General features: G+C 70.3%; 52 protein-coding genes, 1 pseudogene and 1 riboswitch (2 of these 54 cut by a window edge). Of the genes and pseudogenes, 45 read left to right on the top strand and 8 right to left on the bottom strand.

Annotation, left to right across the window (positions count from 1 at the left end; genetic code table 11):
• From ABCR94_RS20015 to nusB, 3 genes are all read left to right on the top strand, one after another.
• On the top strand, positions 1 to 144 hold the 3' end of the coding sequence (locus tag ABCR94_RS20015) for a M24 family metallopeptidase (RefSeq protein WP_347120897.1). 969 nt of this gene lie to the left of the window's left edge; only the last 144 of its 1,113 coding nucleotides appear in the window; its start codon lies beyond the left edge, outside the window; its stop codon occupies positions 142 to 144.
• A 61-nt stretch (positions 145 to 205) separates the two neighbouring features.
• On the top strand, positions 206 to 772 hold the full coding sequence (efp, locus tag ABCR94_RS20010; RefSeq protein ID WP_347120895.1) for an elongation factor P: 567 nt from the start codon (positions 206 to 208) through the stop codon (positions 770 to 772).
• 2 nt (positions 773 to 774) lie between these two features.
• A complete protein-coding gene (nusB, locus tag ABCR94_RS20005) occupies positions 775 to 1,212 on the top strand; it encodes a transcription antitermination factor NusB (RefSeq protein ID WP_347120894.1) in 438 nt (145 codons plus the stop codon).
• 202 nt (positions 1,213 to 1,414) lie between these two features.
• On the opposite strand, the gene bldD is transcribed toward nusB, so the two are convergent.
• Entirely contained in the window at positions 1,415 to 1,915 is a 501-nt protein-coding gene (bldD, locus tag ABCR94_RS20000; RefSeq protein WP_283520629.1) for a transcriptional regulator BldD, read from the bottom strand.
• Between the two features lie 196 nt (positions 1,916 to 2,111).
• Here bldD and pyrR point away from each other — a divergent pair, with 196 nt between their 5' ends.
• The 14 genes from pyrR to ABCR94_RS19930 all read left to right on the top strand — a co-directional run bounded on the left by pyrR (position 2,112) and on the right by ABCR94_RS19930 (position 18,854).
• The gene (gene pyrR / locus ABCR94_RS19995) at positions 2,112 to 2,687 is read left to right on the top strand and encodes a bifunctional pyr operon transcriptional regulator/uracil phosphoribosyltransferase PyrR (RefSeq protein ID WP_347120893.1); all 576 of its coding nucleotides are present in this window, start codon (positions 2,112 to 2,114) and stop codon (positions 2,685 to 2,687) included.
• A gap of 94 nt (positions 2,688 to 2,781) precedes the next feature.
• On the top strand, positions 2,782 to 3,765 hold the full coding sequence (locus ABCR94_RS19990; protein WP_347120891.1) for an aspartate carbamoyltransferase catalytic subunit: 984 nt from the start codon (positions 2,782 to 2,784) through the stop codon (positions 3,763 to 3,765).
• 2 nt (positions 3,766 to 3,767) lie between these two features.
• Positions 3,768 to 5,054, top strand: coding sequence for a dihydroorotase (locus tag ABCR94_RS19985; protein ID WP_347120890.1), 1,287 nt, complete (start codon positions 3,768 to 3,770; stop codon positions 5,052 to 5,054).
• Entirely contained in the window at positions 5,051 to 5,650 is a 600-nt protein-coding gene (locus ABCR94_RS19980; protein WP_347120889.1) for a PH-like domain-containing protein, read from the top strand. The genes ABCR94_RS19985 and ABCR94_RS19980 overlap by 4 nt, the downstream gene beginning before the upstream one ends.
• Positions 5,647 to 6,798: a glutamine-hydrolyzing carbamoyl-phosphate synthase small subunit gene (gene carA / locus ABCR94_RS19975; RefSeq protein WP_347120887.1), complete on the top strand. Its 1,152-nt coding sequence runs from the start codon at positions 5,647 to 5,649 to the stop codon at positions 6,796 to 6,798. The genes ABCR94_RS19980 and carA overlap by 4 nt, the downstream gene beginning before the upstream one ends.
• Complete coding sequence (gene carB / locus ABCR94_RS19970; RefSeq protein ID WP_347120885.1) at positions 6,791 to 10,102, top strand: carbamoyl-phosphate synthase large subunit; 3,312 nt, start codon at positions 6,791 to 6,793, stop codon at positions 10,100 to 10,102. The genes carA and carB overlap by 8 nt, the downstream gene beginning before the upstream one ends.
• 121 nt (positions 10,103 to 10,223) lie before the next feature.
• Positions 10,224 to 11,333: a quinone-dependent dihydroorotate dehydrogenase gene (locus tag ABCR94_RS19965; RefSeq protein ID WP_347120884.1), complete on the top strand. Its 1,110-nt coding sequence runs from the start codon at positions 10,224 to 10,226 to the stop codon at positions 11,331 to 11,333.
• Positions 11,330 to 12,205, top strand: coding sequence for an orotidine-5'-phosphate decarboxylase (gene pyrF / locus ABCR94_RS19960; protein ID WP_347120882.1), 876 nt, complete (start codon positions 11,330 to 11,332; stop codon positions 12,203 to 12,205). The genes ABCR94_RS19965 and pyrF overlap by 4 nt, the downstream gene beginning before the upstream one ends.
• 280 nt (positions 12,206 to 12,485) lie before the next feature.
• On the top strand, positions 12,486 to 12,809 hold the full coding sequence (locus ABCR94_RS19955) for an integration host factor (RefSeq protein WP_015607350.1): 324 nt from the start codon (positions 12,486 to 12,488) through the stop codon (positions 12,807 to 12,809).
• Positions 12,810 to 12,848: 39 nt separating this feature from the next.
• Positions 12,849 to 13,442: a guanylate kinase gene (gene gmk / locus ABCR94_RS19950; RefSeq protein WP_347120880.1), complete on the top strand. Its 594-nt coding sequence runs from the start codon at positions 12,849 to 12,851 to the stop codon at positions 13,440 to 13,442.
• 29 nt (positions 13,443 to 13,471) lie between these two features.
• Positions 13,472 to 13,744 (top strand): DNA-directed RNA polymerase subunit omega, encoded by a 273-nt coding sequence (gene rpoZ / locus ABCR94_RS19945; RefSeq protein WP_347120878.1) that lies wholly within the window; start codon positions 13,472 to 13,474, stop codon positions 13,742 to 13,744.
• A gap of 150 nt (positions 13,745 to 13,894) precedes the next feature.
• The gene (gene coaBC, locus ABCR94_RS19940) at positions 13,895 to 15,097 is read left to right on the top strand and encodes a bifunctional phosphopantothenoylcysteine decarboxylase/phosphopantothenate--cysteine ligase CoaBC (RefSeq protein ID WP_347120876.1); all 1,203 of its coding nucleotides are present in this window, start codon (positions 13,895 to 13,897) and stop codon (positions 15,095 to 15,097) included.
• 259 nt (positions 15,098 to 15,356) lie between these two features.
• A complete protein-coding gene (gene metK / locus ABCR94_RS19935; RefSeq protein WP_347120874.1) occupies positions 15,357 to 16,580 on the top strand; it encodes a methionine adenosyltransferase in 1,224 nt (407 codons plus the stop codon).
• A gap of 123 nt (positions 16,581 to 16,703) precedes the next feature.
• The gene (locus ABCR94_RS19930) at positions 16,704 to 18,854 is read left to right on the top strand and encodes a primosomal protein N' (protein WP_347120873.1); all 2,151 of its coding nucleotides are present in this window, start codon (positions 16,704 to 16,706) and stop codon (positions 18,852 to 18,854) included.
• A gap of 78 nt (positions 18,855 to 18,932) precedes the next feature.
• Here ABCR94_RS19930 and ABCR94_RS19925 read toward each other — a convergent pair whose 3' ends face one another.
• Positions 18,933 to 19,478 carry a hypothetical protein gene (locus ABCR94_RS19925; RefSeq protein ID WP_347120872.1) on the bottom strand — a complete coding sequence of 182 codons (546 nt, stop codon included), beginning with the start codon at positions 19,476 to 19,478 and terminating at the stop codon, positions 18,933 to 18,935.
• Between the two features lie 283 nt (positions 19,479 to 19,761).
• Between ABCR94_RS19925 and fmt the strand changes: the two genes are divergently transcribed.
• Both fmt and ABCR94_RS19915 read left to right on the top strand, forming a co-directional pair.
• Entirely contained in the window at positions 19,762 to 20,706 is a 945-nt protein-coding gene (fmt, locus tag ABCR94_RS19920) for a methionyl-tRNA formyltransferase (RefSeq protein WP_347120871.1), read from the top strand.
• Between the two features lie 37 nt (positions 20,707 to 20,743).
• Complete coding sequence (locus ABCR94_RS19915) at positions 20,744 to 22,228, top strand: RsmB/NOP family class I SAM-dependent RNA methyltransferase (RefSeq protein ID WP_347120869.1); 1,485 nt, start codon at positions 20,744 to 20,746, stop codon at positions 22,226 to 22,228.
• 10 nt (positions 22,229 to 22,238) lie between these two features.
• Here ABCR94_RS19915 and ABCR94_RS19910 read toward each other — a convergent pair.
• A pseudogene (locus ABCR94_RS19910) lies at positions 22,239 to 22,580 on the bottom strand (MMPL family transporter); the annotation flags it as partial.
• Between the two features lie 73 nt (positions 22,581 to 22,653).
• Here ABCR94_RS19910 and rpe point away from each other — a divergent pair.
• From rpe to ABCR94_RS19890, 4 genes are all read left to right on the top strand, one after another.
• Complete coding sequence (rpe, locus tag ABCR94_RS19905; protein ID WP_347120868.1) at positions 22,654 to 23,340, top strand: ribulose-phosphate 3-epimerase; 687 nt, start codon at positions 22,654 to 22,656, stop codon at positions 23,338 to 23,340.
• Positions 23,341 to 23,435: 95 nt separating this feature from the next.
• Complete coding sequence (locus tag ABCR94_RS19900; RefSeq protein WP_347120866.1) at positions 23,436 to 24,509, top strand: sugar-binding transcriptional regulator; 1,074 nt, start codon at positions 23,436 to 23,438, stop codon at positions 24,507 to 24,509.
• A 216-nt stretch (positions 24,510 to 24,725) separates the two neighbouring features.
• Positions 24,726 to 26,168, top strand: coding sequence for a GuaB1 family IMP dehydrogenase-related protein (locus ABCR94_RS19895; protein ID WP_347120865.1), 1,443 nt, complete (start codon positions 24,726 to 24,728; stop codon positions 26,166 to 26,168).
• Positions 26,169 to 26,356: 188 nt separating this feature from the next.
• Positions 26,357 to 27,229 (top strand): SigB/SigF/SigG family RNA polymerase sigma factor, encoded by an 873-nt coding sequence (locus ABCR94_RS19890; RefSeq protein WP_521977366.1) that lies wholly within the window; start codon positions 26,357 to 26,359, stop codon positions 27,227 to 27,229.
• 121 nt (positions 27,230 to 27,350) lie between these two features.
• Here the strand turns inward: ABCR94_RS19890 and ABCR94_RS19885 are convergent, their stop codons facing one another.
• Entirely contained in the window at positions 27,351 to 27,749 is a 399-nt protein-coding gene (locus ABCR94_RS19885) for an ATP-binding protein (protein ID WP_347120862.1), read from the bottom strand.
• A 105-nt stretch (positions 27,750 to 27,854) separates the two neighbouring features.
• Positions 27,855 to 28,847 (bottom strand): GDSL-type esterase/lipase family protein, encoded by a 993-nt coding sequence (locus ABCR94_RS19880; protein WP_347120860.1) that lies wholly within the window; start codon positions 28,845 to 28,847, stop codon positions 27,855 to 27,857.
• Between the two features lie 476 nt (positions 28,848 to 29,323).
• On the opposite strand from ABCR94_RS19880, the gene ABCR94_RS19875 reads away from it, so the two are divergent.
• The 4 genes from ABCR94_RS19875 (at position 29,324) to ABCR94_RS19860 (ending at position 34,053) form a co-directional block, all read left to right on the top strand.
• Positions 29,324 to 30,790 carry an amino acid transporter gene (locus tag ABCR94_RS19875; protein ID WP_347120859.1) on the top strand — a complete coding sequence of 489 codons (1,467 nt, stop codon included), beginning with the start codon at positions 29,324 to 29,326 and terminating at the stop codon, positions 30,788 to 30,790.
• 10 nt (positions 30,791 to 30,800) lie between these two features.
• Positions 30,801 to 31,256, top strand: coding sequence for an Lrp/AsnC family transcriptional regulator (locus ABCR94_RS19870; RefSeq protein WP_283520605.1), 456 nt, complete (start codon positions 30,801 to 30,803; stop codon positions 31,254 to 31,256).
• Positions 31,257 to 31,504: 248 nt separating this feature from the next.
• Positions 31,505 to 32,302 carry a carbon-nitrogen hydrolase family protein gene (locus ABCR94_RS19865; protein WP_347120858.1) on the top strand — a complete coding sequence of 266 codons (798 nt, stop codon included), beginning with the start codon at positions 31,505 to 31,507 and terminating at the stop codon, positions 32,300 to 32,302.
• Positions 32,303 to 32,361: 59 nt separating this feature from the next.
• Positions 32,362 to 34,053 (top strand): flavin monoamine oxidase family protein, encoded by a 1,692-nt coding sequence (locus ABCR94_RS19860; RefSeq protein WP_347120857.1) that lies wholly within the window; start codon positions 32,362 to 32,364, stop codon positions 34,051 to 34,053.
• A 32-nt stretch (positions 34,054 to 34,085) separates the two neighbouring features.
• Here the strand turns inward: ABCR94_RS19860 and ABCR94_RS19855 are convergent, their stop codons facing one another.
• On the bottom strand, positions 34,086 to 34,790 hold the full coding sequence (locus tag ABCR94_RS19855) for a DUF5995 family protein (RefSeq protein ID WP_347120855.1): 705 nt from the start codon (positions 34,788 to 34,790) through the stop codon (positions 34,086 to 34,088).
• A 494-nt stretch (positions 34,791 to 35,284) separates the two neighbouring features.
• On the opposite strand from ABCR94_RS19855, the gene ABCR94_RS19845 reads away from it, so the two are divergent.
• The 8 genes from ABCR94_RS19845 (at position 35,285) to ABCR94_RS19810 (ending at position 46,195) form a co-directional block, all read left to right on the top strand.
• Positions 35,285 to 36,916 carry an amidohydrolase family protein gene (locus ABCR94_RS19845; RefSeq protein ID WP_347120853.1) on the top strand — a complete coding sequence of 544 codons (1,632 nt, stop codon included), beginning with the start codon at positions 35,285 to 35,287 and terminating at the stop codon, positions 36,914 to 36,916.
• Between the two features lie 42 nt (positions 36,917 to 36,958).
• Entirely contained in the window at positions 36,959 to 37,810 is an 852-nt protein-coding gene (locus ABCR94_RS19840) for a caspase family protein (RefSeq protein ID WP_347120851.1), read from the top strand.
• 27 nt (positions 37,811 to 37,837) lie between these two features.
• A complete protein-coding gene (locus tag ABCR94_RS19835; RefSeq protein WP_347120849.1) occupies positions 37,838 to 38,866 on the top strand; it encodes a hypothetical protein in 1,029 nt (342 codons plus the stop codon).
• Between the two features lie 243 nt (positions 38,867 to 39,109).
• A complete protein-coding gene (locus ABCR94_RS19830; RefSeq protein WP_347120848.1) occupies positions 39,110 to 39,895 on the top strand; it encodes an alpha/beta fold hydrolase in 786 nt (261 codons plus the stop codon).
• Positions 39,896 to 39,902: 7 nt separating this feature from the next.
• Entirely contained in the window at positions 39,903 to 41,030 is a 1,128-nt protein-coding gene (locus ABCR94_RS19825; protein ID WP_347120847.1) for a hypothetical protein, read from the top strand.
• Complete coding sequence (locus tag ABCR94_RS19820; RefSeq protein WP_347120845.1) at positions 41,011 to 43,974, top strand: P-loop domain-containing protein; 2,964 nt, start codon at positions 41,011 to 41,013, stop codon at positions 43,972 to 43,974. The genes ABCR94_RS19825 and ABCR94_RS19820 overlap by 20 nt, the downstream gene beginning before the upstream one ends.
• Positions 43,971 to 45,095 carry a trypsin-like peptidase domain-containing protein gene (locus tag ABCR94_RS19815; RefSeq protein WP_347120844.1) on the top strand — a complete coding sequence of 375 codons (1,125 nt, stop codon included), beginning with the start codon at positions 43,971 to 43,973 and terminating at the stop codon, positions 45,093 to 45,095. The genes ABCR94_RS19820 and ABCR94_RS19815 overlap by 4 nt, the downstream gene beginning before the upstream one ends.
• A gap of 41 nt (positions 45,096 to 45,136) precedes the next feature.
• Positions 45,137 to 46,195 carry a trypsin-like serine peptidase gene (locus ABCR94_RS19810; protein WP_347120842.1) on the top strand — a complete coding sequence of 353 codons (1,059 nt, stop codon included), beginning with the start codon at positions 45,137 to 45,139 and terminating at the stop codon, positions 46,193 to 46,195.
• A gap of 18 nt (positions 46,196 to 46,213) precedes the next feature.
• On the opposite strand, the gene ABCR94_RS19805 is transcribed toward ABCR94_RS19810, so the two are convergent.
• A complete protein-coding gene (locus ABCR94_RS19805; RefSeq protein WP_347120840.1) occupies positions 46,214 to 47,614 on the bottom strand; it encodes a uracil-xanthine permease family protein in 1,401 nt (466 codons plus the stop codon).
• 125 nt (positions 47,615 to 47,739) lie between these two features.
• Positions 47,740 to 48,954, bottom strand: coding sequence for an MFS transporter (locus tag ABCR94_RS19800; protein ID WP_347120839.1), 1,215 nt, complete (start codon positions 48,952 to 48,954; stop codon positions 47,740 to 47,742).
• Between the two features lie 113 nt (positions 48,955 to 49,067).
• On the opposite strand from ABCR94_RS19800, the gene ABCR94_RS19795 reads away from it, so the two are divergent.
• From ABCR94_RS19795 to ABCR94_RS19750, 10 genes are all read left to right on the top strand, one after another.
• Positions 49,068 to 50,243 (top strand): ROK family transcriptional regulator, encoded by a 1,176-nt coding sequence (locus ABCR94_RS19795; protein ID WP_347120837.1) that lies wholly within the window; start codon positions 49,068 to 49,070, stop codon positions 50,241 to 50,243.
• Positions 50,244 to 50,466: 223 nt separating this feature from the next.
• A riboswitch (FMN riboswitch) is annotated at positions 50,467 to 50,597 on the top strand.
• Between the two features lie 195 nt (positions 50,598 to 50,792).
• Complete coding sequence (gene ribD / locus ABCR94_RS19790) at positions 50,793 to 51,863, top strand: bifunctional diaminohydroxyphosphoribosylaminopyrimidine deaminase/5-amino-6-(5-phosphoribosylamino)uracil reductase RibD (RefSeq protein WP_347121360.1); 1,071 nt, start codon at positions 50,793 to 50,795, stop codon at positions 51,861 to 51,863.
• A 2-nt stretch (positions 51,864 to 51,865) separates the two neighbouring features.
• The gene (locus ABCR94_RS19785) at positions 51,866 to 52,474 is read left to right on the top strand and encodes a riboflavin synthase (RefSeq protein WP_347120836.1); all 609 of its coding nucleotides are present in this window, start codon (positions 51,866 to 51,868) and stop codon (positions 52,472 to 52,474) included.
• The gene (locus ABCR94_RS19780) at positions 52,471 to 53,124 is read left to right on the top strand and encodes a nicotinamide mononucleotide transporter family protein (RefSeq protein WP_347120834.1); all 654 of its coding nucleotides are present in this window, start codon (positions 52,471 to 52,473) and stop codon (positions 53,122 to 53,124) included. Before ABCR94_RS19785 ends, ABCR94_RS19780 begins: the two co-directional genes overlap by 4 nt.
• Positions 53,121 to 54,410 (top strand): bifunctional 3,4-dihydroxy-2-butanone-4-phosphate synthase/GTP cyclohydrolase II, encoded by a 1,290-nt coding sequence (locus tag ABCR94_RS19775; RefSeq protein WP_347120833.1) that lies wholly within the window; start codon positions 53,121 to 53,123, stop codon positions 54,408 to 54,410. The genes ABCR94_RS19780 and ABCR94_RS19775 overlap by 4 nt, the downstream gene beginning before the upstream one ends.
• A gap of 49 nt (positions 54,411 to 54,459) precedes the next feature.
• Positions 54,460 to 54,945 carry a 6,7-dimethyl-8-ribityllumazine synthase gene (gene ribH, locus ABCR94_RS19770; protein ID WP_347120831.1) on the top strand — a complete coding sequence of 162 codons (486 nt, stop codon included), beginning with the start codon at positions 54,460 to 54,462 and terminating at the stop codon, positions 54,943 to 54,945.
• Between the two features lie 34 nt (positions 54,946 to 54,979).
• Positions 54,980 to 55,252 carry a phosphoribosyl-ATP diphosphatase gene (locus ABCR94_RS19765; RefSeq protein WP_347120829.1) on the top strand — a complete coding sequence of 91 codons (273 nt, stop codon included), beginning with the start codon at positions 54,980 to 54,982 and terminating at the stop codon, positions 55,250 to 55,252.
• 64 nt (positions 55,253 to 55,316) lie between these two features.
• Positions 55,317 to 56,165 carry an ATP phosphoribosyltransferase gene (hisG, locus tag ABCR94_RS19760; RefSeq protein ID WP_347120827.1) on the top strand — a complete coding sequence of 283 codons (849 nt, stop codon included), beginning with the start codon at positions 55,317 to 55,319 and terminating at the stop codon, positions 56,163 to 56,165.
• 53 nt (positions 56,166 to 56,218) lie between these two features.
• Positions 56,219 to 56,671, top strand: a complete 453-nt coding sequence (locus ABCR94_RS19755; RefSeq protein WP_347120826.1) for a PH domain-containing protein — start codon at positions 56,219 to 56,221, stop codon at positions 56,669 to 56,671.
• A 181-nt stretch (positions 56,672 to 56,852) separates the two neighbouring features.
• Positions 56,853 to 57,671, top strand: partial view of a hemolysin family protein gene (locus ABCR94_RS19750; protein ID WP_347120824.1) — the 5' portion only. It continues 513 nt past the right edge of the window; 819 of the gene's 1,332 nt are visible here — the first part of the coding sequence; the start codon lies at positions 56,853 to 56,855; its stop codon lies off the right edge, out of view.

The raw sequence follows: 57,671 nt of genomic DNA, 5'->3' as shown, positions 1-57,671 counted from the left end.
TGTGTGCCGGTCACCGTCGAACCGGGGGTCCACCTCCCGGGCCGGGGCGGTGTCCGGATCGATGACACGCTCGTCGTCCGCCCAGAGGCGGACGGCGGACCCGAGCTACTCACCATCACGACCAAGGAGCTGCTAGCGCTGTAGCCGTGTGCCGCAGCGTGCACCCTAGGTCCCACCAGCCTTCAGTCCAGGAGATTCCGCAACCGTGGCTTCCACGAACGACCTCAAGAACGGCCTGGTGCTCAAGCTCGACGGAGGCCAGCTCTGGTCCGTCGTCGAGTTCCAGCACGTCAAGCCCGGCAAGGGCCCTGCCTTTGTGCGCACCAAGCTCAAGAACGTGCTCTCCGGCAAGGTCGTCGACAAGACCTTCAACGCCGGCGTGAAGGTCGAGACGGCCAGCATCGACAAGCGCGACATGCAGTTTTCGTTCAAGGACGGCGACAACTTCGTCTTCATGGACATGGACACGTACGACCAGATCTACGTCGATCCCAAGGTTGTCGGCGACGCCAAGAACTTCCTGCTTGAGGGCTTCGAGGCCAGCGTCGCGATGTACGAGGGCAGCCCCCTCTACATCGAGCTCCCCGCCGCCGTTGAGCTGGTCATCAAGTACACCGAGCCCGGCGTCCAGGGCGACCGCTCCACCGGCGGCTCCAAGCCGGCCGAGCTGGAGACGGGCCACGAGATCGGTGTTCCGCTCTTCATCACCACCGGTGAGAAGATCAAGGTCGACACCCGTACGGGCGACTACCTCGGCCGGGTGAACAGCTAACCGTGGCTGCCCGGAACAAGGCGCGCAAGCGCGCCTTCCAGATCCTTTTCGAGGCCGACCAGCGCGGTGAGTCCGTGCAGACGGTCCTCGCGGACTGGATTCGGCATGCCAGGACCGACGACCGGCAGCCGCCGGTGACCGAATACACGATGTCGCTCGTCGAGGGGTACGCGGAACACGCGGACCGTATCGAGGAGCTCATCGGGACCTATGCCGTCGACTGGGCGATCGACCGGATGCCGGTCGTCGACCGGAACCTCCTGCGGCTCGGCGCCTTCGAGCTGGTGTGGGTGGACGAGACGCCCGACGCGGTGGTGATCGACGAGGTGGTACAGCTCGCCAAGGAGTTCTCCACCGACGACTCCCCGTCCTTCGTGAACGGCATGATGAGCCGTTTCAAGGACCTCAAGCCGAACCTGCGCCGCGAGAACCGCGAATAGTTCCCGCCAGGGGTACGGCCGAAAAGGGCCTGCGGCGCGCTGAGAGCGTGCCGCAGGCCCTTTTCATGGCTTCTGCGTGCCCCGGGGGTTCCATCGCGCTCACGTCTCGCCTACGGGCCTTGTGGGGCGATGCACGAACGCCGGGGTCGGCAGAGGCGAAAAGCCTCTGCCGACCCCGGCGTTACGTTTCTGCTGGGTCCGCTCAGACGTCGTCGTGAGCGACCGCACGGCGTGCGTCGGAGTCCAGCACGCCCCAGCTGATGAGCTGCTCGGTCAGGACCGAGGGCGATTGGTCGTAGATCACGGCGAGGGTGCGCAGATCGTCCTGGCGGATCGACAGCACCTTGCCGTTGTAGTCGCCGCGCTGCGACTGGATCGTGGCGGCGTACCGCTGGAGCGGGCCGGCCTTCTCCGCCGGGACGTGCGCGAGACGCTCCAGGTCGAGCCGGAGCTTGGGCGGCGGCTCGGCTGCGCCGCCGGGCGTCGTACCGGGCAGGAGCTCCTGCACGGGGACCCCGTAGAAGTCCGCCAGCTCGGCGAGGCGCTGCACGGTTACGGCGCGGTCGCCGCGCTCGTACGACCCGACTACGACGGCCTTCCAACGGCCCTGGGACTTCTCCTCGACACCGTGGAGGGAAAGGCCCTGCTGGGTGCGGATGGCGCGGAGCTTGGCCCCGAGCTGTTTGGCGTATTCGCTGGACATATGGCTCCCCGGACGAAGACTGGTAACTCACTGTGAGGTTACGCAGCGTTACTTGGATGCGTCAAGCCGAATGGTCCGGACCGGTTGTTTCCGGGGGCCCCGAGGGGGGCGCGGAAACGCCCTGGTACTGTGGATGACGCAATTTCGACGTCCTTTAAGATCCGTCCTGTGAGGCGGAGAAGGGGGTCCGTTTCTAATGGACGCAAAGAATTCCGATGAGGCACGCCCTGTCCTTGAGGGCCCCGACATCGCGCGGGTACTGACCCGCATCGCCCACGAGATCGTCGAGCGCGCCAAGGGCGCCGACGACGTGGTGCTCCTCGGCATTCCCACCCGCGGTGTCTTCCTGGCCCGCAGGCTCGCCGCCAAGCTCGAAGAGATCACCGGCCGGAAAGTGCCGGTGGGCTCCCTCGACATCACCATGTACCGCGACGATCTGCGCAGGGGCCCCGCACGCGCCCTCGCGCGTACGGAAATCCCCGATGAGGGCATCGAGGACCGGCTCGTCGTCCTCGTCGACGACGTGCTCTTCTCCGGCCGTACGATCCGGGCCGCGCTCGACGCGCTGGGCGACATGGGCCGCCCCCGCGCCGTACAGCTCGCGGTCCTCGTCGACCGCGGTCACCGCGAACTGCCCATTCGGGCCGACTACGTCGGCAAGAACCTCCCCACGTCGTTGCGGGAGACGGTCAAGGTCCAGCTCGCCGAGGAGGACGGCCGCGACGCCGTGCTGCTCGGTCTGAAGCAGACCGCTCCGGCCGGCGAGCAGTAGCGCTTTCCCGTACGGGCCCGAGCACCGGGTCCGTACCCTGCTGCGCCCTGCCCGCCTTCACTTCAGCGCCCCTCCACGACTCACGGAGCACCAGATGAAGCGCCACCTCATCTCGGCCGCCGACCTCACCCGCGACGACGCCGTCCTGATCCTCGACACCGCCGAGGAGATGGCCCGGGTAGCGGACCGGCCGATCAAGAAGCTGCCGACGCTGCGCGGACGTACCGTCGTCAATCTCTTCTTCGAGGACTCGACCCGCACCCGCATCTCCTTCGAGGCCGCCGCCAAGCGCCTCTCCGCCGATGTCATCAACTTCTCCGCCAAGGGCTCGTCCGTCTCCAAGGGCGAGTCGCTGAAGGACACCGCGCTGACGCTGGAGGCGATGGGCGCGGACGCTGTCGTCATCCGGCACGGCGCCTCCGGCGCCCCCTACCGCCTCGCCACCTCCGGCTGGATCGACGGCGCGGTCGTCAACGCGGGCGACGGCACCCACGAGCACCCCACGCAGGCGTTGCTCGACGCCTTCACGATGCGCCGCCGGCTCGTCGGCGCCGACGCGGGGATAGGGCGTGACCTGGGCGGCCGCCGCATCACGATCGTCGGCGACATCCTGCACAGCCGCGTCGCCCGCTCCAACGTCCTGCTGCTGCACACCCTCGGCGCCGAGGTGACGCTCGTCGCGCCGCCCACCCTGGTGCCCATCGGCGTCGAGAACTGGCCCTGCGAGGTCGGCTACGACCTCGACAAGGTGCTGCCGAAGTCCGACGCGGTCATGATGCTGCGTGTGCAGCGCGAGCGGATGAACGCCGCCTTCTTCCCCACCGAGCGCGAGTACTCGCGCCGCTACGGCCTGGACGGCGACCGGATGGCGCGGATGCCCGAGCACGCCATCGTGATGCACCCCGGCCCGATGAACCGCGGCATGGAGATCACCGCACAGGTCGCGGACTCCGACCGCTGCACGGCCGTCGAGCAGGTCGCCAACGGAGTCAGCACCCGGATGGCCGTCCTCTATCTGCTTCTGGGCGGCAATGAGCCCGCCATCTCGACCAACGCCCGCACCGAGGAGAACAAGTAACCATGAGCAAGATCCTGATCCGCGGTGCGAAGGTCCTGGGCGGCGAGCCGCAGGACGTCCTGATCGACGGTGAGACCATCGCCCAGGTCGGCGCCCACATCGAAGCGGGCGACGCGACCGTCGTCGAGGCGGCCGGCAAGGTCCTGCTGCCGGGCCTCGTCGACCTGCACACCCACCTGCGCGAGCCGGGCCGCGAGGACGCCGAGACCGTACTGACCGGCACCAGGGCTGCGGCCGTCGGCGGTTTCACGGCCGTCCACGCCATGGCCAACACCTTCCCCGTCGCCGACACGGCGGGCGTCGTCGAGCAGGTCTGGCGCCTCGGCAGGGAGTCCGGCTACTGCGACGTCCAGCCCATCGGCGCCGTCACCGTCGGACTGGAGGGCAAGAAGCTCGCCGAGCTCGGCGCCATGCACGACTCCGCCGCGAACGTGAAGGTCTTCTCCGACGACGGCAAGTGCGTCGACGACGCCGTGATCATGCGCCGCGCGCTGGAGTACGTGAAGGCCTTCGACGGCGTCGTCGCCCAGCACGCCCAGGAGCCCCGCCTCACCGAGGGCGCCCAGATGAACGAGGGCATCGTCTCCTCGGAGCTGGGCCTCGGCGGCTGGCCGTCCGTCGCCGAGGAGTCGATCATCGCCCGCGATGTCCTCCTCGCCGCCCACGTGGACTCACGCGTGCACATCTGCCACCTCTCGACCGCCGGCTCGGTGGAGATCGTCCGCTGGGCCAAGTCCAAGGGCTGGAACGTCACCGCCGAGGTCACCCCGCACCACCTGCTGCTGACGGACGAGCTGGTCCGTACGTACAACCCGGTCTACAAGGTGAACCCGCCACTGCGCACCGAGGCCGACGTCATGGCCCTGCGTGAGGCCCTCGCCGACGGCACCATCGACTGCGTCGCCACCGATCACGCCCCGCACCCGCACGAGGACAAGGACTGCGAGTGGGCCGCGGCCGCCATGGGCATGGTCGGTCTGGAGACCGCCCTGTCCGTCGTCCAGCAGACGATGGTGGACAGCGGCCTGATCGACTGGGCGGGCGTCGCGGACCGGATGTCCTTCCGGCCCGCGGCCATCGGCCGCCTGGAGGGCCACGGCCGCCCCGTCTCGGCAGGCGAGCCCGCGAACCTCACGCTCGTCGATCCGGCTTACCGTGGAACCGTGGACCCCTCGGGCTTCGCCTCCCGCAGCCGCAACACCCCCTACGAGGGCCGTGAGCTGCCGGGACGCGTCACCCACACCTGGCTGAGGGGCCGCGCGACGGTCGTTGACGGGATTCTGGCGTGACACCTTTCATTCATCTGGCCGCCGAGGCAGCCGAGGCCGCCGAGCAGAAGTCGGCCGAAGTGACCGACTGGGCCGCCCGCATCGGCTGGGTCGTCGCTCTGCTGCTCTTCATCACGCTCGTCTACTGGCTGATGCGCCAGGGCTGGAAGTGGCGCGGCACCCTCCAGTCGGACCTCCCCGAGCTGCCCACCGCGCCCGAATCACCCGGTGCGGCGAAGCTGAACATGAGCGGCCGCTACCACGGGTCGACGACCGCCGGGCACTGGCTCGACCGGATCGTGGCGCACGGTCTGGGCACCCGCAGCAAGGTCGAGCTGACGCTCACCGACGAGGGGCTCGATGTCGTACGCCCCGGGGCGAGCGACTTCTTCGTACCCGCGGCGGCGCTGCGCGAGGCCCGTCTCGACAAGGGCATCGCGGGCAAGGTCCTCGCCGAGGGCGGCCTGCTGGTCGTCACCTGGCAGCACGGGGACCAGCAGATCGACTCCGGCTTCCGCTCCGACCGGGCCGCCGAGCACGCGGCCTGGGTCGAGGCGATCAACACCATGAGCGACACCATCGGCAAGACCATCACGACGGAAGGCACCGCACGATGACGATCTCCACCCGGGGAGCCGGCAGGGCTCCCGCCGTACTCGTCCTGGAGGACGGTCGCAGCTTCCGCGGCCGTGCCTACGGGGCCGTGGGGGAGACCTTCGGCGAGGCGGTGTTCAACACCGGCATGACCGGCTACCAGGAAACCCTCACGGACCCGTCATACCACCGCCAGGTCGTCGTGATGACCGCCCCGCACATCGGCAACACCGGCATCAACGACGAGGACAACGAGTCCGGCAGGATCTGGGTCGCCGGTTACGTCGTGCGCGACCCCGCCCGCATCCCGTCCAGCTGGCGCTCGCGCCGCTCCCTCGACGACGAGCTGGTCGGACAGGGCGTCGTGGGTATCAGCGGCATCGACACCCGCGCCCTCACCCGCCACCTGCGCGAGCGCGGCGCCATGCGCGTCGGCATCTTCTCCGGCAAGGCGCTCGCCGACGAGGCCACGCTGCTCGCCCGCGTCCAGCAGGTCCCCGAGATGACGGGCGCCGACCTGGCCGCCGAGGTCACCACCAAGGAGGCGTACGTCGTGCCCGCGATCGGTGAGAAGAAGTTCACCGTCGCCGCCATCGACCTCGGCATCAAGGGCATGACCCCGCACCGGATGGCCCAGCGCGGCATCGAGGTGCACGTGCTGCCCGCCACGGCCACGGCCGACGACGTCTACGCGATCGAACCCGACGGCGTGTTCCTCTCCAACGGCCCCGGCGACCCCGCCACCGTCGACCTCACGGTCGTCAAGGCCGTCCTGGAGCGCAGGACCCCGCTCTTCGGCATCTGCTTCGGCAACCAGATCCTGGGCCGCGCGCTCGGCTTCGGCACGTACAAGCTCAAGTACGGCCACCGAGGCATCAACCAGCCGGTGAAGGACCGCTCCACCGGCAAGGTCGAGATCACCGCGCACAACCACGGATTCGCCGTCGACGCCCCGCTCGACAGGGTCTCCGACACCCCCTTCGGCCGCGCAGAGGTCTCCCACGTCTGTCTCAACGACAACGTGGTGGAGGGCCTCCGGCTGCTCGACCGGCCGGCCTTCAGCGTCCAGTACCACCCCGAGGCAGCAGCGGGTCCGCACGACGCCGCGTACCTGTTCGACCGCTTCACGTCTTTGATGGAAACCGCCCTGATGGAGGACCAGCGTGCCTAAGCGCACCGATATCCAGTCCGTCCTGGTCATCGGTTCAGGACCGATCGTCATCGGCCAGGCCGCGGAGTTCGACTACTCCGGCACCCAGGCCTGCCGCGTCCTGAAGGCCGAGGGCCTGCGGGTCATCCTGGTCAACTCCAACCCGGCGACGATCATGACCGACCCGGAGATCGCCGACGCGACGTACGTCGAGCCGATCACCCCGGAGTTCGTCGAGAAGATCATCGCCAAGGAGCGCCCCGACGCGCTGCTGCCGACCCTCGGCGGCCAGACCGCGCTCAACACCGCGATCTCCATGCACGAGCAGGGTGTGCTGGAGAAGTACGGCGTCGAGCTCATCGGCGCCAACGTCGAGGCCATCAACAAGGGCGAGGACCGCCAGCTCTTCAAGGGCGTCGTCGAGGCCGTGCACGCCAAGATCGGCCACGGCGAGTCCGCCCGCTCGGTCATCTGCCACACGATGGACGACATCATCGGCGGCGTCGAGACGCTCGGCGGCTACCCCGTCGTCGTCCGGCCCTCCTTCACCATGGGCGGCGCCGGCTCCGGCTTCGCACACGACGAGGAGGAACTGCGCCGCATCGCCGGACAGGGCCTGATGCTCTCGCCGACCACCGAAGTGCTCCTTGAGGAGTCCATCCTCGGCTGGAAGGAGTACGAGCTGGAGCTGATGCGCGACAAGAACGACAACGTCGTGGTCGTTTGCTCCATCGAGAACTTCGACCCGATGGGCGTGCACACCGGCGACTCGATCACCGTCGCCCCGGCGATGACGCTGACCGACCGCGAGTACCAGCGGCTGCGCGACGTGGGCATCGCGATCATCCGCGAGGTCGGCGTCGACACCGGCGGCTGCAACATCCAGTTCGCGATCGACCCCGAAGACGGCCGGATCATCGTCATCGAGATGAACCCGCGCGTCTCGCGCTCATCGGCGCTGGCCTCGAAGGCCACGGGCTTCCCGATCGCGAAGATCGCCGCGCGTCTGGCCGTCGGCTACACGCTGGACGAGATCCCCAACGACATCACCGAGAAGACCCCGGCGTCCTTCGAGCCCACCCTCGACTACGTCGTCGTCAAGGTGCCGCGCTTCGCCTTCGAGAAGTTCCCGGCCGCCGACGCCACCCTCACCACCACCATGAAGTCGGTGGGCGAGGCCATGGCGATCGGCCGCAACTTCACCGAGGCGCTCAACAAGGCGCTGCGCTCGCTGGAGAAGAAGGGCAGCCAGTTCACCTTCATCGGTGAGCCCGGCGACAAGGCCGCCCTTCTGGAGACCGCGAAGATCCCCACCGACGGGCGTATCAACACCGTCATGCAGGCGATGCGGGCCGGCGCCACCGCCGAGGAGATCTTCGACGCCACGAAGATCGACCCGTGGTTCGTCGACCAGATGTTCCTGATCAAGGAGCACGCCGACGAGCTCGCCGCCGCCGAGAAGCTCGACCCCGAGCTGCTCGCGGACGCGAAGCGGCACGGCTTCTCCGACGCCCAGATCGGCGAGATCCGCGGTCTGCGCGAGGACGTGGTCCGCGAGGTCAGGCACGCGCTCGGGGTCCGCCCGGTCTACAAGACGGTCGACACCTGCGCCGCCGAGTTCGCCGCCAACACCCCGTACTTCTACTCCTCGTACGACGAGGAGTCCGAGGTCGCACCGCGCACCAAGCCCGCGGTGATCATCCTGGGTTCGGGCCCGAACCGTATCGGCCAGGGCATCGAGTTCGACTACTCCTGCGTCCACGCCTCCTTCGCGCTCAGCGAGGCGGGCTACGAGACCGTGATGGTCAACTGCAACCCGGAGACCGTCTCCACCGACTACGACACCTCCGACCGCCTGTACTTCGAGCCGCTGACGCTTGAGGACGTGCTGGAGATCGTGCACGCCGAGTCCCTCGCGGGACCGATCGCCGGCGTCATCGTCCAGCTCGGCGGCCAGACCCCGCTGGGCCTCGCCCAGGCGCTCAAGGACAACGGCGTACCGGTCGTCGGCACCCCGCCGGAGGCCATCCACGCCGCCGAGGACCGCGGTGCCTTCGGCCGGGTCCTCGCCGAGGCCGGCCTGCCCGCACCCAAGCACGGCACCGCGACGACCTTCGCCGAGGCCAAGGCCATCGCCGACGAGATCGGCTACCCGGTGCTCGTACGCCCGTCGTACGTGCTGGGCGGGCGCGGCATGGAGATCGTGTACGACGAGACCCGCCTCTCCTCGTACATCGCCGAGTCCACCGAGATCAGCCCCACCCGGCCGGTCCTGGTCGACCGGTTCCTCGACGACGCGATCGAGATCGACGTCGACGCGCTCTACGACGGCACCGAGCTCTACCTCGGCGGCGTCATGGAGCACATCGAGGAAGCCGGCATCCACTCCGGCGACTCCGCCTGCGCGCTGCCCCCGATCACCCTCGGCGGCTTCGACATCAAGCGGCTGCGGATCTCCACGGAGGCCATCGCCAAGGGCGTCGGCGTCCGCGGACTGATCAACATCCAGTTCGCGCTGGCCGGCGACATCCTCTACGTCCTGGAGGCCAACCCGCGCGCCTCGCGTACCGTCCCCTTCACCTCGAAGGCGACCGCGGTGCCGCTCGCGAAGGCCGCCGCCCGCATCTCGCTGGGCGCCACCGTCGCCGAACTGCGCGCCGAGGGCCTCCTGCCGAAGACCGGCGACGGCGGCACCCTGCCGCAGGACGCGCCGATCTCCGTCAAGGAGGCCGTGATGCCGTGGAGCCGCTTCCGCGACATGCACGGACGTGGCGTCGACACCGTGCTCGGCCCGGAGATGCGCTCCACGGGCGAGGTCATGGGCATCGACTCGGTCTTCGGCACGGCGTACGCCAAGTCGCAGGCCGGCGCGTACGGCCCGCTGCCCACCAAGGGCCGCACCTTCATCTCGGTCGCCAACCGCGACAAGCGCTCGCTGATCTTCCCGGCCCGCGAGCTCGTCGCACAGGGCTTCGAGCTGCTCGCCACCTCCGGCACCGCCGAGGTGCTGCGCCGCAACGGCATCAACGCCACGGTGGTGCGCAAGCTGAGTGAGGGCGAGGGCCCGAACGGCGAGAAGACCATCGTCCAGCTCATCCACGACGGTGAGGTCGACCTCATCATCAACACGCCGTACGGCACGGGCGGCCGCCTCGACGGCTACGAGATCCGCACGGCGGCCGTGGCGCGCGGCGTCCCGTGCCTGACGACGGTCCAGGCGCTCGCCGCCGCAGTCCAGGGCATCGACGCACTCAGGCGCGGCGACGTCGGCGTCCGTTCCCTCCAGGAACACGCCGAGCACCTGACCGCGGCCCGCGCGGAATAGGGCGAACGAGGGGGACACCGGCCGGTGTCCCCCTCTTCATGAGCCCTCTTGATGAGCCCCCTTCATGAGCGTCTGCCTCATGAGCCCCTCCCGCCCCTCGTTCAGAAGGCACACGCAGCCCATGTACAAGCTCTTCTTCAACCTCGTCTTCCAGCGCATGGACCCCGAGCAGGCCCACTACCTGGCCTTCCGCTGGATCCGCCTGGCGGCCCGCGTCCCGGTCCTGCGCACCCTCGTCGCGGCCGCCCTCGCGCCCCGCTACGAGGAACTGCGCACCGAGGCACTCGGCCTGCGCATGCAAGGGCCCTTCGGCCTCGCCGCCGGCTTCGACAAGAACGCCGTGGCGGTCGACGGGATGTCGATGCTGGGCTTCGACCACATCGAGATCGGTACGGTCACCGCCCAGCCGCAGCCGGGCAACCCCAAGAAGCGCCTCTTCCGCCTCGTGAAGGACCGTGCGCTCATCAACCGCATGGGGTTCAACAACGAGGGTTCCGAAGCGGTGGCGGCCCGCCTGGCAGCCCGTAACCCGGTCTTCAGGACGACCGTCGGCGTCAACATCGGCAAGACCAAGGCCGTCACGGAGGAGGAGGCCATCGGCGACTACGTCACCTCCACCGAGCGCCTCGCCGCCCACGCCGACTACCTCGTGGTCAACGTCTCCTCCCCGAACACCCCCGGCCTGCGCGACCTCCAGGCCACCGAGGCCCTGCGCCCGCTGCTCAGTGCCGTGCGCGAGGCGGCCGACCGCACGGTCACCGGCCGCCGCGTCCCGCTCCTGGTGAAGATCGCGCCCGACCTGGCCGACGAGGACGTCGACGCCGTCGCCGACCTGGCCCTGGAGCTCGGCCTGGACGGCATCATCGCCACCAACACCACCATCGCCCGAGAGAGCCTCGGCCTGAAGTCGGACCCGGCCCTGGTCAAGGAGACCGGCGGACTGTCCGGAGCGCCCGTCAAGGAGCGCTCCCTGGAGGTCCTGAGCCGCCTGTACGCGCGCGTGGGCGACCGGATCACCCTGGTGGGCGTCGGAGGCATTGAGAACGCCGAGGACGCCTGGCAGCGCATCCTCGCGGGCGCCACGCTCGTCCAGGGCTATAGCGCCTTCGTCTACGAGGGCCCGTTCTGGGCCCGCGCCGTCCACAAGGGCCTGGCCTCGCGTCTTGCCAACAGCCCGTACGCCACCCTCGCCGACGCCGTCGGCGCCGGGACCAGGAAGGCCGCCCGATGACCGCGGAAAACCCCGCAGGCGCCGGATCCCCGGGCGCCGTCGAAACCTTCGGTGCGCGCCTGCGCCACGCCATGGACACCCGTGGCCCGCTCTGCGTCGGCATCGACCCGCACGCCTCGCTGCTCCACGCGTGGGGCCTGGGCGACGACATCGGCGGCCTGACGGCCTTCACCCGTACGGTCGTCGACGCGCTGGCCGACCGGGTCGCCGTGCTCAAGCCGCAGTCGGCCTTCTATGAGCGCTTCGGCTCGCGGGGCATCGCGGTCCTGGAGAAGGCCGTCGAGGAGGCGCGCGCGGCCGGGGCGCTCGTGCTGATGGACGCCAAGCGCGGCGACATCGGCTCGACCATGGGCGCGTACGCCGCCACCTACCTGGACAAGGACTCGCCGCTCTTCTGCGACGCGGTCACGGTCTCGCCGTACCTGGGCTTCGGATCGCTGCGCCCGGCACTGGACGCGGCGCGGGTCAGCGGGGCGGGCGTCTTCGTGCTCGCCCTGACCTCCAACCCGGAGGGCGCGGAGGTCCAGCGTGCGACGGTGGCCGACGGGCGCTCGCTCGCGCAGGTGATGCTCGACCACATGGCGGCCGAGAACGCGGGCGCCACGCCGCTGGGCTCGGTCGGCGCGGTGGTCGGCGCGACACTCGGCGACGCGGGTGTCGACCTGGCGATCAACGGCCCGCTGCTGGCGCCCGGCATCGGCGCGCAGGGCGCGACCCCGGCCGATCTGCCGGTTGTCTTCGGGTCCGCCGTCGGCAATGTCGTCCCGAGCGTGAGTCGTGGCGTACTCCGCCACGGCCCGGATGCCGCCGGACTGCGGGAATCCGCTTCCCGCTTCGCCGACGAGGTGCGGGCGGCGGTCTCGGGGGCGTGACAGGGCGCCAGCCAGGCACCTGTCGCCCGGTTGCCGTCGGGTGCGCGGGCCGTGTTGACGGAATCCTTACCCAAAACCGGGGTGATATGACCGAAATATCCCAGCCGGTGGAGGCTGACCAGGACTTTTCGTCTGTTCTCGCTGACTGGAGCGGTCCTGGCCGCTAGTCTCCGTCGAGAGCAAACGCGCAACTCCGTTGTTCGTTGCTCGCCGTGGTGTGGGGCGACCAGCTTCCTCACCGGTCCGTATCCGACAGTTCGACATCCGAGGTGACGTAGGCGTGGCTCTTCCGCCCCTTACCCCTGAACAGCGCGCAGCCGCGCTCGAAAAGGCCGCCGCGGCTCGCCGGGAGCGGGCCGAGGTCAAGAATCGGCTCAAGCACTCCGGTGCCTCGCTCCATGAGGTCATCAAGCAGGGCCGGGAGAACGATGTCATCGGCAAGATGAAGGTCTCGGCCCTTCTTGAGTCACTGCCCGGCGTGGGCAAGGTCCGCGCCAAGCAGATCATGGAGCGACTGGGGATCTCCGAAAGCCGCCGTGTGCGCGGTCTCGGGTCCAATCAGATCGCCTCTTTGGAGCGTGAGTTCGGCGGCGGCGCCGCCTGACGTTCTCGGGCACTCCCGAGAAGCTGGATAATCAGCTCCATGGCTGCAACATCCCGGGGGATGCCCCCCGTACCCCCGGACGTACGTCCGCGGCTGACCGTGCTCTCCGGCCCTTCCGGGGTCGGCAAGAGCACGGTCGTCGCCCATATGCGGAAGGTCCACCCTGAGGTCTGGCTCTCGGTGTCGGCCACCACACGCAAGCCGCGCCCCGGCGAGCGTCACGGCATCCAGTACTTCTTCGTCAGTGACGACGAGTTCGACAAGCTGATCGCCAATGGCGAGCTGCTGGAGTGGGCCGAGTTCGCCGGCAACCGGTACGGCACGCCCCGGCGTGCCGTGAGCGACCGGATCGACGCGGGCGAGGCCGTGCTCCTGGAGATCGATCTCCAGGGCGCCCGGCTGGTCCGCGAGTCGATGCCCGAGGCCCGGCTGGTCTTCCTGGCCCCGCCCAGCTGGGACGAGCTGGTGCGCAGGCTGACCGGTCGCGGCACCGAGGCCCCCGACGTCATCGAGCGCAGGCTGGCGGCCGCCAAGATCGAACTCGCCGCCGAGGCGGAGTTCGATACGACCCTTGTCAACACCTCGGTCGAGGACGTGGCGCGCGAGCTGCTAACGTTGATGGAAGTTGCTTGATCTCTGTCCACTTTTTCGGAAGGTAGAGCGTGTCCTCTTCCATTTCCACGCCCGAGGGCATCATCAACCCGCCGATCGACGAGCTGCTCGAGGCTACGGACTCGAAGTACAGCCTCGTGATCTACGCGGCAAAGCGTGCGCGTCAGATCAATGCGTACTACTCGCAGCTCGGTGAGGGTCTGCTCGAGTACGTCGGTCCTCTGGTGGACACCCACGTCCACGAGAAGCCGCTCTCGATCGCCCTGCGCGAGATCAACGCGGGTCTGCTGACCTCCGAGCCCATTGAGGGCCCCGCTCAGTAGCACCACGCGCAGGAATAATTTTCACCACAGGCCCGGCAGCGCGACTGCCGGGCCTGTGGTGTGTCATATGACGTGTCGCAGGACGTCGTTTTTGGTTGCGTCAGTGTTTTGGTTACGTCAGTTCTGGTTGCCGGCCGTTTGGGAGACGCAGTGGACAAGCCGAGTGTCGTGCTGGGGGTCAGCGGGGGAATCGCCGCCTACAAGGCGTGCGAGCTGCTGCGACGGCTGACCGAGTCCGGCCACGACGTACGGGTCGTACCGACCGAGGCGTCCCTGAACTTCGTGGGTGGGGCCACCTGGTCGGCGCTTTCGGGCAACCCGGTCTCGACCGAGGTCTGGGACGCGGTCCACCAGGTCCCGCACGTACGCATCGGACAGACCGCTGATCTGGTTGTGGTGGCCCCCGCCACCGCCGACCTGCTGGCCAGGGCGGCCCACGGCCTCGCCGACGACCTGCTGACCAATACCCTGCTGACCGCCCGCTGTCCGGTGATCTTTGCGCCCGCGATGCACACCGAGATGTGGGAGCACCCGGCCACCCGGGAGAACGTCGCGACGCTGCGCCGCCGCGGTGCGGTCGTCATTGAGCCCGCGGTCGGCCGGCTCACCGGCGTGGACACGGGCAAGGGCCGGCTGCCGGACCCGGGTGAGATCTTCGAGGTCTGCCGCCTGGTGCTGGCGCGCGGTGTCCGCGAGCCCGACCTGGCCGGTCGGCACGTCGTGATCAGCGCGGGCGGTACGCGCGAGCCGCTCGACCCCGTGCGCTACCTGGGGAACCGTTCCTCCGGGAAGCAGGGATACGCCCTGGCCCGTACCGCCGTCGCGCGCGGCGCCCGGGTCACGCTCATCGAGGCCAACACCGGCCTGCCCGACCCGGCGGGCGCCGACATCGTCCGGATCGGGACGGCGGTGCAACTGCGCGAGGCCGTGCTCAAGGCAGCGGCGGACGCCGATGTGGTGGTGATGGCTGCCGCGGTGGCCGATTTCCGCCCTTCGGCGTACGCCGAAGGCAAAATCAAGAAAAAGGACGGCCAGGAGCCCGCCGCCGTCGAGCTGGTCCGTAATCCGGACATCCTCGCCGAGATCTCGGCGGAGCGGGCCAGGCCGGGACAGGTGGTCGTCGGCTTCGCCGCGGAGACCGACAACGTCCTGGCCAACGCCCGGGAAAAGCTCCAGCGCAAGGGCTGTGACCTGCTAGTCGTCAATGAGGTGGGGGAGCGCAAGACCTTCGGCTCGGAGGAGAACGAAGCCGTCGTGCTTGCTGCGGACGGGGGCGAGACTCCGGTGCCGTACGGACCCAAGGAGGCCTTGGCCGACACGGTCTGGGATCTGGTGACAAGTCGGCTCGGTTAAATCTCCGTGCGGCTCGGCGGGCCGGAAGGAGTCCCTCCGTGGCCGAAAACCGGTGGAAACACGACTTTTCGGCCTCTGGTGGGAGGCGATGGTCGTACTGCACAATGCAGTGCCGCGGACCACGGCGCTCCCACGGAGCGAGACGCGTGGTCCGGTCGCCGGAAGGGACCGATAAACTGGTCCAGGACCGACGCCGGGCGCAGCTCCCGGCCGGTCCGCCAATGATGAGCCAGCAGCCGCTGCAACCCCAGGGAGCGTTGTGTCCCGTCGTCTGTTCACTTCGGAGTCTGTGACCGAAGGTCACCCCGACAAGATCGCTGACCAGATCAGCGACACGATTCTTGACGCGCTCCTGCGGGAGGACCCGGCTTCCCGGGTCGCCGTGGAGACCTTGATCACTACCGGCCTGGTGCATGTGGCCGGCGAGGTCACCACCAAAGCCTGGGCCGACATCCCGACGCTCGTCCGCAACAAGATCCTCGAAATCGGCTACGACTCCTCGAAGAAGGGCTTCGACGGCGCCTCCTGCGGCGTTTCGGTGTCCATCGGCTCACAGTCCGCCGACATCGCGCAGGGCGTCGACACGGCGTACGAGAAGCGGGTCGAGGGTGCCGCCGCAGGTGACGAGGGCGACGAGCTCGACAAACAGGGCGCCGGCGACCAGGGCCTGATGTTCGGGTACGCCTGCGACGAGACGCCCGAGCTGATGCCGCTGCCGATCCACCTGGCGCACCGGCTCTCGCGCCGGCTCTCCGAGGTCCGTAAGAACGGGACCATCCCGTACCTGCGCCCCGACGGCAAGACCCAGGTGACCATCGAGTACGACGGCGACAAGGCCGTCCGCCTCGACACGGTCGTCGTCTCCTCGCAGCATGCCTCGGACATCGACCTGGACTCGCTGCTCTCGCCCGACATCCGCGAGTTCGTCGTCGAGCACGTGCTGGGTCAGCTCATCGAGGACGGCATCAAGCTGGACACCGAGGGCTATCGCCTGCTGGTCAACCCGACCGGCCGCTTCGAGATCGGCGGCCCGATGGGCGACGCCGGCCTCACCGGCCGCAAGATCATCATCGACACGTACGGCGGCATGGCCCGCCACGGCGGCGGCGCGTTCTCGGGCAAGGACCCGTCGAAGGTGGACCGCTCGGCCGCGTACGCGATGCGCTGGGTCGCCAAGAACGTGGTGGCCGCGGGTCTCGCCGCGCGCTGCGAGGTCCAGGTCGCGTACGCGATCGGCAAGGCCGAGCCGGTCGGCCTCTTCGTGGAGACCTTCGGCACGGCCACGGTCGACAGCGAGAAGATCGAGCACGCGATCGCCACGGTCTTCGACCTCCGCCCGGCCGCGATCATCCGCGACCTCGACCTGCTGCGCCCGATCTACGCGCAGACCGCGGCGTACGGCCACTTCGGCCGGGAGCTCCCGGACTTCACCTGGGAGCGCACGGACCGCGTGGACGCGCTGCGCGAGGCCGCGGGTCTGTAACCAGCCTCTGCTCGTCGCCGATGTACGCGTACGGCCCCGGACCGCACTGGTCCGGGGCCGTACGCGTGGCGTCGGGTCCCTGGTCTGTCAGCGCTGTCAGTGCGGTCTGGTAGGAATTTGGCTGTGAGCAGCGAAAACGAGCAGCCCGAAGAGGCTCCGGCCACGGCCGGGGTGCCGGAGCAGCTTGCGCTCATTCGGGAGAGTGTGGGCCGGGCGAAGGTGCCGCGGGCCAAGCCGCGGACGTGGCGGGGGGCCGCGCTGGCCAAGGTGTTGCCGGTGGCGCGGGTCGTGGTGAACAAGGGCGTGCTGCATCTTGATCAGTACTTCGACTACGCCGTGCCCGAGGAGCTGGGCGCCGACGCTCAGCCGGGGGTGCGGGTGCGGGTGCGGTTCGGGGCCGGGGCGCATCAGGTGCGGGACGGGCGACGGGAGGGCGGGGGGCTGATCGACGGGTTTCTCGTCGAGCGGCGCGCCGACTCCGACTACCAGGGGGCCCTCGCCGCGCTCGCCGGAGTGGTGTCGCCGGAGCCCGTGCTGAGTGCGGAGCTGCTGGGGCTGGCCCGTGCGGTGGCCGACCGTTACGCGGGGAGCCTGGCCGACGTACTGCAGCTGGCCGTGCCGCCGCGCAACGCCAGGGCCGAGGGGAAGGCCTCGCCGGAGCCGTTGCCGGCGCCCGCGATGCCCGAGCCCGGCACGTGGGGGCGGTATGCGAAGGGCGCCGCGTTCCTGGAGGCGCTGGGGCAGGGCGGCGCGCCGCGGGCGGTGTGGACGGCGCTTCCCGGGGCGCACTGGGCCGAGGAGATCGCCCGGGCCGCCGCCGCGACGCTGGCCTCCGGGCGGGGGGCGCTGATCGTGGTGGGGGACGGGCGCAGCGCGGCGCGGGTGGACGCGGCGCTGACCGGGCTGCTCGGCGACGGGCGGCACGCGCTGCTCACCGCCGACGCCGGGCCCGAGAAGCGCTACCGGCAGTGGCTCGCGGTGCGGCGCGGTGCGGTGCGGGCCGTGGTCGGGACGCGGGCCGCGATGTTCGCGCCGGTGCGGGACCTGGGGCTCGTCATCATCTGGGACGACGGAGACTCCAGCCACAGCGAGCCGCACGCACCGCTGCCGCACGCGCGCGAGGTGCTTCAGCTGCGGGCCACGCACGACAAGTGCGGCTTTCTGCTGGGCGGCACGAGCTGCACCGTGGAGGCGGCCCAGCTCGTTGAGAGCGGCTGGGCGCTGCCGCTCGTCGCCGACCGCGAGCGGGTGCGTGCCACGGCGCCGCTGGTGCGGACGGTGGGCGACGCCGAGCTGGCGCGCGACGAGGCTGCGCGGGCCGCGCGGCTGCCCAGCCTGGCCTGGCAGACCGTACGGGAAGGGCTCAAGAGCGGCCCGGTCCTGGTGCAGGTGCCGCGGCGCGGGTACGTACCGCGGCTGGCCTGCGAGCGGTGCCGTACGCCCGCGCGGTGCGCGCACTGCTCCGGGCCGCTGGAGGCGCCGGACGAGCGGGAGTTGATGTGCGGGTGGTGCGGGCGCGGCTCGACCGGCTGGCACTGCACCGAGTGCGGGGGCAAGCGGCTGCGTGCGCAGGTCGTCGGCGCGCGCAGGACCGCCGAGGAACTGGGGCGGGCGTTTCCCGCGGTGCCGGTGCGCACGTCCGGGCGCGACCATGTGCTGGACACCGTGCCGGGGCAGCCCGCGCTCGTGGTGAGCACGCCGGGGGCCGAGCCGGTCGCCGACGGAGGGTACGCGGCGGCGCTGCTGCTCGACGGGTGGGCGATGCTCGGGCGCCCGGACCTGCGGGCGGGTGAGGAGGCGCTGCGGCGCTGGATCGCCGCCGCGTCGCTGGTCCGGAGTCAGAGCGACGGCGGCACTGTGGTGATCGTCGCCGAGCCGACGCTGCGTCCTGTGCAGGCGCTGGTGCGGTGGGACCCGGTCGGGCACGCGCTGCGGGAGCTGGCGGAGCGGGCCGAGCTGGGCTTTCCGCCGGTGTCGCGGATGGCCGCGGTGAGCGGGCGGGCGGAGGCGCTCGCGGCGTTCGTGGCCGCGGCGGAGCTGCCGGCGGATGTGGAGCTGCTGGGGCCCGTCCCCGTCGCGGCCCCCGATCCCGGCAGGCCACGCAGACCCGGGGACCCGCCGACGGGGGAGCACTGGGAGCGCGTGCTGTTGCGGGTGCCACCGGGGAGCGGGGCGGCGCTCGCTGCCGCGCTCAAGGCGGCTCAGGCGGGGCGAATGGCGCGGGGCGGGGGGGAGCCCGTGCGGATCAGGATCGACCCGCCGGACATTGGGTGAGGGCGGCCCGGTCCGGGCCGGCCTTGGCCGTCCCGTTGTACGTGGGTTTCGTACGGCGGGACGGCCGGGGGAGTCGGGTCAGCCGTTGCGGGGGCCCGGGAAGGCGCTGGGGCGTGCCTCCTCGCGCATCGACTGGCTGCTCGCCGTCGGCTGCGGCGGCATGGAGCGGGCGGCGGGTACGGCGGGCAGGCCCGGCGGGACCGGCAGTGTGCGTGTCGCGGCGGGCAATGTCGGCTCCGTGTTGAGCTCGGCGTCGACGGGGATACCGGGCTGGGCAGTGCGGCGTGCGCCGTAGCGTCGGTGCACCGCCTGCTTGGTGACCCCGAGTGCGGAGCCGACCGCGTCCCACGAGAAGCCGAGCGAACGGTCGAAGTCCACGGCGGCTGTCACCAGGGTCTCGACACTGTCCCGCAGCTCCTGTGCGAGGCGGACGGTCGGGGCGGGTGCCCTGCCGTAGACGACGAAGCCCGCGGAAGGGCCGGAGCGGCGCGGGCGGTAGACGTTGCCGAGCTGCGCGGTGAGGGTGCGCAGCGCGTCCACCTGCCTGCGGACCCGCTCGATGTCCCGTACCAACAGATGCAGGCTGGCCCGCGCTTGGGCGTCGTGGGTGGCGTGGTCGGCCATGAACAAGCCTCTCGAACCGGCGTGGAATAAGGATCGGGCCGCATGTGCGGCCCGTTCTGGTCAATCTCTCTTGACCAACGCGTCACTGGGTGTCTGGGTCACGCTGCGGGGGCGTGTCCGTATTCGGGTGGGGCGCGCGAAGGCGCGTACGCCCCCCGGTGCCGAGGCCCGCGCAGGCCCCTAGACTGGTGCGCCTCTTGAATCCGCGCCCGAATTCCACGCCCGATCGCGCACCCGGCTCCGCACCGTCCCGACCTTCCCGACCGAGAGGCTCGCGCCACCGATGAAGCTCGTCTTCGCAGGCACCCCCGAGGTCGCCGTCCCCGCCCTGGACGCCCTGATCGCTTCCGACCGGCACGAGGTGGCCGCCGTCGTCACCCGGCCCGACGCCCCCGCGGGGCGCGGCCGCAGGCTGGTCGCCAGCCCCGTCGCCGAGCGCGCCGAGGAGGCCGGGATCGAGGTGCTCAAGCCCGCCAAGCCGCGCGACGAGGACTTCCTGGCGCGGCTGCGCGAGATCGCCCCCGACTGCTGCCCCGTCGTCGCGTACGGCGCGCTGCTCCCCAAGACCGCCCTCGCGGTCCCCGCCCGGGGCTGGGTCAACCTGCACTTCTCGCTGCTGCCCGCCTGGCGCGGCGCCGCCCCCGTGCAGCACGCGATCCTCGCGGGCGACGAGGTCACGGGCGCTTCGACGTTCCTCATCGAGGAAGGCCTGGACTCCGGACCCGTGTACGGCGTGCTCACTGAGCAGGTGCGGCCCACGGACACCAGCGGCGATCTGCTGACCCGCCTCGCCTTCGCAGGATCCGGGCTGCTGGTCGCCACCATGGACGGCATCGAGGACGGCACCCTGCACGCCGTGCCGCAGTCCCCGGACGGCCTGTCCCTCGCGCCGAAGATCACTGTCGATGACGCGCGGGTGGACTGGACGGCGCCCGCGCTGCGCGTCGACCGCGTGGTGCGCGGCTGCACGCCGGCGCCCGGTGCGTGGACGGTCTTCCGCGGCGAGCGGCTCAAGCTGGTCGCCGCGAAGCCGGTGCCCGACCACCAGGGCCTGGCCCCCGGCGAGCTCGCCGCGGCCAAGAAGAATGTGTACGTCGGCACCGGATCGCACGCCGTGGAGCTCCTCTGGGTCCAGCCGCAGGGCAAGAAGCCGATGCTCGCCGCCGACTGGGCGCGTGGTGTGCGGATCGCCCCGGGCGAGCGCCTCGGCGTGGCGGACGTACGCTGAGAGGGATCGTCCCCCATTCAAGCGGAGCACCTTTTACGTGAACGCCCAGCCTCCCAGCAGTTCCAGCGGCCCCGGCAGTCCCAGTAGCCCCGGCAGTCCCGCCAAGCGACCGCACAAACCGCACCGGCGTCCGAAGAAGGACCCGGTCCGCTTTCTCGCCTTCGAGGCGATGCGCGCGGTCGACGAGCGCGACGCGTACGCGAACCTCGCCCTGCCGCCGCTGCTCAAGAAGGCCCGCGCCAAGGGCGACTTCGACGACCGCGACGCGGCCCTCGCGACCGAGCTGGTCTACGGGACGCTGCGCCGCCAGGGCACGTACGACGCGGTCATCGCGGCCTGCATCGACCGTCCGCTGCGCGAAGTGGACCCGCCGGTCCTCGATGTGCTGGCGCTCGGCGCGCACCAGCTGCTCAGTACCCGCATCCCCACCCACGCCGCCGTCTCCGCGAGCGTGGAGCTGGCGCGCGTGGTGCTCGGTGAGGGGCGGGCGAAGTTCGTCAACGCGGTGCTGCGCAAGATCGCCGCGCAGGACCTCGAAGCCTGGGTGGCCCAGGTCGCGCCCCCGTACGACGACGACGCCGAGGCACACCTCGCCGTGGTCCACTCCCACCCGCGCTGGATCGTCGCCGCGCTCTGGGACGCGCTGGGCGGCGGCCGGGCCGGCCTGGAGGACCTTCTGGAGGCGGACAACGAGCGGCCCGAGGTGACGCTCGTCGCCCGCCCCGGCCGCTCCACCCCCAAGGAACTCCTCGAAGCACTGGGGGAGGACTCCGGGCTGCCCGGCCGCTGGTCGCCGTATGCCGTGCGGCTGGCCGAGGGCGGCGAGCCCGGGGCCATCACGGCCGTGCAGGAGGGCCGCGCCGGCGTCCAGGACGAGGGCAGTCAGCTCGTCGCGCTCGCGCTGGCCGAGGCGCCGCTGGAGGGCCCCGACACCCACTGGCTCGACATCTGCGCAGGCCCCGGCGGCAAGGCCGCCCTGCTGGCCGCGCTGGCCGCCGAGCGCGGCGCCGCCCTGCTGGCCTCCGAGAAGCTCCCGCACCGCGCCCGGCTCGTCGAGCGGTCGCTGGCGGGCAACCCCGGCCCGTACCAGGTCATCGCCGCCGACGGCACCCGCCCGCCGTGGCTCCCCGGCATCTTCGACCGCGTCCTGGTCGACGTCCCCTGCTCCGGTCTCGGCGCGCTGCGGCGCAGGCCCGAGTCGCGCTGGCGGCGCAAGGCCGAGGACCTGGAGGGCTTCGCGCCGCTTCAGCGCGCCCTGCTGCGTGAGGCGTTCACGGCGGTACGGGTCGGCGGGGTCGTCGCGTACGCCACCTGTTCACCGCACCTCGCCGAGACCCGGGTCGTCGTCGACGACGTACTCAAGGGGCACGGCGGGCAGCAGACGATCGAGGCGGAGTGGATCGACGCCAGACCGCTGATGCAGAGCGTGCCGGGACTTGGCGACGGGCCCGACGTACAGCTGTGGCCGCATCTGCACGGGACCGACGCCATGTACCTGGCGCTGCTGAGGCGTACCGCCTGACGGCGGGCTCTCTGTCCGGCCGGCCCGTCGCCGGCTCGTCCTCACGGGCGAGCCGGTGCGGCCACCACACCTTCCGTCCCAGGTCCAGGAACAGCGACGTGACCAGCACGGACCGTACGACGAAGGTGTCCAGGAGCACGCCAAGCGCGACCGCGAAACCGATCTCCGCGAAGGCCACCATCGGCAGGGTGCCCAGGACGGCGAAGGTGCCCGCCAGGACCGGGCCCGCCGAGGTGATCACCGCGCCCGTCGCCGCGAGGCCGGTCAGCACGCCCTGCCTGGTCCCCGCGCTTCCCGCGCGGCTCGCTTCCTCACGGATCCGGGTGGACAGGAAGATGTTGTAGTCGATGCCCTCGCCTTGATCCCGGGGCCCTTTGGTCCGTACCGAGGGTGGGAACTGCCGCGGGACATGGCAGGCTTGGGGCATGGCCGCGCAGATCAATCCGAGCATCCTGTCCGCAGACTTCTCCCGGCTCGCCGAAGAGGCGAAGGCCGTCGAGGGCGCCGACTGGCTGCATATCGACGTGATGGACAACCACTTCGTGCCCAACCTGACGCTGGGCGTCCCGATCGTGGAATCCCTCAGCAGGGCGACGGACATCCCGCTGGACTGCCACCTGATGATCGAGGACGCCGATCGCTGGGCCCCGCAGTACGTCGAGGCGGGGGCCGGATCGGTCACCTTCCACGCCGAGGCCGCCGCCGCGCCCGTGCGCACGGCCCGCGAGATCCGCGCCAAGGGCGCCCGCGCCTCCATGGCGCTCAAGCCGGCCACGCCCATCGAGCCGTACGAGGACCTGCTCCCCGAGCTCGACATGCTGCTGATCATGACCGTGGAGCCGGGGTTCGGCGGCCAGCCCTTCCTGGACATCATGCTGCCGAAGATCCGCCGGACCCGTCAGCTGATCGCCAAGCACGGTCTTGAGCTGTGGCTCCAGGTCGACGGCGGCGTCTCGGCCTCGACCATCGAACGCTGCGCCGAGGCGGGCGCGGATGTCTTCGTCGCCGGCTCCGCCGTGTACGGCACCGACGACCCCGCCGCGGCCGTGCGCATGCTGCGCAACCAGGCGACCGAAGCCACCGCCGCGGCGTCCTGGGCATGCAACCACTGAGCCACGCCTCGGTGAACGGCGCCCTTCGGGGCAGATCAAGGGCGCGGGGATCTGACAGGATGAACCGCAAGTCCAGAGTGTGAACAGCCCAGAGTGTGAACAGCAGTGAGGAGATCGCGGTGTCTGCAATGTCGGCGGGTCGGTCAGTCCCGCGGATGGGACCCGCTGAGCTGGTGCAGGCGGCGGCCATGGCCCGCCGCTTCTACCTTGAGGGCAAATCCAAGATCCAGATCGCCGAGGAATTCGGCGTCAGCCGCTTCAAGGTGGCCCGCGTCCTGGAGACGGCCCTTGAGCGCGATCTCGTACGGATCGAAATCCGGGTGCCCGCCGAGCTGGACGCGGAGCGCTCCGACGCCCTGCGCGCCCGCTACGGCCTGCGGCACGCGGTCGTCGTCGAATCCCCCGCGGACGCCGCACCGGACGCCCCCGCCTCATTCCCCGGCAGCACCCTCACCGACCCGGAGAACCTGGGCCAGGTCGCGGCCGACCTGCTCGGCGAGCTGGTGACCGAGGGCGACGTGCTGGGCCTGGCCTGGGGCCGGTCCACCATCCATATGGCGGCGGCCCTGCATCAGCTGCCGCCGTGCACCGTCGTCCAGCTCACCGGTGTGTACGACGCGGGCACCGCGGAGCGCGGCTCGGTCGAGGCGGTACGGCGTGCGGCCCAGGTCTCCGGCGGTGAGGCGCACCCGATCTACGCGCCGATGCTGCTGCCCGACCCGGCCACCGCCGCCGCGCTGCGCAACCAGACCGGCATCGCCCGCGCCTTCGAGTACTTCGACAAGGTGACCGTCGCCGCCGTCTCCATCGGCTCCTGGGAGCCGGGCATCTCCACCGTCCACGACATGCTCAGCGACGAGGAGCGCGCGCACTACGCCTCGCTGGGCGTCGCCGCCGAGATGTCCGCGCACCTCTTCGACGCGCAGGGCCGCCGGGTCGGGCGCGACCTGGGGGAGCGGTGCATCACCGTCGAGGCGGACCGCCTGCGGCGGGTCCCCGAGGTGGTGGCGATCGCGGGCGGACTGCGCAAGGCCGCCGCCATCGACGCCGTACTGCGGTCGGGTCTGGTCACCAGCCTCGTCACCGACACCGCGGCGGCGGACTTCCTGCTGAACGAGACGGCGCCCGGCCCGCGGCCCGCGCTGAACCGGGCCGACCCGGACGACTGACCCGCGGGCAGGCTTTTCGATGAGCTGGTGGAACAGACAAGGCGAGCACCGGCGGCTTGGATGAACATTCACAAAACGGACCGCCGGTTCGCCACTTGCCGGTGCTGTCGGTGATGATGGTCTAGGAACCGCAGGCGGAACCGACGCTGATCCAGTGTTGGGCCGTGCTGGCTTCCCACCCGCCCATTCCGAAAAACCGCAGGTGAGAGAGCTAGAATGCGTTTCCTCAACGACCTGAAGCCGCCGTACGACCTGACGTACGACGACGTATTCATGGTGCCGAGCCGCTCGGCCGTCGGCTCCCGCCAAGGCGTCGACCTTGCGGCCCCGGACGGCACCGGCACCACTATCCCCCTCGTCGTCGCGAACATGACCGCGATCGCGGGCCGCAGGATGGCCGAGACCGTGGCCCGCCGCGGCGGGCTCGTCGTCATCCCCCAGGACATCCCGATCGAGGTCGTCACCGAGGTCATCTCCTGGGTGAAGACGCGCCATCTGGTGCTCGACACCCCGATCATGCTGTCGCCCTCGCAGACCGTCGCCGACGCCCTGTCCCTGCTGCCCAAGCGGGCACACGGCGCGGGCGTCGTCGTAGACGCCGAGAACCGTCCCGTCGGTGTCGTCACCGACCACGACCTGACCGGTGTCGACCGCTTCACCCAGCTGTCCGAGGTCATGTCCAGGGACCTCGTCCTCCTCGACGCCGACATCGACCCGCGCGAGGCCTTCAACCGGCTCGACGGCGCCAACCGCAAGTACGCGCCCGCGGTCACCAAGGACGGCCGGCTCGCCGGCGTCCTGACCCGCAAGGGCGCGCTGCGCGCGACCCTCTACACGCCTGCTACCGACGTGGACGGCAAGCTGCGCATCGCCGCGGCCGTCGGCATCAACGGCGACGTCGCGGGCAAGGCCAGGCAGCTCCTCGCCGCAGGCGTGGACACGCTCGTCGTCGACACGGCGCACGGCCACCAGGAGTCGATGCTCGCCGCGGTCAAGGCCGTGCGGGCGCTCGACCCGCAGGTTCCGATCGTCGCGGGCAACATCGTCGCCGCCGAGGGTGTGCGCGACCTCATCGAGGCCGGCGCGGACATCATCAAGGTCGGTGTGGGCCCCGGCGCCATGTGCACCACGCGCATGATGACCGGCGTGGGCCGCCCGCAGTTCTCGGCGGTCATGGAGTGCGCCGCCGAGGCGAAGAAGTTCAACAAGCACGTCTGGGCCGACGGCGGTGTCCGCCACCCGCGCGACGTCGCGATGGCGCTCGCCGCGGGCGCGTCCAACGTGATGGTCGGCTCCTGGTTCGCCGGTACGTACGAGTCGCCCGGTGACCTCCAGCAGTCCGCCGACGGCCGCTTCTACAAGGAGTCGTTCGGCATGGCGTCCGCCCGCGCCGTACGCAACCGTACGAGCGAGGAGTCGGCGTACGACCGCGCCCGCAAGGCGCTGTTCGAGGAGGGCATCTCCACCTCCCGGATGTTCCTCGACCCGACCCGCCCGGGTGTCGAGGACCTGATCGACTCGATCATCGCGGGCGTCCGCTCGTCCTGCACGTACGCCGGGGCGAACTCGCTGGAGGAGTTCGCCGAGAAGGCGATCGTCGGCGTGCAGAGCGCCGCCGGTTACGCCGAGGGCAAGCCGCTGCACGCCAGCTGGAGTTAAGGCGCCACCACTCGTTGAACCCGGCCGGTTACCGCACGTGATGCGGGGACCGGCCGTGGTGTGTCCGGGCCAATGCCGGGGCGAGGGGGGGGCTCGTTGTCGACATTTTACGGACAGCGATGAATGACTTCCCACCTTCCGGGTACCAGGCCATTTGCGCTGACACCGGAGCACCAAGGGAGGAAATCGTGTCCATGGCGACTGCAGTCCCGACCGGACTCGCCCACGGAACAACGACATCCGATGTGGCGGAGCTGGAACTTCCGTACGTGGAGAATCCGGCGGAGGTGGCCCCCAAGGACGCGCGAGAACTCTCGAAGATATTCTTCGAGCGGCTGGCGACCTTGGAAGAAGGCACCCATGAGTACCAGTACGCACGCAACACGCTGATCGAGCTCAACCTGGCGCTGGTGAAGTTCGCCGCGACGCGCTTCCGTAACCGGTCCGACCAGATGGAGGACATCGTCCAGGTCGGCACGATCGGTCTGATCAAGGCCATCGACCGGTTCGAGCTGACCCGCGAGGTCGGGTTCGCCACCTTCGCGATGCCGTGCATCATCGGCGAGATCAAGCGCTTCTTCCGGGACACCAGTTGGTCCGTCCATGTGCCGCGCAGGCTGCAGGAGCTGCGGATCGACCTGGCCAGGGCGAACGATCTGCTGTTCCAGGAGCTCGACCGGACACCGACCACCGCCGAACTGGCCGTGCATCTCGGGATGGAAGAGGACCAGATCGTGGAGGGGATGGTCGCCTCCAACGGTTACACGGCGGGCTCCATCGACATGCCGCTCGACGAATCCGGGAACCCGGGCTCCGCGACCCTTGCCGACCGGCTGGGCGAGACGGACGCCGAACTGGAGATCGTCGAGAACGTCCAGGCCCTCAAGCCGCTGCTCGAAGAGCTCGGTGAGCGCGACCGCTGGATCCTGAGCATGCGCTACGGCGCGGAGATGACGCAGTCGCAGATCGGCGCCGAGCTGGGTGTGTCCCAGATGCAGGTGTCCAGGCTGCTGTCGCGCATCACATCGCGGTTGCGGACGGGGCTTCTCGCGCAGGAGTGACCGTACGGCGCACAGCCAGTGATGCACGTGAGTGATATGGGCGGTGTCTCTTCCGGTGACGGAGGGGGCACCGCAGTGCGTGGCACCCGTGCACGCCTCACGTACCGTACGCAGACCGGCTTCAGAAGGCCGGGGAGGCCTGGACCGGCCTCGGCCAGATCGCCCGTACCTGCTTGCCCTCGGGCAGGGACCGGACCTCGACCCGCCCCGCCAGTTTGAGCACCATGGGCCAGCCGAACCCGCCGCCCCCGGAGAAGTCCGGTTCGCGGGCCACCGGCACCTGGGCGCTGGAGTCGTCCATCTCGACCACCAGCCCTTCCCGGCCGGCGTGCATCCGCAGCCGCCACCAGCCGGAGGTGTGCCGTACCGCGTTGGCGACCAGTTCGGTGATGACGAGCAGCACAGCGTCGAAGTCGGCCCAGGGGCAGTTCTGGGCCAGATACGCGGCGGCGGCCTCTCTGGCCGTCGCACTGTTCGTCTGCGGCGAATCCAGGACAACCATGTACGGGTCCTCAGTCATCAACGGCTCCTATACCCGCCCTTGGCGGATTCATGACCCCCTGTCCCGTAGGTGGTCACGCCGTGGGCGAACGCATGGCCCGATCGTTGTTCCGGACGGCCGTCGCTACGGCATGAAGTGCGCCTTCCGCAGCGCGTCGGCGACCGCGTCGGCCAGGACTCCATGGCCCGCGTCGTTGGGGTGGAGGCCGTCCGCCAGGTGCTCCGGGCCCAGTACGTCGAGGCCCGGCAGCAGGGCCAGTCGTGTGTCACCCGCCGCGACGAGGTCCTGGACCGCGCCCTCCAGCGCGGTGCGGAGATCGGCCAAGGTCGCGCCCAGCGCGTTCGCGCTCCGTTCGGCTTCGGGGCGCAGCACGGGGGAGAGGACCAGCAGGGGAGTGCGCGGATGCCCCTTGCGTACGAGGCCGATGAAGGCCCGTACCGTCTCGTGCAGCAGGGGCGCCGAGAACGGGGGGCGGGACCAGCAGTTGGTGCCGAACGCCAGGGTCAGCAGATCGGCGGGGAGCGAAGCGAGCTGCTCCGCGATGGCGAGCTCGCCGCGCCCGGCGCCCGCGTAGCCGAGGTTGACGGCGTCCAGGCCCAGCGCCCGGCCGGCCGTGGCGGGCCAGGCGTGCGCGGGACGCGTGGACCACCAGCCCTCCGTGATGGAGTCGCCGTGCACCAGCCAGCGCGGCCGGTCCGGCGCGGGGGCGACCGAGCCGCCGACGGCGCGGACGCCGAGGATCACCGGGGACCGGCCCTCCGGCGGATGGACGATAAAGGGGCCGTCCGAGGAGGGCAGGCCGATACGTACGACCGCCTCCTGCGCCGGGTCGGTGAAGGACTCCGACAGGAGTTCATCGCTGTCCCAGAGCGCGAAGACATGGGCGAGGTCGTGCAGTGCCTCGTTGGGCGCCGGCACCGTGGCGCGGTAACGGATCTCGATCGCCGCGGCGTCGTGGGCGGTGAACTCCAGCCGCACGCCTATGGGCAGGCCCGCCCGCTGCACGGTGTCCCACGGCAGCCGGTCCAGATCGGCCGGGTCCGCGCGCACCACGCGTCCCCCGTCGCCGCGCCAGGCCACTCCGCGCAGGAAGGGCTGCGGATCGAGCCATGTCATCATTCGCCTCCGGCGGTCGGGCACGGGTCGGATACGGGAACGTCACGCACCGCCCTTCGCGTCGAGCAGGGCCGAGACCCGAGGGGGGTCCGCGCCGCCGGGTGCGGTCGTGGTGACTCGTACCCCGTGCGGCCCGGTTCAACGACCGCCGGCACACCCGTGGCGCGGTCGGGGCGACGACGTGTCAATGCGCATCGCATCCGTGTCCGCCCGCCGCAAGGGGGCAAAAGGGATTTCGAAAGGTGATGCGCAACAAAAACGCATCTGCCGCGGTTGCGCGCAATGATCGGCCGCGGATGCGCAAGGTTGCTGCATTACGGCCGGGAACTCGCAGCTCGTAGGCTTCGACGCTGTACGTGGAGTGGCGGGGACCGCCTGCTCGGCGGTTCCCGAGCTCCGGGCTGTTCAGTCACGCCCGGAGCCCTCCGTCGCGGTCGCCCGTCTTCCCGATAGGCAGCGATAAGGAGCCACCAGAAGTGTTGGACCACGGCGCAGCGCCACCCGCCACCCCCCAACCGGAATCCGGGCGTCCGCAGCTCGGCAGCCGGCTGATGCGGCGCAAGCCCGTCGAGCAGCTCATCTCCGAGAGCGGCCAGGGCGAGGGCGGCTCGCTCCGCCGCTCGCTCACCATGTGGCAGCTGACCATGATCAGCATCGGTGCCACGCTCGGCACCGGAATCTTCGTCGTCCTCGGTGAGGCCACCCCGCTGGCCGGACCGGCCGTCGCGATCTCGTTCGTCATAGCCGGCCTCACCGCGCTCTTCTCTGCGCTTTCGTACGCGGAGCTGGCCGGTTCCATACCGGTCTCCGGCTCCTCGTACTCCTACTCGTACGCGACCATGGGCGAGCTCGTCGCCTGGGTCTGCGGCTGGTGCCTGGTGCTTGAGTACGGCGTCTCGGTCGCGGCCGTCGCCGTCGGCTGGGGCGAGTACCTCAACGAGCTGCTCGACGGGACGCTCGGCGTCACCATCCCCGACGCCGTGTCCGCCCCGCTCGGCGAGGGCGGCTACATCAACCTGCCGGCGCTTGTTGTCGTGATGCTCGCCATGGTGTTCCTGATGGGCGGCGCCAAGGAGAGCGCCCGGATCAACACGATCATGGTCATGATCAAGATCGCCACCCTGGTGCTCTTTTGCGTGATCGGCTTCATGGGCATCAAGGCGGGCAACTACACCCCGCTCGCCCCGCTCGGCGTCACCGGGATCAGCGCGGCCGCGGCCACCCTGTTCTTCTCGTACATCGGCTTCGACGCGGCCTCCACCGCGGGTGAGGAAGCCAAGAACCCCAAGCGGGACCTGCCGCGCGCGATCATGCTGTCGCTGCTCATCGTCACCGTCCTGTACTGCCTCGTCGCCCTGGTCGCCGTCGGCGCCATGCCGTGGCAGGACTTCGAAGGCACGGAGGCCGCGCTCGCCCAGATCATGAAGGACGTCACGGGTGACAGCTTCTGGGGCGTCGTGCTCGCCGCCGGAGCGGTGGTCGCCATCGCCAGCGTCGTCTTCGCCGTCCTGTACGGACAGACGCGCATCCTCTTCGCGATGTCGCGCGACGGCCTCGTCCCCAAGGTCTTCGCCAAGATCGACCCGCGCACCGGGACCCCCAAGGCCAACGTGGTGCTCGTCTCGCTCTTCTGCGGCGTCCTCGCCGCCACCATCCCGCTGGGTGAACTCGCCAACGCGACCAGCATCGGCACGCTCTTCGCGTTCGCCCTGGTCAATGTCGCGGTCGTCATCCTGAGGTATAAGCGGCCCGACATGGCACGCACCTTCCGCGTGTCGCTGTTCCCGGTCACCCCGGTCCTGGGCTTCGCGTTCTGCGCCTGGATGATGTTCAGCCTTCCGGGTGTCACCTGGGCGGTCTTCGGTGGCTGGATGGCCGTCGGGCTCGTGTTCTACTTCTGTTACGGCTTGCGCCGTTCCCGTCTGGCCACCGCAGAGAAGTGATCCACCCGCAGTGCGACTGAACGACCTCGACGAACGCATCGTCCACGCCCTCGCTGAGGACGCGCGCCGCTCCTACGCCGACATCGGCTCGATCGTCGGCCTGTCCGCGCCCGCGGTGAAACGCCGGGTGGACCGGCTGCGATCCGTCGGAGCGATCACCGGGTTCACCGTACGGGTGGACCCGGTGGCCCTCGGCTGGGAAACCGAGGGCTTCATCGAGATCTACTGCAGTCGCAACACGTCGCCCGCGGCGATCGAGCACGCACTCAAGCGGTACCCGGAGATCGCGTCCGCCTCCACCGTCACCGGTGACGCGGACGCGATCGTCCAGGTCTTCGCCTCCGACATGCGCCACTTCGAGCGCGTGCTTGAGCGGATCGCGGGCGAGCACTTCGTGGAGCGCACCAAGTCCGTACTGGTGCTGTCCCCGCTGCTCAGGCGCTACTCATCGGGCGCGCCCACCTAACCAGGGGTGTGCCAGCCCCGCGTCGGCGCAGGCTCGTACACCGGCACGCCGTACCGTCCACCTCTTGGCGTACGGTCCGTGCGACCCTCGTCGCCCTCGGTCATCACGCAACGAATCGCCGCCACAGCGCCCTATTGCGCAACAGATCGACGGTCGCTCTGCAACAGTCATGCCTTGTCCGTACATGAGCACGGCCCGTACCGTCATAACGTCTCCCTCCCACCCGCCCCACCTGCCCGAGGTCTGCCATGCCGCCGCTGCGTACCGCCCTGCTCCAGAGCTCCGGCCGCCCCGGCTCTGTCGCCGGGAACCTCAAGGTCCTCGACGAGGCCGCGGGCCGCGCCGCCGACGCGGGCGCCGCGCTCCTTGTCTGCCCCGAGATGTTCCTGACGGGTTACGCCATCGGGGCGGACGTGCACCGGCTGGCCGAGGCGGCCGACGGCGAGGCGGCCGACGCCGTCGCCGACATCGCCGTACGCCATGGACTCGCCGTGCTCTACGGCTACCCGGAGCGCGAGGGCGAGCAGGTCTACAACGCGGCGCAGCTGATCGGCCCCGACGGCGCGCGACTGGCGAACTACCGCAAGACCCACCTCTTCGGCGGCTTCGAGCAGGAGTGGTTCACACCCGGCGACACCCCGGTCGTCCAGGCCGAGCTCGGCGGCCTGCGCCTGGGCATCATGATCTGTTACGACGTGGAGTTCCCGGAGAACGTCCGCGCCCACGCGCTCGCGGGCACCGACCTGCTGCTGGTGCCGACCGCCCAGATGCACCCGTTCCAGTTCGTCGCCGAGTCCGTCGTACCCGTCCGGGCCTTCGAGAACCAGATGTACGTCGCGTACGTCAACAGGACCGGCTCCGAGGGCGAGTTCGAGTTCGTCGGGCTGAGCTGCCTCGCGGGCCCCGACGGCACGGCCCGCGCTCGCGCCGGCCGTCACGAGGAGCTGGTGTTCGGCGACGCCGACCCCGAGTTCCTGCGCGCCTCGCGCGAGAACAACCCGTACCTCCGCGACCGCCGCCCCGGCCTGTACGCGTCACTCGGCTGACGCTCCCGCGCCCCCGCCCTGCCCTCTCTTCTTTCCGCCCTGCAAGGAGTCCGTACCCCATGACGTCCACGGTGCCCACCGCTGTCCAGCACATCGAAGCGCAGCCGCCGATCACGATGTTCGGGCCGGACTTCCCGTACGCGTACGACGACTTCCTCGCGCACCCGGCGGGCCTCGGCCAGATCCCGGCGACCGAGCACGGCACGGAGGTCGCGGTCATCGGCGGCGGCCTGTCCGGCATCATCGCCGCGTACGAGCTGATGAAGATGGGCCTCAAGCCCGTCGTCTACGAAGCCGACCAGATAGGCGGCCGGCTGCGTACCGTCGGCTTCGACGGCTGCGACTCCTCGCTGACCGCCGAGATGGGCGCGATGCGCTTCCCGCCGTCCTCCACGGCGCTCAACCACTACATCGACCTGGTGGGCCTGGAGACCAAGGCGTTCCCCAACCCGCTGGCTCCCGAGACCCCGTCGACCGTGGTCGACCTCAAGGGCGAGTCGCACTACGCCGTGACCGTCGACGACCTGCCGCAGGTCTACCGCGACGTCATGAACGCCTGGAACGCCTGTCTGGAAGAGGGCGCGGACTTCTCCGACATGAACCAGGCCATGCGGGAGCGCGATGTTCCGCGGATCCGCGAGATCTGGGCGAAGCTCGTCGAGAAGCTCGACAACCAGACCTTCTACGGCTTTCTCTGCGAGTCGGAGTCCTTCAAGTCCTTCCGGCACCGTGAGATCTTCGGCCAGGTCGGCTTCGGCACCGGTGGCTGGGACACCGACTTCCCCAACTCCATTCTGGAGATCCTGCGGGTCGTCTACACCGAGGCGGACGACCACCACCGCGGCATCGTCGGCGGCAGCCAGCAGCTCCCGGTCAGGCTCTGGGAGCGCGAGCCGCAGAAGCTCGTGCACTGGCCGGCCGGTACGTCGCTGAAGTCGCTCCACGAAGGAGCCCCGAAGCCCGCCGTGACGCGGCTGCACCGCACCGCGGGCAACCGGATCACCGTCACCGACGCCTCCGGCGACATCCGCACCTACCAGGCGGCGATCTTCACCGCCCAGTCCTGGCTGCTGCTCTCCAAGATCACGTGCGACGACTCGCTCTTCCCGATCGACCACTGGACGGCGATGGAGCGCACCCACTACATGGAGTCGTCCAAGCTGTTCGTGCCCGTCGACCGGCCGTTCTGGCTGGACAAGGACGAGGTGACCGGGCGCGACGTGATGTCGATGACGCTCACCGACCGGATGACCCGCGGTACGTACCTGCTGGACGACGGCCCGGACAAGCCCGCCACCATCTGCCTCTCGTACACCTGGTGCGACGACAGCCTCAAGTGGCTGCCGCTGTCCGCCAACGAGCGGATGGAGGTCATGCTGAAGTCGCTCGGCGAGATCTACCCGAAGGTCGACATCCGCCGTCACATCATCGGCAACCCGGTCACCGTCTCCTGGGAGAACGAGCCGTACTTCATGGGCGCGTTCAAGGCGAACCTGCCCGGCCACTACCGCTACCAGCGGCGCCTGTTCACCCACTTCATGCAGGACCGGCTGCCCGCGGACAAGCGTGGCATCTTCCTCGCGGGCGACGACATCTCGTGGACCGCGGGCTGGGCCGAAGGCGCCGTACAGACCGCGCTCAACGCGGTATGGGGTGTGATGCACCAACTCGGCGGCGGCACGGACGCGTCCAACCCCGGCCCCGGCGACCTCTACGACGAGATCGCCCCGGTCGAGCTGCCCGAGGACTGAGCGCGCGTCGGCGGGCTGAGCGCGGGCCGCGCTCAGCCGGCCGGGGTCAGCAGGCAGCGCCCGACGAGCCCCACTCCGCCGTCCATACGCTGCGTGAACTCATCGGCCAGCTCCGGCAGTTCACGCAATCCCCAGAGCAGCAGGGCGGCGGACCAGGCGGCGTCGCGCGCCCGGTCCAGGCTCCATGAGCCGAGCAGATGAGTGAGCGGATCGGCGATCTCCAGGAGGTCGGGTCCCGGCATCAGATCCTCACGGATACGTTCCTCCAGTGCGACCAGCGTGTCGCCCACCCGGTCGAAGTCGGCCTCCAGATCGGTCGGCCGGCAGCCCAGCGCATGGCAGGTGTCGACGATGGCCAGCGCCAGATCGTGCCCGATGTGCGCGTTGATCCCGGCGAGCGCGAACTGCACGGGACGTACGCCCGGATGGTGCCGGTACTGCATCAACGGCCGCCAGCAGTCCGGTGGCCGCCGTCCCGCGACCGAGGCGTCGACGGCTGCCAGATACCGCTCGGCGAAGAGCACGTCGAGGGTGGCGGCGGCGCGGGCGTCGGGGAACACACCGCGGTCGATGCGCCGGTCGATCTCCTCGGTGACCGTCAGATAGACCCCGTTGAAGACCGCGAGGCCGTCGGACGGCGGCCAGTGGGAGTGGAATGCGCGCATCCGGGCGACGACGGTGTCCACCGAGGGCCGGGTGCGGTCGGTCTGAGCTGGGAAGTGCTCGATCTGCGTCATACGGGCAGCGTCCCAGCCCTAGGCTTTAGTCCGGTGCGGGCGGCGGGGTCTTCCCCAGAACGAGGGAACGAAAGGGCCGCCAATGCCGGAGGAATGGGGACTTAGGGGGATTTTCGCGGTGCCAGGCATGTGTGCGCAGCGTCGGGCGGAACGTATCGAGCGTCGGCGGACCAGGCGCCGGGGCGTCATGGTCGTGGTGGCCTCGGCGGTCGCCGCCGTCGGGACGGTCGCGGGGGGCGACTGAGATGCCGGCCCGCGCGCTGGAGACCGCGGGACTCATCGCGCGCACCCGGGACCCCGCCGGCACCCGCGCGGTCCGGCCGGAGCTCACCGCCCACGGCCGCGCGGTCGGCGTCACTCTCCTGGATCAGATAAATGGGCATATTGCCACGAATTGCGCGACGCTCGGTCAGTACGTGCGTGGTGCCCCTTTGTGGTAGCCAGGCTTCGTCAGTGAGGCGGAGGGATGTGCCGTGCCGCTATCGGTTGACCCAGTGGAACAACCGCGCTTCGCGCTGCGGGGCCGGATCGTCACGATGAACACGCGGCACAAGGTCTTGGAAGACGGCGTCCTCTACGTCAACGCGGGGGTCATCGACGCGGTACGGCCCGCCGGTGACCCGCCCCCGCAGGGCTACGAGAACACCCGGCTCACCGACAGCGGCGGCACGGTCTATCCCGGGCTGATAGAGCTGCACAACCACCTGCCGTACGACGTGCTCCAGCTCTGGCAGGTGCCTCAGCGGTACTCCAACCGCTCGCAATGGGGCGGCAGTCGCAACCCGGACTACCGCCGGCTCGTCACCGGCCCGATGACCGTCCTCGGTGAGGACCCCGACCTCATGCCGGCCGTCGTCCGCTACGTCGAGGCCAAGGCGCTGGTCAACGGCACCACCACCAGCCAGGGCATTGCCCTCTTCAGTAACATGGGCGCCCGCCGCATGTACCGCGGCGTCGTCCGCAATGTGGAGCAGACCGACGACGCGGCGCTGCCCGAGGCCGCCTCACGTATCGCCGACGTGGAGGCCGCCGACGCGCGCAGGTTCCTCACCCGCCTCCAGCAGCCCCACCGGCTTCTGCTCCACTTGGCCGAGGGCACCGACGCCGCGGCCCGCGCGCACTTCCAGGCGCTGGAGTTCGAGCCCGGTAAGTGGGCGATAACGGACAATCTCGTCGGCATTCACTGCACCGGCCTCACCGGCGCGGACTTCGGGATTCTCGCCGGACACGGCGGCTCGATGGTGTGGTCCCCGCTCTCCAACCTGCTGCTCTACGGGCAGACCGCGGACATCGCCGCCGCGAAGCGGACCGGCATGCTCATCGGGCTCGGCTCGGACTGGTCCATATCCGGCAGCAAAGGCCTGCTGGGAGAGCTCAAGGCCGCCCGCCTCGCCTCCGCCGCGGCGGGCGGCGTCTTCTCCGACCGCGATCTGGTCGCCATGGCCACCCGGGACGCGGCCGCCATCCTCCGGTGGGACCGCGCACTGGGCACCCTCCGGGCGGGAATGCGCGCCGACCTGCTGACGGTCAAGGGCACCGGCTCGGACCCGTACAGCGCCCTGGTCGACGCGAAGGACTCCGACATAGCCCTGGTGGTGATCGCGGGAACCGCCCGCTACGGCATCCGGCGCCTCATGAAACGCCTCGCCCCGGGCGCGCCGCTGGAGAACCCGGCAGGCGACGCACCCGGCGACCGCGTTCTCAACCTGAGCCAGACCACCGCCGACCCCATCGTCGCCGGTCTCACCCTCGCCGAAGCCACCGCACGGCTTCGGACAGCGTTGGCAGACCTCCCCGACCGTGCCGGACGGGAAGCCCGTACGGCCGGACGCGGGTTGCGGGCACGGGCCGACGGAACCCCCAACTGGTACCTCGCCCTGGACGAGATACATCCCACCGGTGCCGAACTCCGGCCCCGCCTGCCTCTGCACGCCAACGGCGGTACGACTCGCGCCGCACCCTCCGGACCCGTCATCAGTACCCGTGACACCTCGTCGGACGGCCTCGTCTCCCTCCCCCTCGACGACCTGACCGCCACCCGTGACCCCGCCTTCCTGGCGGCGCTCGCCGCCGAGGCCAACCTCCCCGACACCTATAGCGTCCAGCTCTCGCGCCTGCTGGCGTGAGGCACGCGAAGGATCCATTCAGCACAGGAAAGGATTGCCACCATGCCCCAGGGACTGTCCCTTCACATCGGGCTCAATGCGGTCGACCCCGGCAAGTACGAGGGCTGGAGCGGCGATCTGGTCGCCTGCGAACAGGACGCCAACGACATGGCCGCCCTGGCCGCGGCAAGCGGCTTCACCGTCCAGCCCCCTTTGCTCACCCGGGACGCCACCGCCGAAGCCGTCACCACCGCGCTCACCGACGCGGCGAGCCGGCTTCACGACGGCGACCAGCTGTTTCTCACCTACTCCGGACACGGCGGGCAGGTCCCCGACACCAACGGCGATGAGCCGGACCGCCGCGACGAAACCTGGGTGCTCTACGACCGGCAGCTGATCGACGACGAACTGTACGAGCTCTACAGCGCCTTCGAGCAGGGCGTCCGGATCGTCGTGCTCTCCGACAGCTGTCACAGCGGCTCGGTGGCGCGGCGGCTCCCCGACTTCCTCAGCGTGGCGGCCCTGGAGCAGCGATTCGGCACCAGCCGGCCGGAAGAGGTGGAGAAGCGCGTCCGTGCGCTGCCCCGGGACATCCAGGACCGTCTCTACCACCGGGACCAGAAGCTCTACGACGGCATCCAGGCGGCCCGGCCCGCGAAGGACGGCCGCGAGATCGGGGCCAGTGTGCTGCTGATCTCCGGCTGCCAGGACAACCAGACTTCCGCCGACGGAGAGGTCAACGGGCTCTTCACCGGCACGCTGCTCAACACGTGGAACGGCGGTGGGTTCCGCGGCAGTTACCGGGCGCTCCACCGCGCGATCGTCGCCGAAATGCCGCCGGACCAGACCCCCAACCTGTTCCTCACCGGCCTCTCGGACCCCGGCTTCACCCGGCGGCGGCCCTTCCGTATCTGACGACTGGCCCGCAGTGAGGACCGCCCCGTGCTTGTCACCCAACTCGCCCTGGTCTCCGAGACGGAGCTGATCACGCCCTCGCAGCTCAACCGGGTGGCCGCCGCACTCCAGAAGCAGGCCACCCGTGACTTCTGTCCGCTCTGGCAGATTCCCGCGACCGTGGACGCCTTCGACAAGCTCGACGACGTCCCGCTCGGATACTGGCCGATGATCGTGCGCGACGACATCGGCACGCCCGGCGCGGCCGGCGTCCACATGGACGACAACGGGCAGCCGTTCGCCCTGATCCAGTACAGCGACAGCTGGTCGCTGACCGCCAGCCACGAGATGCTGGAGATGCTCGGCGATCCCTGGGGAAATCGCCTGGTCGCGGGGAAGTCCCCGAAGCCGGACCAGGGGGTGGTCGAATTCCTGGTGGAAGTCGCCGACCCGTCGGAGGACGCCCAGTACGGGTACATGATCAACGGCCTGCTGGTCTCGGACTTCTTCACCCTCAATTTCTACGATCCGATTGTCGCGCCCGGCGTGCGCTACAGCTTTGGCGGCCATCTGGACGGCCCGCGCCGGATTCTGCCCGGCGGGTATGTGAGCTGGCGCGATCCGGTCAGCAACCATTGGTGGCAGCAGATCTGGTTCGGCACCGACCGGCCGGAATTCCGGGACCTGGGGCGGCTCACCGCCCACATCGGCAGCCTCCGTTCCGCCATCGATGCCAGGACCAGGACCGCACAGCGCATCGCCGCCGGCGGCCCGCGCTCCGAGCGGTTCTCCGAGGCCCGCGTGCTGACTGGCCAGGTCAAGGAATCCACCAGTGCCCGGGCCCAGGGGTGGCGGTCCCGGATCGCGAGTCTGCGTTCCGGCGACGTCACCGAAGGCGTCTGGGCCGAGGGCGCCCCGGACGGCTCAGACGTGGCGGAACCTTCCGGGGAATCGCCGGTGCCTGAGAGCCCGCGCGAAGCGGTGCACCGCCGCATGCGGGAGCTGGGCGTGCAGGAACAGGCCGGACGTATCCCGGACCACCCCGCCCCGCCCGACGGCAATGCGCCGGAGCGCTGATGCGGGCTCCGGGGCCGGACCCGGGTTGCGGTCGATTCTCCGCAGACCAATACTTGAGTGTGGCCTTTGTTTTGCGGTGGCGCGGGAGGCACTATGCAACCCAGGATCATTTACGTCCACGGCAACGGGAATAAAGTCCGTTCGGAACTGCTCAAGTCCCAGTGGGACAAGGCTCTTTTCGGCGGTGATATGGCCAACATCTCGCGTATGGCGTATTGGGCCCCGCTCCGGTACGAGGCTCCCTTGCCCGATTTTGAGCCCGATCCTCTGGACGGTGGGCCGGAGTCGTCCCGGGAGACGCCCGTCCCCGCTATGGTCGAATCGCCGGAGGAATTCGTGGCGAAGGAACTCGCCCAGGCGCGGCACGAGGCCACCGGCCCGGAGCCCGAGGGGGTGCCCGGCACCCGTACAGCGGCGGGCGCGGCGCTCGCCGGATGGCTCCGCGACATGACCTATCTCGCGGACACGCTCGCCGACGGCGAGGACTCCGAGCCCTGGGCAGATTCCTCGCTGGAGGCGCTGCCGCTGCCCCGGTCCGCCCGCAAGGCGGCGTTCCGACTGCTCGTCAAGTACACATTCAAGGACGTTTACGCCTACTTCTTCGGCGGTGCCGGGCAGGCGATCCGGGACGTGGTCAGAGAGGCGCTGGACGGATTGGACGGCGGTCCTGTCGTCGTGGTCGGCCACAGCCTCGGCTCCATCGTCGCCTACGAGGTGCTCAACGAGCAGCAGACGGAGGCCGAACTCTTCGTCACCGTAGGGTCGCCGCTGGCGATCACCGAGGTGCAGGACAACCTCGCGAAGCCGCTTACAGTTCCGCCCGGGGTGGCTGCCTGGCGCAATGCCTCGGATCTGCGGGACCTGGTGGCGCTCGACCATACGCTCCGGCCGGAGTACGCGCCGCCGGACCGCGTTACCGATCTCCTGGTGACCAATGGCAGCGGAAACCACCACGGCATCAGCGAATACCTGGGAAGTCCGCCGGTATCTGATCCGATCCGCCGACTGTTCGACCGGCGTACGGGGTAGGTGCGGCATGCCTCTGACCGAAACGGAATGGGACCTCGTCACTGAGTGGGTGCGGGAATACCTTCTCGATACCACCGACCCCCATACCCAGCTCGGCCAATTTGGATTCTCCCCGGAGTTCGTCGGCGGGCTGCCGCTGACCGCGATCAGCGCAGCGAACGCCCGCACTCTGGTGGAGGCTTCGAGGAAGAGCATTGAGCGGCAGCTGAAGCTGCTTGAGGTGGTGGCCACAAATGACGAGCTGTCCGTGCTGCCCACGGCCGAAAAGGCGGAGGAGTTCCGGACCAGGCTGAGTGAGGACCACCGCAAGCACGCCGCGCAGGATCATTACCGTACCTGCGTCCTCAAGAACGGAACCGAGGTCTTCATCGACCGCCAGGACCTGCGTGAAACGCTGCGTCTGTTCGCCCAGGACCCCGAGAAGAGCGTGCTGCTGGTCGACGGAGATCCGGACAGCGGCAGGTCGTACACGTACAACCTCATCCGCCACGTCGGGCAGCACTGCGGATTCCGTCCGGCGAGGGTCACATTGTCCCGTACGACCACCGCGGACAAGGTGATCCGGCGGCTGGCCGAATTCGTCGCGGATCCTCACGCGGGGATCTCCCCGGTGAACCCGACGCAACTGAACGACCTGCTGCCGTCGATCGACGATGCCGCGCACTGGGTGATCCGCAGAGCGACGGCCGCCGACGAGCGGTTCTGGCTGGTCCTGGACGAGTGCGACAAGCTCGACCCGAACTCCGATGTCTGGGACTGCATCGGGCAGTTGGCCCTGGCCATCTACGAGCACACCGCGGTGCGGGGGGACGGGTCGCCACGGCTGGTGCTCCTCGGCTATGGGCCGATGATGCGTCAACTGCCGTACGACCTGCGGGGAAATCTCTGCCGGGACACGGCACGCATCGCCGAAGCCGCCGATCTCCGCGCCTTCTTCGACCAGTACTTCCACGAGTCCCCGCTCCCCTCCCTCGCCAGGAGTCCGCTGGAGGAGTCGGGCATCGCCGAACTTGTGGACATGGCCGTCGACGACGTCCTGCGCACTGCGGAAGCCGACACCTCCGAGAGCGAGAGCTATATGCGGAAGATCTGCACAGCGGCGGAGGGGGCCATCCGTGCCTACCAATCCCTCTGAGATCCGCGAGGCGTTCGCCGCCCGGCTGCGGCAGGAACTGCGCGCACCCCAGACGCACCGGCACCAGGTGTCGGACGCCCGCCGGGCGTACCGCGAAGCCGCCTGCCTGCTGACCCAGTTCGATCCCACGCACCTGCGGCGGCCGGGTGAGGACCGGGCCGACGGCGGCGCGACCCTGGAACTGGTCGACGACTGCACGGCACTGGGCATGAAGGACAGATGCCTGTGGTCCCTCAAGCCCGCGGTGCGGGAGGCGGCGCTGCGCGGGCTGGCCGGTCCGCAGGCCGCCCGGATCGCCCTGGAGTCGAACCTCGGCCATTTCCCCGACGGCCCCGGACCGGAACGCACCGCGCTGGCCTTCCTCTCCGGCGCCCCGCAACCGCTGGAGACCCAGAACGTCCAGGAGCTGGGCGACACCCTGCAGGCGGTCCTGTGGCTGTCACAGGTCCCGCAGATGCAGGGGCTCCCGGATACCGAACGCGTGCAGCACACGCTGGAGCGGGCCAGGCTTCTGCAGCCGCTCGAACGCCTCGTACGGGGCCCCTTCCAGGGCCGTACCCGCGAACTGGACGAACTGCGCAGCTACGTCGGCGTGCCCCCGGCGTCGGCACGCACCCGCCTCAAGCAGGCGGGGCACAGGCTCAGGACAACCGCCGGCGGCACCCTGGAACCTCCGCTGGTGATCCATGGGCCGGGCGGAATCGGGAAGAGCACCCTGCTCGCCAAGTTCATCCTCGACAGCCTCCGCGCCCATGAACCGGACTTCCCCTTCGCCTACGTCGACTTCGAGCGGCCCACCCTCTCGATCCACGAACCGGTCACCCTGATCGCCGAGACCGCCCGGCAGCTCGGCATCCAGTACCCCCGATACCGCGCCGAGCTGGACGAGCTGGCGAACGAGTGCCAGCAGACGGCACGTACCCAGCGGGAGGAGCAGGGGCGGCTGGCCGAGCTGCAGCAACTTTCCACCACCCGGGCGACCTTGGGGCGCGGGGCCTCGCGGGAGTTCCAGCTGCTGGCCACCGGGCACGAGACCGGTCTCATCCGGCGGGTCGCCGAACTCGCCGTACGGGCGGTGGGGACACCGGCCGGGCAGGAGGGGCCGCCGCTGCTGATCGCCATCGACTCGTTCGAAGAGGCCCAATACCGCGGATCACCGGTGGTCGGCAGGATGTGGGCCATCTTCGTCGCGTTCCAGAAGGCCTATCCGCGGCTGCGGGTCGTCGTCTCCGGCCGCGCGCCCGTCGCGCATCCGGCGAGGGCGGCGACACCCCGCACCATCGAACTCCTCGACCTCGATCCGGAGGCGGCCGCAGGCCTCCTGGTCTCGTGCGGGGTCAAGGACCAGGAGGTGGCGCGGGAGCTGGCCGACCATGTCGGCGGCCATCCGCTCAGCCTGAAACTGGCGGCCAGGGCGGCCGTACTGGCCGGGAACGAAGCCGACACGATGGCCGAGCTGATCCGGAGCCTGCCCGCCCGGCGCCGGTACTTCTACCGGAAGGTCGACCAGATGCTCGTCCAGGGCATCCTGTACGACCGCATCCTCAACCACATCGCCAACGAAGAAGTACGCCGGCTCGCCCATCCGGGACTGGTGCTCCGGACCATTACCCCCGAGATCATCAAGGACGTACTCGCGGAGCCCTGCGGCCTGCGGGTGGACACCGTGGACGAGGCCGTGCGCCTCTTCGAAGAGCTCTCCCGCCTCGACCTGGTGGAGCCGGCCGGACCCTACGCCGTACGGCACCGCACCGACGTCCGCGCCATCATGCTGCGCCTCTCCGGGAGCGACCGGACGGCCGTCATGCGCACCATCGAACAACGCGCGGTGGAGTACTACGCGGCCAGGACCGGGCTGGAGGCGCGCGCCGAGGAGATCTACCACCGGCTGCGCCTGAACGAGAGCCCCCGTTCGGTGGAGGAGCGGTGGGAGACCGGCGTCGAACGACTCCTGGCTGGGGCGCAGTACGACATGACGCCCAGGGCGGCCGGTTTCCTCACCGCGCGTCTCGGCGGAGAGGCCCCGGAGCAGGTCATGGCCGACGCGGACCAGGAGGACTGGGAGCGCATCGCAGCCCGCGAGGCCGAGGACCTGCTCGCGCAGGGCTTCGCCGAGGAGGCGTCCGTCCGGATCCGGGAGCGGCTGCCCTGGACACCGTGCAGTCCCCTGCACTCGCTGCTGATCGAGACCCTGATCCGGACCGGTCAACCGAAAGAGGCGAGGCGGGCGGCGTCGGACGCCGTCGACCGGGCGGAGGACGCCGGATGCGCCGAGCAGCGGCTCGAACTGCTGCTGCTCTCCGCCCGCCTCGCGGAAGAGGACGGCGACCTGGAGAGCGCCGATCGCGAGCTCCGGGTCGCGGAAGGAGTCGCGGCCGGCCTCGGACAGGATCTCGAAGCGATGGGCGCACTGCTGGCCCGCGCCCGGCTGACGGCCGGCTCGGCGACGGGAGATGCCGAGGTCGACACCCAGCTCGCCCTGCGGCTGCGGCAGTTGCCCGACGCGACGCTGGTGGACCAGCCGGTGCTGGTACGCGCCGTCGCGGCGGAGGTCTACGAGCAGGACCCGGGGGCGCTCGACCACGCGCTGGAAGTCGTGGGGCTCCCCGGTGCCACCGACGGGGCTCTGGACGCCCTCGGAAGGGCGATCGATCGAGCGGTGTCCCGCCAGCCGAAGCTGCGTGGCGCCCTGAAGAAGATCATGGACAGTGCCGTCGGCACCCCCCTGCCGCAGACGTACGCCGTGTCGGCCGGGGTTGTGGCGGTACTGCGCGAAGCCCGCAACCGGGGCACCCTCGACCAGCTCGCGCGGCGGCTGCTCGTCCTGCGCGACGAGAGCGGGGAGATCGTGGCCGGTGTCGCGGAGGCCATGCGCGCGGGCACGGCCGGGACGCCTTGCGACCCAACCGAAAGGAACGGCCCCGACCGGCCTGGTGAGCCATGAACGCGTATCTCTCGTCGGAAGAGGTGGTCCAACTCCGCGACGCCGCTCTGGAGGCCGGGTTCGCCGATCCCTCGGTCCGGCCGCTGCTGTTCGACGGCATCATGCTCAAGTACCGGGGCACGCTGCCGCTCGTCGCGGCCCCCGGCCGTCAGGTGCACTCGGACCTGAATGAGATGAACCGTGTGGAGCGGCTGATCGACGGCTCCGTGCCGCTGGAGATCTGGCTGCGCAATGCGGTCGTCCAGACCACCGAGGCCGGACCGCTCGCCGCCTTCCAGCGCGCCCTGGACGATGTGGCTCGGGCCGCCGGCGGTGAGCCGGACATCATGACCGACATGCCCGCCGGGGAGATCAAAGAAGAGATCATCCACCGCGACGACACGGTGCCCTTCGAATTCCTCCGCGGCGGCGACCTGGCAGGAAGGGCGGTCGCCCGCGTCAAGGTTCCCCCCTACCAGGCAGGCACGCCGCTCCAGCCGAACGGCTTCCCCCACTCGGGGACGGGCTGGCTCATCGCCCCGACGCTGCTCGTCACCAACCATCACGTAGTGAACGCCCGGTCCCGAAACGGCGCGCAGCGGCCGCAGGCCGAGCCCGCGGACCTGCAACTGCAGGTGCAGCACTCCCGGTCCCGGTTCGACTACGACGCCGACGAGGTGGAGACCGACGAGAGCACCGCCACCGGCCTCGTCGCCTGGGACGAGGAGCTCGACTACGCGATCCTGCGGCTCACCACCGAGCCGTCCCGGCCCGTGCTGCGCGTCTCCACCCAGCCGCTGACCGTGGCCAAGGGCGAGTACGTGGCGGTCAACATCGTCCAGCACCCCGGCGGTCAGCCGAAGCGCGTCGCCCTGCGCAACAACCTTGTCTACGAGGCGAACGACCGCGACGTGCACTACTTCACCGACACCAGGGGCGGATCCTCCGGCTCGCCCGTCTGCACCGACGACTGGAAGGTGGTCGCGCTCCACCGGGGGACGCGGCGCGTGGAGGACGTGAACTTCCAGGGCCGGAGCACGGCCTTCGTCAATGTCGGCACCCAGCTGAGCACCATCATGCGCCACCTCGAAGAACACAGCGGGGAGGTGCATGCCGAAATCCAGGCGGCGCAGGCGAGTTGACGGAGCGTTGAAGGAGCACAGCGAGGCACAGGAGGCGTGACATGCGGAACAAGTCACCGGTGGCAACCGGTCCGGAGGAGGTATTCGGCGACCTGCGCGAGGTCGCCCGACGCGTACGTGCGGGTCTGCTGGAGGAACTCGCCGAGTCGTCGGAAGAACTCCCCCCGGACAGGGCGCCCGCCGGGCAGATCGCACACTTCGCCCAGCTGGAGCGGGCCCGGGTGCTGACGGCGGGCGTCAGCGGGCTGGAGAAGCTCGCCGACGGGCGTGCGGACGAGATCAGTGACGACGAGTACTTCGGGGTGGAGGCCATCGTCCTCCTCGAAGGCAGGCCGGCCATCCTGATCCAGGGCCGCGATTTCGCCTCGCAGCAGGGCGACTGGTCGGTGCTTGACGGTCACCGGGCCGCCATCCGCGACTCGATCGCCCGCGTCGGCCGGGTGGAGGTGTCGGGGCACACCGATCTGGACTGGCTGGGCACCGCCTTCCTTGTCAGCCCCGACGTGGTGATGACGAACCGGCATGTCGCCGTGGAATTCGCCCGCGCCGACGGCGTCGGCTGGACCTTCCAGCACGGCATGAGCGCCCGCGTCGACCTGGCTGAGGAGTTCGGCGGCACGCCGGGCGACGGCTCGCTCGCATACGGCATCACCGAGGTGATCGGGATCCACCAGGACGTCGACATGGCGCTGCTCCGCGTCGACCCGTCCTCCGACGGCGGGGCTCTGCCGCTCCCGCTGGCCGTGGCGGCCGAGCCGCCCGCCGAGGTGGCCGGGCGACCGGTGTACGTGGTGGGCTATCCCGCGTGGGACGGCCGCCGCAATGAACCGGAGTCGATGCGCAGGATCTTCATGGACGTGTACAACGTGAAGCGTCTCCAGCCCGGCACCACGACAGAGCTCGTCCCTGAGCAGTTCACCGTGAAACACGACTGCTCCACCCTGGGCGGAAACAGCGGCTCCCCGGTATTCGACCTCACCGACCACCGCGTCCTCGGCCTGCACTTCGGCGGCCGCTACGGCAGCGGCAACTACGCCGTCCCGCTCTGGCAGCTGGTGGACGACCCGCTGCTGCGCCGCGCCGGGGTCAACTTCGTCTGAACGGCCCTGGACCTGCGCCTAGCGCTTGGAGGGGGTCTCTTCGTCAGAGTCTGCGTCGTACGTCGACGTGCCCGAGTCCAGCAGCGGCTCCTGCTCCTTGAGATGGGCAGGGGCCAGCGCCCGAAGCACGTGATAGCCCGTGATGACCACGATCGTGCCGAGCGCGATGCCACTGAGCTCGAAGTTGTCGGAGAGCTTCAGGCCGACCCCGCCGACGCCGATGATTATGCCCGCAGCCGCAGGCACCAGATTCAGCGGATTGCGCATGTCGACCTTCGCGTTGATCCAGATCTGGGCGCCGAGCAGGCCGATCATGCCGTACAGAATGACCGTGATCCCGCCGAGGACACCGCCGGGAATCGCCGCCACGACCGCGCCGAACTTGGGGCAGAGCCCGAAGAGCAGCGCGAACCCGGCCGCCGCCCAGTATGCGGCGGTCGAGTAGACGCGCGTCGCGGCCATCACCCCGATGTTCTCGGAGTACGTCGTGTTGGGCGGCCCGCCGACCGCCGTGGACAGCATGGACGCGGCGCCGTCGGCCGCGATCGCGGTGCCGAGCTGGTCGTCGAGCGACTCGCCGGTCATCTCACCGACGGCCTTGACGTGCCCGGCGTTCTCCGCGACGAGCGCGATGACGACCGGCAGGGCGACGAGGATCGCCGACCATTCGAAGCTCGGGCCGTGGAAGGACGGGAGCCCGATCCAGTCGGCGTTGCCGACCGCGGAGAGGTCGAGGCGCCAGTGGTCGACGGCCTCGGCGCCGCCCGTGGGGGAGTGGATCCTGCCGAAGATCCGGTCGAAGACCCAGGAGATCGCGTACCCGAAGAGCAGACCGAGGAAGATCGCGATACGCGAGAAGAAACCGCGCAGGCACACCACGGCCAGTCCGGTGAAGAGCATCACCAGCAGCGCCGTCCACTGGTCCTGCGGCCAGTACGTCGACGCGGTGACCGGCGCCAGATTGAAGCCGATCAGCATGACGACCGAGCCGGTGACCACCGGCGGCATCGCCGCGTGGATGATCCCGGCGCCGAATCGCTGCACCACCAGACCCACGAGGAAGAGCACGGCGCCGACCACGAGGACCGCGCCGGTGATGGTGGCGCTGTCACCGCCCGAGGCCCGGATCGTGGCGGCGACGCCGACGAAGGAGAGCGAACAGCCCAGATAGCTGGGCACCTTGCCGCGGGTGGCGAGCAGAAAGATGACGGTGGCGACACCGGACATCATGATGGCCAGATTGGGATCCAGGCCCATGAGTACCGGCGCGACGAACGACGCCCCGAACATCGCCACCACGTGCTGGGCGCCGAGCCCGGCCGTGCGCGGCCAGGTCAGCCGTTCGTCGGGGCGTACGACGGCGCCGGGGGCGGGGGTCCGCCCGTCGCCGTGCAGGGTCCAGCGCACCCCGAGCTTCATGGTGGCTCCCGTACAGAATCGGTCGGAAAGACTCGGAAAATGATCAGCGTCATGCTAAGGCCGAAAACAGTCCCTCACTCGCCGTGCCGCTGAGAGCTCACCGAGGATCCCGTGGCGCGGTCGGCTCACGGCCGCAGGTCGGGAACCGGCTCTGCCGCCACTTCGGTCCGCACGCTTCCGCGGCCGGCCGAGCGCAGCACACCCGCACCCACCACCAGGCCGAAGGCCAGCACCGTCACCAGACCGAAGGAAACCACCAGCGAGGTCGCGTCGGCGACCGCGCCGATCGCCGACGGGGCGATCAGCCCGGAGGTGTAGGTGATGGTCGCGACGCCCGCGATGGCCTGGCTCGGGTTGGGCCCGCTGCGGCCGGCCGCAGCGAAGGCCAGCGGGACGACCACCGCGACGCCAAGCCCGACGAGCCCGAATCCGGCCAGCGCGACCGCCGGATGGGGCGCCACCACGACGAGGGCGCCGCCGATGGTCGCCGTGACACCGCCGACCCGGACCGTGCGTACCGGACCGAACCGGTCGACCACCGCGTCCCCGGCGAACCGCGCCACGGCCATGGTCAGCGCGAAGGCGGTGGTCGACGCGGCCGCGAGCCCCGGCGAGGTCTCCAGCACGTCCCGCAGATAGACCGCCGACCAGTCCAGGCTGGCGCCCTCCGCGAAGACCGCGCAGAAGCCGATCGCGCCAATGGCCAGCGCCGACTTGGGCGGCAGCGCGAAGCGCGGCGGAGCCACCTCGTCGGGGGCGCTGCACAGGTCGAGTACGCGCTGACAGGCGACCAGGCCGAGCGCCGTGAGGACGACCGCCGCGAGCGTGTGGTGCAGCCGGGCGTCGCTGCCCAGGTGGGCGGCGACCGTCCCGGCGGCAGAACCGATCAGGGCGCCCGCGCTCCACATGCCGTGCAGCCCCGACATGATCGACCGGTCGAGCCGGTTCTCCACCTCGATGCCCAGGGCGTTCATCGCCACGTCCGACATGCCCGCCGTCGCGCCGTACACGAACAGAACGGCGCACAGCGTGAGCAGATTGGGCGCGAGGGCGGGCAGGACCAGTGCGAGGGTCCACAGGGTGAGCAGCCCGCGCAGCGCGGTGCGGGCCCCGAAGCGGTGGCTGATCGCGCCGGCCAGGGGCATCGCCACCGACGCGCCGATGGCGGGGAAGGCGAGCGCGAGGCCCAGCTGTCCCGCGCCGACCGACGCGTGGTCCGCGATCCATGGAATGCGGGTGGCGAAGCTGCCCGTTACGGCGCCGTGCACACAGAAGACCGCGGCCACGGCGATCCGTGCCTGCCGCAACTGCTGCTGACTGAAGACCTTCTCGCCTGCCATACGTCCGCGCCCTCCCTGATCCCTGTTCCGCCCGGCCCGTCCAGCGTGCCGCCGTAAACTATCAGGAACCCTGCCTGATAAATAGGTGGAACAAGTCTGAGAGGATCCGTCGCATGCCCGCATCTCCGAGCACCGCCCGGGCCATCAACGACCGGTCCGCCCTTCGACTGCTCCAGGACGAGGGGCCGCTGACGGCAGGACAGCTGAAGAAGCTCACCGGACTGTCCCGCCCCAGCGTCGCCGACCTGGTGGAGCGGCTTCAGAGCTCCGGCCTCATCACGGTCGTGGGCGAGGCGGGTGCGCAGCGGCGCGGGCCCAACGCCCGGCTGTACGGGATCGTCGCCGACCGGGCGCATCTCGCCGCGCTCGACGTCAGGACCCGAGGTGTCACCGTCGTCGTCGCGGATCTGCTCGGCACGACCCTCGCCGAGGCGACCCTGCCGATCGACGAGGACGCCACCGGCACAGGGCCCGCCGTGGAGCAGGCCGTCGCGCTGCTCGAACGCACCGCCCGCAGGGCCGGCGCGGAACGACTGCACAGCGTCGGCATCGGCGCACCGGGCCTGATCGACCCCGCCACCGGCGAGCTGCGCGACACCAGCGGTCTGCCCGCCTGGCACCGCAGGCTGGTCGCCGCCCTGCAGGAGCGTCTCCCCGCCAAGGTGCTCGTGGAGAACGAGACCAACCTCGCGGCCGTGGCGGAGCAGCGCCTCGGCGCGGCCCGTGACCGCGACACCTTCGTACTGCTCTGGCTCGGCCACGGGGTGGGCGCCGCCCTCTTCCTGGACGGCAGGCTCCGCCGCGGGGCCTCCGGCGGGGCGGGCGAGATCGGCTTCCTGCCGGTGCCCGGCGCCGTGGGGCTGCCCTCGGCCACCGGCTGCGACGGCGGCTTCCACTCCCTGGTGTCGGGCGCCGCCGTCGCCGAACTCGCCGCGCGGCACGGCATCGGGACGGACGGCGGAACCTCGGCGGCGGCCGGTGTGCGGGCCGCCCTGGCGGCGGGCCCGCGCGGCGATCCCCTCCTCGACACCCTCGCCGAGCGCCTCGCGATCGGGGCGGCGGCCGTCACCGCGGTTCTCGACCCCGGCTGCGTGCTGCTGGGCGGTGAGATCGGTCACGCGGGAGGCGCGGCGCTGGCCGAGCGGGTGGCCGACCGGCTGGCCGGGCTCTCGCCGCTGCGCACGGAGGTGCGGGCGGGGGAGCTGGGGGACGGAGCGGTGCTGCGCGGGGCGCTGCTGACGGCCAGGGACGCGGCCCAGGACGACGTGTTCGCCCCCGGGGCCGGGTGACCCGCCCGGTAGTCCCGGGACCCGACGGCGGCAAGGGCCGTGTCTCCGCCGCCGGGTGCCGGTTGTGGGGGCCACCGTGCATCGAGTGCCCGCGGGCGCCCACTACTCGTTAGTACCCGGCCCTCCGCTGCCCTCACACCGCAGGGCCCCCGTGTGAGCCAGGCCACAGGCGGTTCATGTATGGCCGACGATCAGGCGTGGCAGACTGGCCGTGTACCAGTAGCAGCGCACTCCGGGGTCGGTGTAATTCCGAACCGGCGGTTATAGTCCGCGACCCGGTCACCTCCAGTGACCGGTTGAACAGGTGAAATTCCTGTACCGACGGTGAAAGTCCGGATGGGAGGCAGTGCGCGGCGGGCCCTCACAGGTCTTCGGTACGCCGCTGTCGGCGTTTCGTCCCACGGGCGATCCGTACCTCCGGCCTCGGCGTTGCCGTCTCCGACCAGTGGTGTTCCCGTTCTTCTGTCGTCATTGACAGGCCCCGGAGTCCGTGCCCCGTAAAGGCAGGAGGACCCGGTGGCCACCCAAGCCGCAGCCGATGAACAGGCCATGCGCCGAGCCATTTCGCTCGCCGCCCGCGGGCTCGGCTTCACCAGTCCCAACCCGGTCGTCGGGTGCGTCATCCTCGACGCCTCGGGGCAGCTCGCGGGCGAAGGCTTCCACCAGCGGGCCGGCGGCCCGCACGCCGAGGTTCACGCCCTGCGGGCAGCGGGTGAGCGGGCCCGGGGCGGTACGGCGTACGTCACCCTCGAACCCTGCAACCACACCGGCCGCACCGGCCCCTGCACCCAGGCCCTGATCGCCGCCGGAGTCACCCGCGTCCTGTACGCCGTCGGTGACCCGAACCCGCAGGCCACCGGCGGCGGCGACACCCTGCGCGCGGCCGGCGTCGAGGCCCAGGAGGGCCTGCTCGCCGCCGAGGCCGAGGCCGGCAACGCCGCCTGGCTCACCTCCGTACGGCGCGGGCGGCCGCACGTGCGGTGGAAGTACGCCGCCACGCTGGACGGCCGGATCGCGGCCGCCGACGCCACCAGCCGCTGGATCAGCTCCGCCGAGTCCCGCGCCGACGTCCACCGGCTGCGCGCCGAGGCCGACGCGGTCGTCGTCGGCTCCGGCACCATGCGCGCCGACGACCCGCACCTGGCCGTCCGCGGTATCGAGGGCGCGACCCAGCCGCTGCGCGTCGTCGTCGACACCTCCGCCACCGCCGTCAAGCCCGGTGCCCGCGTCCTGGACGACGCGGCGCCCACGCTGATCGCGGTGGCCGAAGACGCCGACACGCGGCAGCTGCCGGACACCGAAGTGCTGCGGCTGCCGCGCACCGCGACCGGCCTTGACATCCCCGCGCTGCTCGCCGCCCTGCACGCCCGCGGTGTCGTCTCCGTGCTGCTCGAAGGCGGCCCGACGCTCGCCGGAGCCTTCGTCGCGGCGGGCGCGGTCGACACCGTCACCGGTTATATCGCCCCGGTTCTGCTCGGCGCGGGCCCCGCCGCCCTCGGCGACGCCGGAATCACCACCCTCACCGAAGCGTTGCGGCTCGATGTGACCGAGACCGTCCGCATCGGCCCCGACCTGCGCATTACCGCCACACCGACTACTGCCACACCGAAGGAGCGCTGAGCGTGTTCACCGGAATCGTCGAAGAACTGGGTGAGATCACCGCTGTCGAGAACCTCGGCGACGCCTCCCGCTTCCGCCTGCGCGGCCCCGTCGTCACCGAAGACGCGAAGCACGGCGACTCCATCGCCGTCAACGGTGTCTGTCTCACCGTCGTCGACTTCGGGGACGGCGAATTCACCGCCGACGTGATGGCCGAAACGCTGAAGCGCTCCAGCCTCGGCGCGCTCGACGTCGGCTCGCGCGTCAACCTGGAGCGCCCCATGGCGCTCGGCGGACGCCTCGGCGGACACCTCGTCCAGGGCCATGTGGACGGCACCGGCTCGATCGTCGGCCGCGAGCCCTCCGAGCACTGGGAAATCGTCAAGATCTCGCTCCCCGCGGACCTCTCCCGCTATGTGGTGGAGAAGGGCTCGATCACCGTCGACGGCGTGAGCCTCACCGTCGTCGACGCGGGAATCGACTACTTCACCATCAGCCTCATCCCCACGACTCTCGCCCTCACCACGCTCGGCATCAAGCAGGCCGGCGACCCGGTCAACCTCGAAGTGGACGTACTCGCCAAGTACGTCGAGCGGCTGCTCGGCGCGGACCGGAAGGAGACCGTGAAGTGAGCGCCGTGTCCTGGCTCAACAGCGAGGCCTTCACGGCCTTCGGACAGCACATCATGTGGTCCGACATGATCGGCAACACCATCGGCCTGATCGCCCTCGCGCTCGGCTGGCGCCGCTCCATATGGACCTGGCCCGCCCAGTTCCTGTCCGGCGTCATCCTGGTCGCCGCGTACTCATCGGCGAACCTCAGCGGCGGCGTCGGCAAGCAACTGCTGGTCATCGGCGTCGCCCTGTGGGGCTGGCGGATGTGGCAGCGCGGCAGCCAGCAGGCCCAGGACGGGTCGATCGCCGTCCGCTTCGCCACCTGGCGCGAGCGCGGTCAGCTGCTGGCCGCGGCGGTCGTCGGCACCCTCGCCGTCGGCGGGCTCTTCACCCTGTACCCGTCGCTGTCCTGGAGCCCCTGGGCCGACGCGTACATCTTCGTCGGCACGCTCGTCGCGATGGTCGCCCAGGCCCGCGGCCTGGTCGAGTTCTGGTTCGCCTGGCTGCTGGTCGACCTCGTCGGCGTACCGCTCGCCTTCAACAGCGGACTGGCCTTCTCCGGATTCGTGTACGTCGTCTACCTCGCCCTTGTCCTCTGGGGTGCCTACGACTGGTGGCATCGCTCGCGTGCGAGCGTGCGGCCCGCCCTGGAAGGAGCTGCAGCATGACCACTGCCCTGCCCACCTGGTACAGCACCGACAACGTCGAGGACCTCGCTCTCGACCCGGTCGCGCGCGCGATCCGCGACATCGCGGCGGGCCGTCCCGTCGTCGTGGTGGACGACGAGAACCGCGAGAACGAGGGCGACCTCGTCATCGCGGCCGAGAAGGCCACCCCCGAGATCGTCGCCTTCATGATGAGCGAGTGCCGCGGCCTGATCTGCGCCCCGATGGAGGGCGACGAGCTGGAGCGGCTCGACCTCCCGCAGATGGTGGAGAACAACACCGAGTCGATGCGTACGGCGTTCACCGTCTCCGTCGACGCGAGCCCCGCGCACGGTGTGACCACCGGCATCTCCGCCGCCGACCGCGCCACCACGCTGCGGCTGCTGGCGGGCGGCGGGAGTGTCGCGGGTGACTTCGTCCGCCCTGGCCATGTCTTCCCGCTGCGCGCCAAGCCCGGCGGCGTACTCGTCCGCAACGGCCACACCGAGGCCGCCGTGGACCTGGCCAGGCTCGCGGGCCTGCGCCCGGCCGGCGCGATCGTGGAGATCGCCGGTGAGGACGGGGTGATGCTGCGGCTTCCCGAGCTGATCCCGTTCGCCCGCAAGCACGGCCTGACGATCATCTCGATCGAGGACCTGATCGCGTACCGCCGCACCTCGGACCCCACAGTCCGCCGCGAGGCCACGGTCCATCTCCCCACCGCCTTCGGGGAGTTCACCGGGTACGGCTACCGCTCCACCGTCGACGGCGTCGAGCATGTCGCCCTCGTCCACGGCGAGGTCGGCGACGGCGAGGACGTCCTGGTCCGGGTCCACTCCGAGTGCCTGACCGGCGACATCTTCCGCTCGCAGCGCTGCGACTGCGGCCCCCAGCTGGAGGCGTCGATGCAGCGCATCACCGAGGCGGGCCGCGGCATCGTGGTCTATCTGCGCGGCCACGAGGGGCGCGGCATCGGGCTGCTGTCCAAGCTGCGCGCGTACGAACTCCAGGAGCTCGGCCGCGACACCCTGGACGCCAATCTCGAACTGGGGCTGCCCGCCGACGCCCGCGACTACGCGGCGGGCGCCCAGATCCTGGAGGATCTCGGCGTGCACAGCCTCAGGCTGATGACCAACAACCCGGACAAGACCGCGGCGCTCGTACGACACGGGCTCAAGGTCACCCAGCGCGAGCCCATGCCGATCCAGGCGAGCGAGCACAATCTGCGGTATCTGCGGACCAAGCGGGACCGGATGGGGCACGACCTGCCCTGGCTGGACCCCGCCGCGTCCACCTGCGGAAACCAGTAAGCACCACCGGCATGAACATCATGAGTGAGCACGAGCACCGAGGAGAGCTGTGAGCGGCAAGGGCGCACCCGTACTGAGCGTGAAGAACTGCGGAGACCTGCGGGTGGCAGTGATCGCGGCCCTGTGGCACGAGAAGGTCATGGACGGCCTCGTCGACGGCGCCCTGCGCGCCCTGCACGAGCTGGGCATCGACGAGCCGACCGTCCTGCGCGTCCCCGGCAGCTTCGAGCTGCCGGTCGTCGCCAAGGTCCTCGCGGGCCGGGGATATGACGCGATCGTCGCACTGGGCGTCGTCATCCGCGGTGGAACCCCGCACTTCGAGTACGTGTGCCAGGGCGTCACCATGGGCCTGACCCAGGTCTCGGTCGACACCGGGGTTCCCATCGGATTCGGCGTACTGACCTGCGACACCGAGCAGCAGGCGCTGGACCGCGCCGGAATCGAAGGATCGACCGAGGACAAGGGCCACGAGGCCGTGACCGCCGCAGTCGCCACCGCGGCCACGCTGCGCACCGTCGCCGAACCCTGGCGCTGAGTCGCCGTACCCCACCCCGTACTCTAGGACCATCATGGCGAACAAAACCTTCGAAGAGCTCTTCACCGAGCTCCAGCTCAAGGCCGCCAACGGCGACCCCTCCACCTCGCGTACCGCCGAACTGCTGGGCAAGGGTGTGCATGCGATCGGCAAGAAGGTCGTAGAGGAGGCCGCCGAGGTCTGGATGGCCGCCGAGTACGAGGGCAAGGAAGCCGCCGCCGAGGAGATCTCGCAGCTGCTGTACCACGTCCAGGTGATGATGGTCGCCCGCGGAATCTCCCTCGACGACGTCTACGCCCATCTCTGAGCCCGTACGCCGGTTCCGTTCCCTCCGTCTGTAGAACTCCCTCCGCACCGAAGGACCTGACCTCATGCTGCGCATCGCCATTCCCAACAAGGGCTCCCTCTCCGGACCTGCGTCGGAGATGCTCCATGAGGCCGGCTACCAGCAGCGCAAGGAGTCGAAGGAGCTCGTCCTCGTCGACCCCGAGAACGAGGTCGAGTTCTTCTACCTGCGGCCGCGTGACATCGCGATCTATGTGAGCTCCGGCAAGCTCGACATCGGCATCACCGGACGCGACCTGCTCCTCGACTCCGGGGCCAGCGCCGAAGAGATCCTCCAGCTCGGCTTCGCCCGCTCGACCTTCAGGTACGCCACCCGGCCGGGCACCGCCCAGGGCGTCAAGGACTTCGGCGGCATGACGGTCGCCACCTCCTACGAGGGCATCGTCGCCAAGCACCTCGCCGACAATGGCATCGACGCCGCCGTCGTGCACCTCGACGGTGCGGTCGAGACCGCCATCGAGCTCGGGGTCGCCCAGGTCATCGCGGACGTCGTGGAGACCGGCACCAGCCTGCGCAACGCGGGCCTCGAAGTGATCGGCGAGCCGATCATGAAGTCGGAGGCGGTCGTGATCCGCCGCACCGGCGCCCCCGCCGACGACGCCAAGGTGCAGCAGTTCCTGCGCCGCCTCCAAGGCGTCCTGGTGGCCCGCAGCTACGTGATGATGGACTACGACTGCCGCGCCGAGCACCTCGAAGCGGCCGTCGCCCTCACCCCGGGCCTGGAGTCGCCGACCATCTCGCCGCTGCACAACGAGGGCTGGGTCGCGGTCCGTTCGATGGTCCCCGCCAGGGACTCCCAGCGCGTCATGGACGACCTCTACGAGATCGGCGCCCGCGCCATCCTCACCACGGCCATCCACGCCTGCCGTCTCTGACCGCATTACGCCCCGGCGCCCCCGCTCCACCCCGCCCGAAGGAATCCGGCACCGTGTCACAGCCCGAACTCCCCGTACTGCCGGTCACGTTCCGGCCGACCCGTACAAGGGCGGTCCTGCTGACCGTCGGGGCGGCGATGTTCGCCGTCATCACGGCGATCGCCCTGCTCCTGGAGACCCTGTCGCCGGGGGAGCGGGTCAGCTTCATCTTCACCGCGCTGCTGTTCTTCGGCGTCATGCTGCTGCTGAGCCGCCCCAAGGTCGTCGCGGACGAGGCCGGGGTCACGGTCGTCAACCTCACCACCAGGCGCCGACTGGAGTGGGCCGAGATCGTCCGCGTCAACCTGCGTCCCGGCGACGCCTGGGTCTTCCTCGACCTGAGCGACGGCACCAGCCTGCCGGCCCTCGGCATCCAGCCCGGCATCGCCAAGGAGCAGGCCATCCGCGACGCCCGCGCCCTGCGCGCCCTCGCGGAATTCCACGGCTCCGGCACACACACGCCCTAGCCCCGGCCCCGCTCGGCCCACTCTTGATTACCCTGTTGACTGTGGCGCCGAGAGCGCCCCGCCCCGCACCGAACGGCCGCACCTGGGCCGCGGGGCACCTGCGACCCAAGGAGTGACTCCCTCCAGCAATGGACGGATCGTCCGGTAGTACCTGCGCCGCCCCCTCTTCGGAGCCGGCGGCATGACCATCCCGCTAGTGCTGCTCGCCGCAGCCTTCCTCCTCATCCTCGCCAACGGGTTCTTCGTGGCCGCCGAATTCGGCCTCGTCACCGTGGAGCGGCCGGACGCCGAGCGCGCCGCGGCGGCGGGTGACCGGCGGGCCCGTACCGTCGTCACCGCGCTGCGCGAGCTGTCCTTCCAGCTCTCCGGCACCCAACTCGGCATCACGATCACCTCCCTGGTGGTCGGCATGCTCGCCGAGCCCGCGCTCGCCCACCTCCTCGCAGGCCCCTTCACCGCCATCGGCGTCCCCGACGGCGCCGTCTCCGGTATCTCCGTCGTGGTCGGCATGCTGCTCGCCTCCGCCGTCCAGATGGTGATCGGCGAGCTCGTACCGAAGAACTGGGCGATCTCCAGGCCCCTGCAGGTCGCGCGATTCGTCGCCGGTCCGCAGTACCTGTTCTCGACCGTATTCCGGCCGGTGATCTCCCTCCTCAACTCGGTCGCCAACCGCGTCGTGCGGATGCTGGGCGTCGAGCCCACCGACGAGCTGGCATCCGCCCGGACCCCGGGTGAACTCGTCTCGCTCGCCCGCCACTCGGCGCTGGCCGGCACGCTGGAGCAGGACACCGCCGATCTGTTCGTACGGTCCCTCTCGCTCGGCGGGCTCACCGCGCAGCACATCATGACGCCGCGGGTGAAGGTCAGCGCCCTGCAGTCCTCCGCGACCGCGGCGGACGTCCTCAACCTCACCCGGGCCACCGGCCTGTCCCGCTTCCCCGTCTACCGGGAGCGCATCGACGAGATCGTGGGCATGGTCCACCTCAAGGACGCGCTCGCC

It is taken from the genome of Streptomyces changchenzhani, assembly GCF_039766235.1.
GTDB lineage: Bacteria > Actinomycetota > Actinomycetes > Streptomycetales > Streptomycetaceae > Streptomyces.
The sequence above is the reverse complement of the archived record's forward strand: the minus strand, read 5'-3'. Positions and strand labels throughout refer to the sequence as shown.

Coding starts and splice junctions, on each gene's coding strand:
- bldD (WP_283520629.1), bottom strand. CDS start 1,915: ATGTCCAGCGAATACGCCAAACAGCTCGGGGCCAAGCTCCGCGCCATC.
- pyrR (WP_347120893.1), top strand. CDS start 2,112: ATGGACGCAAAGAATTCCGATGAGGCACGCCCTGTCCTTGAGGGCCCC.
- ABCR94_RS19990 (WP_347120891.1), top strand. CDS start 2,782: ATGAAGCGCCACCTCATCTCGGCCGCCGACCTCACCCGCGACGACGCC.
- ABCR94_RS19985 (WP_347120890.1), top strand. CDS start 3,768: ATGAGCAAGATCCTGATCCGCGGTGCGAAGGTCCTGGGCGGCGAGCCG.
- carA (WP_347120887.1), top strand. CDS start 5,647: ATGACGATCTCCACCCGGGGAGCCGGCAGGGCTCCCGCCGTACTCGTC.
- ABCR94_RS19965 (WP_347120884.1), top strand. CDS start 10,224: ATGTACAAGCTCTTCTTCAACCTCGTCTTCCAGCGCATGGACCCCGAG.
- pyrF (WP_347120882.1), top strand. CDS start 11,330: ATGACCGCGGAAAACCCCGCAGGCGCCGGATCCCCGGGCGCCGTCGAA.
- gmk (WP_347120880.1), top strand. CDS start 12,849: ATGGCTGCAACATCCCGGGGGATGCCCCCCGTACCCCCGGACGTACGT.
- ABCR94_RS19925 (WP_347120872.1), bottom strand. CDS start 19,478: ATGGCCGACCACGCCACCCACGACGCCCAAGCGCGGGCCAGCCTGCAT.
- fmt (WP_347120871.1), top strand. CDS start 19,762: ATGAAGCTCGTCTTCGCAGGCACCCCCGAGGTCGCCGTCCCCGCCCTG.
- rpe (WP_347120868.1), top strand. CDS start 22,654: ATGGCCGCGCAGATCAATCCGAGCATCCTGTCCGCAGACTTCTCCCGG.
- ABCR94_RS19895 (WP_347120865.1), top strand. CDS start 24,726: ATGCGTTTCCTCAACGACCTGAAGCCGCCGTACGACCTGACGTACGAC.
- ABCR94_RS19885 (WP_347120862.1), bottom strand. CDS start 27,749: ATGACTGAGGACCCGTACATGGTTGTCCTGGATTCGCCGCAGACGAAC.
- ABCR94_RS19880 (WP_347120860.1), bottom strand. CDS start 28,847: ATGACATGGCTCGATCCGCAGCCCTTCCTGCGCGGAGTGGCCTGGCGC.
- ABCR94_RS19865 (WP_347120858.1), top strand. CDS start 31,505: ATGCCGCCGCTGCGTACCGCCCTGCTCCAGAGCTCCGGCCGCCCCGGC.
- ABCR94_RS19860 (WP_347120857.1), top strand. CDS start 32,362: ATGACGTCCACGGTGCCCACCGCTGTCCAGCACATCGAAGCGCAGCCG.
- ABCR94_RS19855 (WP_347120855.1), bottom strand. CDS start 34,790: ATGACGCAGATCGAGCACTTCCCAGCTCAGACCGACCGCACCCGGCCC.
- ABCR94_RS19840 (WP_347120851.1), top strand. CDS start 36,959: ATGCCCCAGGGACTGTCCCTTCACATCGGGCTCAATGCGGTCGACCCC.
- ABCR94_RS19825 (WP_347120847.1), top strand. CDS start 39,903: ATGCCTCTGACCGAAACGGAATGGGACCTCGTCACTGAGTGGGTGCGG.
- ABCR94_RS19815 (WP_347120844.1), top strand. CDS start 43,971: ATGAACGCGTATCTCTCGTCGGAAGAGGTGGTCCAACTCCGCGACGCC.
- ABCR94_RS19810 (WP_347120842.1), top strand. CDS start 45,137: ATGCGGAACAAGTCACCGGTGGCAACCGGTCCGGAGGAGGTATTCGGC.
- ABCR94_RS19805 (WP_347120840.1), bottom strand. CDS start 47,614: ATGAAGCTCGGGGTGCGCTGGACCCTGCACGGCGACGGGCGGACCCCC.
- ABCR94_RS19800 (WP_347120839.1), bottom strand. CDS start 48,954: ATGGCAGGCGAGAAGGTCTTCAGTCAGCAGCAGTTGCGGCAGGCACGG.
- ABCR94_RS19795 (WP_347120837.1), top strand. CDS start 49,068: ATGCCCGCATCTCCGAGCACCGCCCGGGCCATCAACGACCGGTCCGCC.
- ribD (WP_347121360.1), top strand. CDS start 50,793: ATGCGCCGAGCCATTTCGCTCGCCGCCCGCGGGCTCGGCTTCACCAGT.
- ABCR94_RS19775 (WP_347120833.1), top strand. CDS start 53,121: ATGACCACTGCCCTGCCCACCTGGTACAGCACCGACAACGTCGAGGAC.
- ABCR94_RS19765 (WP_347120829.1), top strand. CDS start 54,980: ATGGCGAACAAAACCTTCGAAGAGCTCTTCACCGAGCTCCAGCTCAAG.
- hisG (WP_347120827.1), top strand. CDS start 55,317: ATGCTGCGCATCGCCATTCCCAACAAGGGCTCCCTCTCCGGACCTGCG.